The sequence below is a fragment of the Vibrio sp. RW genome, from assembly GCF_027587105.1.
GTDB classification, from domain to species: Bacteria; Pseudomonadota; Gammaproteobacteria; order Enterobacterales; family Vibrionaceae; genus Vibrio; species Vibrio toranzoniae.
The window spans coordinates 173,015-230,685 of record NZ_JAPPTM010000008.1 but is presented as its reverse complement, the minus strand read 5'-3'; the positions used below and the strand labels follow the sequence as shown (position 1 = coordinate 230,685).

General features: G+C 45.2%; 40 protein-coding genes, 1 other RNA gene and 1 other annotated feature (2 of these 42 running past the window's edge). Of the genes, 13 read left to right on the top strand and 28 right to left on the bottom strand.

What is annotated here, in order from left to right:
* On the bottom strand, positions 1 to 2,195 hold the 5' portion of the coding sequence (gene thrA / locus OCT63_RS10040; RefSeq protein WP_269983663.1) for a bifunctional aspartate kinase/homoserine dehydrogenase I. It extends 265 nt beyond the left edge of the window; only the first 2,195 of its 2,460 coding nucleotides appear in the window; it begins with the start codon at positions 2,193 to 2,195; its stop codon lies off the left edge, out of view.
* A gap of 29 nt (positions 2,196 to 2,224) precedes the next feature.
* Positions 2,225 to 2,343: a sequence feature (Thr leader region), on the bottom strand.
* A gap of 318 nt (positions 2,344 to 2,661) precedes the next feature.
* Here thrA and OCT63_RS10035 point away from each other — a divergent pair.
* A complete protein-coding gene (locus tag OCT63_RS10035; RefSeq protein WP_060467185.1) occupies positions 2,662 to 3,138 on the top strand; it encodes a hypothetical protein in 477 nt (158 codons plus the stop codon).
* A 45-nt stretch (positions 3,139 to 3,183) separates the two neighbouring features.
* On the opposite strand, the gene OCT63_RS10030 is transcribed toward OCT63_RS10035, so the two are convergent.
* Positions 3,184 to 3,669, bottom strand: coding sequence for a putative 4-hydroxy-4-methyl-2-oxoglutarate aldolase (locus OCT63_RS10030; protein WP_161686328.1), 486 nt, complete (start codon positions 3,667 to 3,669; stop codon positions 3,184 to 3,186).
* Positions 3,670 to 4,246: 577 nt separating this feature from the next.
* On the opposite strand from OCT63_RS10030, the gene arcA reads away from it, so the two are divergent.
* Positions 4,247 to 4,963, top strand: coding sequence for a two-component system response regulator ArcA (gene arcA / locus OCT63_RS10025; RefSeq protein ID WP_017056076.1), 717 nt, complete (start codon positions 4,247 to 4,249; stop codon positions 4,961 to 4,963).
* 134 nt (positions 4,964 to 5,097) lie between these two features.
* Here arcA and OCT63_RS10020 read toward each other — a convergent pair whose 3' ends face one another.
* From OCT63_RS10020 to OCT63_RS10005, 4 genes are all read right to left on the bottom strand, one after another.
* Positions 5,098 to 5,541, bottom strand: a complete 444-nt coding sequence (locus OCT63_RS10020; RefSeq protein ID WP_017056075.1) for a hypothetical protein — start codon at positions 5,539 to 5,541, stop codon at positions 5,098 to 5,100.
* Between the two features lie 7 nt (positions 5,542 to 5,548).
* Positions 5,549 to 7,882 carry an aerobic respiration two-component sensor histidine kinase ArcB gene (gene arcB / locus OCT63_RS10015; protein WP_269983662.1) on the bottom strand — a complete coding sequence of 778 codons (2,334 nt, stop codon included), beginning with the start codon at positions 7,880 to 7,882 and terminating at the stop codon, positions 5,549 to 5,551.
* Positions 7,883 to 8,054: 172 nt separating this feature from the next.
* Entirely contained in the window at positions 8,055 to 9,806 is a 1,752-nt protein-coding gene (locus OCT63_RS10010; protein ID WP_161686336.1) for a GGDEF domain-containing protein, read from the bottom strand.
* A 93-nt stretch (positions 9,807 to 9,899) separates the two neighbouring features.
* Positions 9,900 to 10,853, bottom strand: a complete 954-nt coding sequence (locus OCT63_RS10005) for a TIGR01212 family radical SAM protein (RefSeq protein WP_161686338.1) — start codon at positions 10,851 to 10,853, stop codon at positions 9,900 to 9,902.
* Between the two features lie 530 nt (positions 10,854 to 11,383).
* Here OCT63_RS10005 and gltB (OCT63_RS10000) point away from each other — a divergent pair.
* The 11 genes from gltB (OCT63_RS10000) to OCT63_RS09950 all read left to right on the top strand — a co-directional run bounded on the left by gltB (OCT63_RS10000) (position 11,384) and on the right by OCT63_RS09950 (position 29,418).
* Entirely contained in the window at positions 11,384 to 15,931 is a 4,548-nt protein-coding gene (gene gltB / locus OCT63_RS10000) for a glutamate synthase large subunit (protein WP_161686340.1), read from the top strand.
* Entirely contained in the window at positions 15,931 to 17,400 is a 1,470-nt protein-coding gene (locus OCT63_RS09995; RefSeq protein ID WP_060467179.1) for a glutamate synthase subunit beta, read from the top strand. The genes gltB (OCT63_RS10000) and OCT63_RS09995 overlap by 1 nt, the downstream gene beginning before the upstream one ends.
* 423 nt (positions 17,401 to 17,823) lie before the next feature.
* Positions 17,824 to 22,287 (top strand): glutamate synthase large subunit, encoded by a 4,464-nt coding sequence (gltB, locus tag OCT63_RS09990; protein WP_161686342.1) that lies wholly within the window; start codon positions 17,824 to 17,826, stop codon positions 22,285 to 22,287.
* Positions 22,288 to 22,303: 16 nt separating this feature from the next.
* Complete coding sequence (locus tag OCT63_RS09985) at positions 22,304 to 23,716, top strand: FAD-dependent oxidoreductase (protein ID WP_161686344.1); 1,413 nt, start codon at positions 22,304 to 22,306, stop codon at positions 23,714 to 23,716.
* A gap of 164 nt (positions 23,717 to 23,880) precedes the next feature.
* Positions 23,881 to 24,309 carry a DUF1499 domain-containing protein gene (locus OCT63_RS09980; RefSeq protein WP_161686346.1) on the top strand — a complete coding sequence of 143 codons (429 nt, stop codon included), beginning with the start codon at positions 23,881 to 23,883 and terminating at the stop codon, positions 24,307 to 24,309.
* A gap of 126 nt (positions 24,310 to 24,435) precedes the next feature.
* Entirely contained in the window at positions 24,436 to 25,131 is a 696-nt protein-coding gene (gene mtnN / locus OCT63_RS09975) for a 5'-methylthioadenosine/S-adenosylhomocysteine nucleosidase (RefSeq protein ID WP_161672841.1), read from the top strand.
* 10 nt (positions 25,132 to 25,141) lie between these two features.
* On the top strand, positions 25,142 to 26,095 hold the full coding sequence (locus tag OCT63_RS09970) for a cobalamin biosynthesis family protein (protein WP_161686348.1): 954 nt from the start codon (positions 25,142 to 25,144) through the stop codon (positions 26,093 to 26,095).
* A 1-nt stretch (position 26,096) separates the two neighbouring features.
* Positions 26,097 to 26,966: a vitamin B12 ABC transporter substrate-binding protein BtuF gene (btuF, locus tag OCT63_RS09965; RefSeq protein ID WP_161686350.1), complete on the top strand. Its 870-nt coding sequence runs from the start codon at positions 26,097 to 26,099 to the stop codon at positions 26,964 to 26,966.
* 77 nt (positions 26,967 to 27,043) lie between these two features.
* Positions 27,044 to 27,661 carry a TRIC cation channel family protein gene (locus OCT63_RS09960; protein WP_060467172.1) on the top strand — a complete coding sequence of 206 codons (618 nt, stop codon included), beginning with the start codon at positions 27,044 to 27,046 and terminating at the stop codon, positions 27,659 to 27,661.
* A gap of 237 nt (positions 27,662 to 27,898) precedes the next feature.
* Positions 27,899 to 28,480: a flavodoxin family protein gene (locus OCT63_RS09955; RefSeq protein ID WP_161686352.1), complete on the top strand. Its 582-nt coding sequence runs from the start codon at positions 27,899 to 27,901 to the stop codon at positions 28,478 to 28,480.
* Between the two features lie 92 nt (positions 28,481 to 28,572).
* Positions 28,573 to 29,418, top strand: a complete 846-nt coding sequence (locus OCT63_RS09950; RefSeq protein WP_161686354.1) for a LysR family transcriptional regulator — start codon at positions 28,573 to 28,575, stop codon at positions 29,416 to 29,418.
* Here OCT63_RS09950 and OCT63_RS09945 read toward each other — a convergent pair.
* The 22 genes from OCT63_RS09945 to rsmI all read right to left on the bottom strand — a co-directional run.
* Positions 29,369 to 30,148 (bottom strand): TSUP family transporter, encoded by a 780-nt coding sequence (locus tag OCT63_RS09945; RefSeq protein ID WP_017056058.1) that lies wholly within the window; start codon positions 30,146 to 30,148, stop codon positions 29,369 to 29,371. The two genes, OCT63_RS09950 and OCT63_RS09945, sit on opposite strands and share 50 nt — an antisense overlap.
* Positions 30,149 to 30,444: 296 nt before the next feature.
* Positions 30,445 to 33,675 (bottom strand): carbamoyl-phosphate synthase large subunit, encoded by a 3,231-nt coding sequence (carB, locus tag OCT63_RS09940; RefSeq protein ID WP_017056057.1) that lies wholly within the window; start codon positions 33,673 to 33,675, stop codon positions 30,445 to 30,447.
* 16 nt (positions 33,676 to 33,691) lie between these two features.
* Positions 33,692 to 34,846, bottom strand: a complete 1,155-nt coding sequence (gene carA / locus OCT63_RS09935; protein ID WP_010434758.1) for a glutamine-hydrolyzing carbamoyl-phosphate synthase small subunit — start codon at positions 34,844 to 34,846, stop codon at positions 33,692 to 33,694.
* 504 nt (positions 34,847 to 35,350) lie between these two features.
* Positions 35,351 to 36,175 carry a 4-hydroxy-tetrahydrodipicolinate reductase gene (gene dapB / locus OCT63_RS09930; RefSeq protein WP_017056055.1) on the bottom strand — a complete coding sequence of 275 codons (825 nt, stop codon included), beginning with the start codon at positions 36,173 to 36,175 and terminating at the stop codon, positions 35,351 to 35,353.
* Positions 36,176 to 36,266: 91 nt separating this feature from the next.
* The gene (gene mutT / locus OCT63_RS09925) at positions 36,267 to 36,665 is read right to left on the bottom strand and encodes an 8-oxo-dGTP diphosphatase MutT (RefSeq protein ID WP_161686358.1); all 399 of its coding nucleotides are present in this window, start codon (positions 36,663 to 36,665) and stop codon (positions 36,267 to 36,269) included.
* Positions 36,666 to 36,831: 166 nt separating this feature from the next.
* Entirely contained in the window at positions 36,832 to 39,558 is a 2,727-nt protein-coding gene (gene secA, locus OCT63_RS09920) for a preprotein translocase subunit SecA (RefSeq protein ID WP_269983661.1), read from the bottom strand.
* Between the two features lie 388 nt (positions 39,559 to 39,946).
* Positions 39,947 to 40,864: a UDP-3-O-acyl-N-acetylglucosamine deacetylase gene (lpxC, locus tag OCT63_RS09915; RefSeq protein ID WP_017056052.1), complete on the bottom strand. Its 918-nt coding sequence runs from the start codon at positions 40,862 to 40,864 to the stop codon at positions 39,947 to 39,949.
* Positions 40,865 to 40,959: 95 nt separating this feature from the next.
* Positions 40,960 to 42,192 carry a cell division protein FtsZ gene (ftsZ, locus tag OCT63_RS09910; RefSeq protein ID WP_046223883.1) on the bottom strand — a complete coding sequence of 411 codons (1,233 nt, stop codon included), beginning with the start codon at positions 42,190 to 42,192 and terminating at the stop codon, positions 40,960 to 40,962.
* 31 nt (positions 42,193 to 42,223) lie between these two features.
* Complete coding sequence (ftsA, locus tag OCT63_RS09905) at positions 42,224 to 43,492, bottom strand: cell division protein FtsA (RefSeq protein WP_017056050.1); 1,269 nt, start codon at positions 43,490 to 43,492, stop codon at positions 42,224 to 42,226.
* Positions 43,485 to 44,264, bottom strand: a complete 780-nt coding sequence (locus OCT63_RS09900; RefSeq protein ID WP_060467233.1) for a cell division protein FtsQ/DivIB — start codon at positions 44,262 to 44,264, stop codon at positions 43,485 to 43,487. Before OCT63_RS09900 ends, ftsA begins: the two co-directional genes overlap by 8 nt.
* A 191-nt stretch (positions 44,265 to 44,455) precedes the next feature.
* Positions 44,456 to 45,916 carry a UDP-N-acetylmuramate--L-alanine ligase gene (murC, locus tag OCT63_RS09895; protein WP_060467167.1) on the bottom strand — a complete coding sequence of 487 codons (1,461 nt, stop codon included), beginning with the start codon at positions 45,914 to 45,916 and terminating at the stop codon, positions 44,456 to 44,458.
* Positions 45,917 to 45,929: 13 nt separating this feature from the next.
* Positions 45,930 to 46,991: an undecaprenyldiphospho-muramoylpentapeptide beta-N-acetylglucosaminyltransferase gene (murG, locus tag OCT63_RS09890; RefSeq protein WP_060467166.1), complete on the bottom strand. Its 1,062-nt coding sequence runs from the start codon at positions 46,989 to 46,991 to the stop codon at positions 45,930 to 45,932.
* 12 nt (positions 46,992 to 47,003) lie between these two features.
* Positions 47,004 to 48,200 carry a cell division protein FtsW gene (gene ftsW, locus OCT63_RS09885; protein WP_136997163.1) on the bottom strand — a complete coding sequence of 399 codons (1,197 nt, stop codon included), beginning with the start codon at positions 48,198 to 48,200 and terminating at the stop codon, positions 47,004 to 47,006.
* Between the two features lie 22 nt (positions 48,201 to 48,222).
* Entirely contained in the window at positions 48,223 to 49,539 is a 1,317-nt protein-coding gene (gene murD / locus OCT63_RS09880; protein ID WP_269983667.1) for a UDP-N-acetylmuramoyl-L-alanine--D-glutamate ligase, read from the bottom strand.
* 62 nt (positions 49,540 to 49,601) lie between these two features.
* Positions 49,602 to 50,684 carry a phospho-N-acetylmuramoyl-pentapeptide-transferase gene (gene mraY / locus OCT63_RS09875; RefSeq protein ID WP_017056044.1) on the bottom strand — a complete coding sequence of 361 codons (1,083 nt, stop codon included), beginning with the start codon at positions 50,682 to 50,684 and terminating at the stop codon, positions 49,602 to 49,604.
* A complete protein-coding gene (locus OCT63_RS09870; RefSeq protein WP_161686364.1) occupies positions 50,681 to 52,054 on the bottom strand; it encodes a UDP-N-acetylmuramoyl-tripeptide--D-alanyl-D-alanine ligase in 1,374 nt (457 codons plus the stop codon). Before OCT63_RS09870 ends, mraY begins: the two co-directional genes overlap by 4 nt.
* Positions 52,054 to 53,538: a UDP-N-acetylmuramoyl-L-alanyl-D-glutamate--2,6-diaminopimelate ligase gene (murE, locus tag OCT63_RS09865; protein ID WP_269983660.1), complete on the bottom strand. Its 1,485-nt coding sequence runs from the start codon at positions 53,536 to 53,538 to the stop codon at positions 52,054 to 52,056. Before murE ends, OCT63_RS09870 begins: the two co-directional genes overlap by 1 nt.
* Before the next feature lie 18 nt (positions 53,539 to 53,556).
* Positions 53,557 to 55,314: a penicillin-binding transpeptidase domain-containing protein gene (locus tag OCT63_RS09860; RefSeq protein WP_161672828.1), complete on the bottom strand. Its 1,758-nt coding sequence runs from the start codon at positions 55,312 to 55,314 to the stop codon at positions 53,557 to 53,559.
* On the bottom strand, positions 55,311 to 55,628 hold the full coding sequence (gene ftsL / locus OCT63_RS09855; RefSeq protein ID WP_060467160.1) for a cell division protein FtsL: 318 nt from the start codon (positions 55,626 to 55,628) through the stop codon (positions 55,311 to 55,313). The genes OCT63_RS09860 and ftsL overlap by 4 nt, the downstream gene beginning before the upstream one ends.
* Positions 55,629 to 55,631: 3 nt before the next feature.
* Positions 55,632 to 56,582, bottom strand: a complete 951-nt coding sequence (rsmH, locus tag OCT63_RS09850; RefSeq protein WP_060467159.1) for a 16S rRNA (cytosine(1402)-N(4))-methyltransferase RsmH — start codon at positions 56,580 to 56,582, stop codon at positions 55,632 to 55,634.
* 227 nt (positions 56,583 to 56,809) lie between these two features.
* An RNA gene (rnpB, locus tag OCT63_RS09845) (RNase P RNA component class A) lies at positions 56,810 to 57,249 on the bottom strand.
* A 176-nt stretch (positions 57,250 to 57,425) separates the two neighbouring features.
* Positions 57,426 to 57,671: the 3' portion of a 16S rRNA (cytidine(1402)-2'-O)-methyltransferase gene (rsmI, locus tag OCT63_RS09840; protein ID WP_161678799.1), read on the bottom strand. Its footprint extends 621 nt past the window's final position; 246 of the gene's 867 nt are visible here — the last part of the coding sequence; its start codon lies off the right edge, out of view; its stop codon occupies positions 57,426 to 57,428.

Genomic DNA, 57,671 nt, shown 5'->3' with positions numbered 1-57,671 from the left:
TGCTCTTTGAAATAAGCATCCGCTTCAGGCAAGCGAGCCATAAACTCGTCAACCGTACCTGAATCATCGAAACCTGGTGGCAATGCTTGGTCAACTTCAACGTCTTCAAGTTCAAGTGCCATGCCAGCTTCACGAGCAAGAATCAGCAGCTTACGCGCGACATCCATACCAGACAGATCATCACGAGGATCCGGCTCAGTAAAGCCGTTATCTTTAGCAATGTTGGTTGCTTGGCTTAACGTCATGCCTTCATCAAGCTTACCGAAGATGTAAGACAGTGAACCAGAAAGGATACCGTTGAACTTCTCAAGTTCATCACCTGCAGAAATTAGGTTCTGTAGGTTTTCGATTACCGGTAGACCTGCGCCTACTGTTGTCTCGTACATCAGCTTACGACGTGAGTTACGTGCCACTTCACGAAGCTGATGGTAGTAAGCCATGCTTGCTGTGTTCGCTTTCTTGTTTGGTGTTACCACGTGGAAACCTGCCGCTAGGAAGTCTGCATACTGCGCCGCAATATCTTCGCTAGACGTACAATCAACCAATACCGGGTTGATGATGTGGTTACGTTGAACCAGAGCCGCTAAGCGCGCTAGGCTGAATTCTTCTGTCGCGCTCGACATGCGGTCACGCCACTGTTCTAGCGGTAGGCCATCGCTGTCTAGCAACAAACCTTTGCTATTTGCCAAGCCACATACGCGGATCACGATGCCTTTTTCAGCCAGTTTGCCTTGTTGACGTTGGATTTGGTCAACCAGCTCGCCACCAACACCGCCAACACCCACAACGAATACGTCAAGAAAGTGCTTAGAGTTAAATAGGTTTTCGTGACACGCTTTGATCGCTTCTGAGATTTTATCTTCAGGGATAACCGCAGAAATAGCGCGCTCTGAAGAACCTTGTGCAATCGCAACAATGTTGACATTCACTTCAGCTAAAGAAGAGAAGAACTGAGAAGCAACACCGCGTGAAGTGCGCATACCGTCACCCACCAGCGTTACAATCGCTACGTCGTCCATGAACTCAACTGGCTCTAATAGGCCATCTTTAAGTTCAAGTTCAAATGCGTCAGACAGTACTTGCTTCGCTTTTACTTTATCTGCTGATTCAATACAGAAGCTGATGCTGTACTCAGAAGAAGATTGAGTAATAAGGACAATAGAAACGCCAGCAGAAGACATCGCGCCGAATACACGGCTTGCCATGCCTACCATGCCCTTCATGCCAGGGCCTGATACGTTAACCATCGTTAGGTCGCTTAGCGTCGTAATACCTTTAATTGCTAGGTTATCTTCGCCAGTGTCTTGGCCAATCAAAGTACCTGCACCCTGAGGGTTAAAGCTGTTTTTGATCAGACAAGGAATGTGGAATTGTGCGATAGGCGCGATAGTCTTCGGATGTAGAACCGAAGCGCCAAAGTAAGAAAGCTCCATCGCTTCTTGGTAGCTCAACGACTTAAGAAGACGAGCATCGTGTACTAAACGCGGGTCGCAATTGTAAACACCGTCTACGTCTGTCCAGATCTCACAGTAATCGGCACGAAGACATGCCGCCAATACCGCAGCAGAATAGTCAGAGCCATTACGGCCAAGCGTGACTAACTCGCCTTTATCATTACCAGCCGTGAAGCCCGGCATGATGTTAACGTGACCTTGTGGAAGTGGCGATTGACGGAAGTTCTGAGTTGACACATCCACATCCACCATAGCTTCAAGGTGATCACCTTTAGCGTATAGGTATTGAACTGGGTCAATCAAGCTTGCTGGTTGGCCTTTCGCTTCAAGTACCGCTTTCATTAACTGAATCGAGATTCGCTCACCTTTACTGATGATGCGAGCATTAACATGGTTCGGGCACATGCCAAGTAAGTTAATACCATTCACGAACTGCTTTAGCTGAGCAAGAGAGGTATCGACCTGCTCTTGGAACGCAGTACCATCAATCGAAGGTACAACCGCTTTAATCTCTGCAAACAGCGCAGTAAATGAAGATTCGATCTCTGTAATTTGTGCGTCAGCTTCACCATGTTTCAGTGCAGCTTCAATAACAGCGACCAACTTATTGGTTGTTTTTCCTGGAGCCGACAGTACAACGGCTAGCTCTTCTTGCTGGGCATTATTAGCGATGATATCAGCCGCTCGTAAAAAACGATCGGCATCAGCTAATGATGAACCTCCAAACTTTAAAACGCGCATCCCTTTCTCCATAAGTCATAAAAATGGTACAAAAAAAGGCCTGTATCTTGTTGGATACAGGCCTTTTTTTTTAAATCCGTTACTTAGCAGCCTGCCCCAACAATGTTAATGTCGGTAATAATAATGGTTGTGGTCATTACTAGGTGGCTTACGTGCTGCATATCAAATTCTCTGCTTTTGCTTTACTCTACGTGTATCAATTTTTACCACTAGACGTCAATGAAAAGTTGCGTTTTTTTTACATTCACACCGTTTTTCAGAGCAAACCGTCATTTAAGGGATAAAACATCCCGTTTATACCTTCAATTCAGATACTGGATTTCCCCCTCAGAACAAGAAAGGTAATTAGGCTCATATAAAGTCATGACAAATTTACATATCGTTTGGGCGGCGAACGTACAGGTTTTGTGCTTTAATTAACCGATAACGTTTTTAAAACAACAATAATGGTATCAGGAGTGGGGAAGTGAAGAGATTGCTTATTCTTTTAATCTTTGCTGCGCCTGTTGTTTGTTCAGCAAATAGCTTGCCTCTGTTGAGCAACCTGCCTCTGCTACCCGCTCAAATCGATCGTTCTTCTCATAAATTCTTTATTTCAACCCAAAATGCCTCGAGTGAAAGCTTCGACACTTGGAAGATCGACAGTGGCTACTCTTATAGCTTGTTTGCTGATGTCGATCTTTATGTCGGTACACGTATCAACAGTGCTTCACTGAAATATGAAAGCGGATTCTTGAGTGGTGTCAGTTATCAATTCTCAGAAAAGGTCTCTTTCAACAGTTCGTTGCATACCTATAAAGATGAAGAAGAGAACAGCGAAAATTCGGTAGCAGCAGAAGTTTCAAGCCGAGTACAACTTACTGATAATTTAGATCTGCATGCCACCCTTGATTATGAAGAGTGGCAGCAAGGTGTTGAAGTCGGATTAGGGTTTCGCTTCTAATTCAATAAGCTTGTTACCCATTAACAATTGCGAATCAAATCGCCGTTATGATTCAAGCAACAGCTCCGACGAAATTAACACGCCATTCCAATCTGCATAAATGTAATCACCAGGCTGAACCAACTGGTTATGTACTGTCAGCGTCACGTTCACTTGGCCAACACCACGCTTCTCAGTTTTGAATGGTGATGCACCTAGAGCTTGAACGCCCAAATCCATTTGCGACATCATACCAACATCACGCACAGCACCATTAACAATCACGCCCTCCCAGCCATTTTCTATCGCTAGAATCGCCAATTGGTCACCAAGCAGCGCTTTCTGGCACGAGCCATTTCCGTCAACAACCAGCACTTTACCGCTGCCGTCGGCCTCTAAAACCTCGCGAACCTTGGAATTATCGTGATAACAACGAACTGTTACAATTTTTCCCCAGAACGCACCACGTTGACCAAAGTTCTGTAGCGGCAGGTTCAGTTGGGTAACTTTGCTTTCAAACTCATCACATAAGTCTGGTGTTATATCGTGCATATATCCTCCGTGAGTAAGGCGCTACCTATAAAACAAGGTAAACCTCTATGCTTTTATATGTTATTAAATTTAATCCTTTGAATTCATCATATTATGCTCAATTCAATAATGAATAAAAATTTGATTAAGCATATTTATCTACTAGACTATCAGAACAGCTTGGCTTCCTTGGTTCATTCTCATGTCTTAAACAAGTCAGATATGAGAACAATCGCGAATAACCATTCTGGTTTGCTATTAAATAATCAACCATAATATCGGTTAAGTTGTAGCCATACTATTAAAGTTTGTTGCGATTCGGCAATTGATGTAAATCAACAAAGTGAATGGAATTAACATTCTCACGTTGTTAGCATGCTGTTAACATTATAGAATCCTCTACAATCACTAAGAGAATGATTAAAAGGCGTACTGGATCTACGTTATTGGGCAATACTTCAAGGAAGGCAGATAACTGGAAGTAAGTGTTTTTTTGAAAACTTTAAGTTATCATCAAAATTACATTACCTGTATGTTATGTTTTTGCCTAGAATTTATTCTATTAGCACAGTTTCGTCACAAATTTAGGTACCGCCAAATGCAAACCCCGCAGATTCTGATCGTTGAAGATGAGCAAGTAACTCGTAACACTCTAAAGAGTATTTTTGAAGCAGAGGGATATGCTGTTTTTGAGGCTAGCGACGGTGAAGAGATGCACCAAGTGCTATCTGACAACCAAGTTAACCTTGTAATTATGGACATCAACCTTCCAGGTAAGAATGGCCTACTACTTGCGCGTGAACTACGTGAGCAAGCAAACGTAGCGCTTATGTTCTTAACAGGTCGTGATAACGAAGTTGATAAAATTCTTGGCCTAGAGATAGGGGCTGATGATTACATTACTAAGCCTTTCAACCCTCGTGAACTGACTATTCGTGCACGTAATCTTCTTAACCGTTCAATGAGCACTAGCTCTATTCAAGAAGAAAAGCGTAGCGTTGAAAAGTACGAGTTCAACGGTTGGGTACTAGATATCAATAGCCGTTCTTTAGTTAGTCCAGATGGCGAAGGCTACAAGCTACCTCGTTCAGAGTTCCGTGCTCTACTTCACTTCTGTGAGAACCCAGGTAAGATCCAAACACGAGCAGACCTTCTTAAGAAGATGACTGGCCGTGAGCTTAAGCCACACGATCGTACTGTAGACGTGACAATTCGTCGTATTCGTAAGCACTTTGAATCTATTTCTGGTACGCCAGAAATCATCGCAACGATTCACGGTGAAGGCTACCGCTTTTGTGGTGACCTAGAAGACTAATTTGATTACGCTTCTGCCCGTTTAGTTCTTCTAACCGGTTAGCACTTCTAACATCAGAAGCACAATCAATCGTTATTAAAAAGGGAGAATGCCAACGCATTCTCCCTTTTTTATTGATCATAAATAAGAAAGATCTAGTAAACCGTATCAACCTTCACATCTTTCTCCACTAGCCACTTTACGATTTCGCCATCTCTAAGTTGTACTGCAACATCAACAGCTTTCTCACTTTCGATATCTAGCTGCCATACAAAAGCGACTTCCCACTGAGTTTCACTTTGAATTCTCAAATCAAGATCGTCGGCAGTCACCAGTAAGGTATCCGCCCCCTGCTTAACTGTAACACTCTCGACAGCAAGCGTTGCTGGTAATTGAGAGGTTGACTCTAGATAAATAACACCATGCAAAGTCTCATCTTGATCCTCTCCAATCATCGGCATTTTGTTTAGCCAAAGGTTGCTTTTCATTGTGACTATCGCGGTTGAGACTTCAACCTGAGTACCTTTTTGCCATTCTACTTGTGGCGTAGAACAACCCGCTAATGCCAACACACATGCGGAAAATGCTAATTTTTTCATTATTCTTCTACCTTTGGTTTAACCAACTTTTTAGGACTTCAATGTCATTCTGATATTCATTATTAATTTCATCCACCCAATCTGAAATATTCTCCCACCACGCAGGCAGATCGGGAGATTGCGCTTTCTGAGCGACTTGCTGTATACGCTTCAGGCCAATTGAACCTGCCGCACCTTTAATCTTATGCGCTTCAGAAACGATGCTGGCTTGATCTTTCGCGACCATGTTAGAGTTCAATATTTCCATATATTCCGGCATCATATCTTCAAACATCGCTATGCTATCTAAAACCGGTTTCGGCCCAACAATATCAACGTAAGACTCTAGCATATCAATATCAAGCAAAGCGGTGTCAACCAATGAAATAGTAGGCGTATCCTCTGCTACTTTCTCGATAACCTCGGGAACACCTTCGATCAATTTGCTGATCACATCTTGAATAGCACGAACAGACAGTGGTTTACTGATCGCTTCATCCATGCCTTTTTGTAGGTATTCTTGCTTGTTATTTAAAACATTCGCGGTTAATGCGACCAAAGGCGGTAACTGACTGTATTTCTCTCGGTAATACTGGGCGATATCAAAGCCTGTCATGTCAGGTAATTGAATATCTAACAACACCAGATCGTAGTCTTGTGGGTTGAATACGATTTGAGCCTCTTTACCTGTCATCACCACTGTCACTTCGTGACCCAGGCTTTCAAGTAGAGAGCGAGCCACCGTGATATTAAGTTCAATATCTTCGACCATGAAGATCTTAAGATGCGACTGCTTTCTTGGTGCTTTAATGAGTGCTTGAGTGTCGTGATTGACAGGAACTCGAATCGAAACGGTAAAGGTACTACCAAAGCCTTCTTCACTGGTTACTTCAATGTGGCCATCCATCATGTTGATCAGCTGCTGAGATACCGCGAGGCCAATACCTGTCCCCACCGCATGCAGATTATCCGTTCCAGATTTCACCTGATAATACATCGCGAAGATCTTCTCGATTTCACTTTCAGGTATACCAATGCCGGTGTCTTCCACTTCCATAGTAATGTTGGCAAAGTCGCCATCAATATCGGCGCTAACTGTCATTACCACACCACCATCTTTGGTGAATTTCATCGCGTTGCTGACGAGATTCCACAGCACTTGTCTCAGGCGAGTACCATCCACTTCAACCGCAGCAGGAAGGTCGGATAATCTTTCTAAATCAAACCTCAACCCTTTTTGCTCCGCCATCAATGCAGAAATACTTTCGATCTCGACAACAAAATCTTCAAAGTTGATCAGCGTTGGGAATAACTCAAGCTTACGACGATCGAATTTGTCCATATCAATAATGTCGTTAAAAATATTACCCAGAGTCACCGCACTCACCTTGATGGTTTGCATGTGCTTGCGCTGCTCGGTAGTCAACTGGCTATCTAATAGCATGCGGCTCAAGCCAATAATACCGTTGAGCGGCGTTCTTAATTCGTGACTAATGGTTGAAATGAACGTGGTCTTGTCGCGACTGGCTTTCTCTAGCGACTTTTGATGTTCTCTACGTTCAGTAATATCACGGCCATAGCCCACTAAGCCCAAGTGACGCCCATCTTTGCTGTAAAAAGGCACCTTGCGCAGTTCGAAATAGCTTTTACGCCCATCAGGGTATTCTAGCCATTGGTCATAAGTCAGGGCCTGATTGTCAGCAAACACTTTCTTATCAGTTTCAACAACTTGTTGAGCGATCTCTTTGCTGTATACATCCCAAGGTGTCAAACCAACCAGATCTTTTTCTGTTTTTCCAGTGAGTTCTTCAACCGCGCGGTTACAACCTGAAAACACACCATCTTCATTACGGTAGTAGATAAGGTCGGGTGAAGCATCGATAAACGAGCGCAGGAGTGCGGTACGTTCTGCTAATTCAAGCTGAGTTCGTTCACGCTGAAACACCTCATTTTCTAAATCCTGCATCGCTTCAGCACGTGCTTCTTCCGCTTTTTCTCGCTCTTCAATTTCTTGATTAAGCTTCTCGATATTAAGTTGTAACTGGCTATTTAGCTCTTGGTCTCGCTCACGCATATCGCCAAGCTTAGAAACCAGCTTCGCCAATCTTTGACGAGACTCTTCTAGTTGATCAACAACCACTGAAAGAAAATAAACCGCCCACGGTGTAATGACTAAACCGAAGAAAGCAGAACGAATAATGTCGATATCATCAACATTACCTTTGAGTGCGAGGGTTATGCCGACCTGCACAACAACGGCGAGGGCAACAAGCGCTAAGGCGAGCAAGATAGAAAAGCGGACAATTCCCAATTTTACGAGTAGATCCACGTAATATTGAGCAAGATTTTTCATGGGTTTCATTTAGCGCTCCATGCGATAAGACTAGCAGTATTCTACCTTGTTTGAAGGTAGGAGGTAAGCTAGCTACATCACATGCAGCAAGAGATCCAACGCAATATCATGGTTAATGAATCAATATAAATATTAACTAAGCCAAAATGCACCTGTTAACAAAAAAATAGAGTTTATAGGGTTAATGAGTTGAAGAAGGGTGCACAATCGAACGATTTCGCCCCTCAGACTTAGCTTGGTAAAGCGCACTATCTGCTAAGGCAACCGCCGACTCCATTTCGTCACCGGGCATCGGTATATAAGAGATAATACCGATGCTGACAGTGATGAATTCAGAGACTGTCGACTTCTCATGCACCAGCCCCAATTTAAGGACTTCATCATGAATTCTTTGTGCCACCAACTGTGCACCTTCAATCGTCGTATTCGGTAGAATAAAACCGAACTCTTCACCACCATAACGGGCCACGCAATCCGAAGAGCGATTAAGTACCTGCTTGAATGCCTGAGAGACTTTAATCAACGCATTATCACCTTGTTGATGCCCGTAAAAATCGTTATATCCCTTAAAAAAGTCGATATCACATAGCATGATCGTCAATGGCAATTTTTCTCGAGCATGGTAATACCACAATACCGCCAACTGCTCATCAAAACGTCGCCGGTTCGAAACCGCAGTTAAACTATCCATGAAGCTGAGACGTTCCAGCTCAAGATTGGCTTCTTCAAGCTTTTGCTCTGCTAGATAGCGCTCGGTAATATCACGCGCCATAATCAACACACCATTTGTACTCGATGCCGGGTCCTTAAACGGTGATTTCACCACATCATACCAAGTGCACTCACCATCACTAGACACCACCTTATCGATATAGCGTAATGATTTGCCTTGATGAAGCACTTGATGATCGGTATTGGAAAGGCGCATATAAATATTATTTGGCACTACATCTTGCAAGCGCTTACCAACTAAGTCACTCACTTCAGAGATACCAAGAGCTGCAACAAACGGCTTGTTACACGCTTGGTAAACCATATTTTCGTTGAAGATACCGATAGAATCAGGGCTTGCTTCTAAGATGTTTTGTAAAATGGTGTCACGTTGAGCAAGCGCAACCTCAGTGTCTTTTCGCTTTTCCATTTCGCCACGCAGTTTTTGCTGCATGTCATGCCAATCGGTCACATCATGACTGATGGAAAGCGTACCAATCGCTTCCCCATCTTGAGAAAGTAAAACGCTTTGATAGGTTTCCAGCAAACAGCCCTTTCCATCTTGGTCTGTGGTCCATGCTCGCTCACTCACTCGGCCTTTTAGTGCACCATTGGAAACACTCAAAGTGCCCTCTTCTGGGCGACCATACCAAAATTTTTTAAACGAACGATTACTCGCGACCAACTCACCCTTTTGATTTTTTACATAGATCAACTCAGATAAAGAGTCCAAGGCAGTGCGCGCGACATTAAGCTCACGAACCTCTTGAGATAGTTCTTCATTGGTATTGTTATAAGGCGAGGCATGAATCATCCAAGCCCTTTTGCCTCTAAAAAGGATCCTGCGACCAACCAAGTTGATCTTAAAATGCTCAAATTCAGAAAGTGCCCAAATTGAGAGCTGTTCAAATGATTGAGAGTTTATGTGATTGGCTAGGTGATGACGGAAGCTGTTTTCACTTTCCACAGTAGGAAAACGAAAGTTAACGCCGAGCTGGCGGATGCCGAGCAACTGCATGGCTTGGCGATTGGCATATAAAATCTCACCACTTCGTACATCAACAAAATAGAGGGGTGATGGAGTAGCAACGAGAAGTTTTTCTATATGTAACTGATAACGTGAATAAAGGTGCCAGCAGATGAAAATAGTCAGCAATACGATAACGATATAGATGCCGTAGCCATATGCTCTATCCCACAACCAAGTCATAACCTGTTCCATTTACTCTCAATCTATACCATCAATTCTGTGAGGGGAAATGTTACCACTAATTATAGGGATTATCTGCTGTTACCTACTTTCTGTTCAAATCTATCAATTCCCGCGGTTTAATACCGGTAATCTGTATTCAAATGCAGCGCCCGTCTCAATGCCTTGGGCACCCGTCTTGTCTAACGAACGGCCAATTTCAGTCATCGCTAGCCATCGGTTTTCACACCATAAAGGAGAAAGCAAAGTTGGACGTCGTGCGGCAGAAGAAACTCGATGATAGACCACATGAGCAGGCGTACGTTGGATAATTGTACAGGCGATATCAATGTACTCCTCCAAGGTTGGCGCCTCGAGTTTTCCAGCTTTCCACGCCTTAGCCATGGTACTGCCCTCTACTATATGAAGGCCGTGCAGTTTGATGCCATCCGTTCCCACCGCCAATACCTTGTCTAAGGTTTCAAGATTATCCGCTTTGGCCTCTTTTGGCAGGCCAACAATAAGGTGAGTACACACCTTAATACCTAACGCACGTGCACGGTGGGTGATCGTTTCATACACCGCAAAATTGTGTCCACGGTTAATTCGTTTGAGGGTCTTATCATTGGCCGTTTGCAAGCCAAGTTCCAGCCAGATTTCATAGCCTTGCTTTACATAGCCCGCCAGCAGTTCCAACACCGAATCTGGAACACAATCAGGTCTTGTTCCTACACACAAACCAACAATATCAGCACCTGGAGCCCTAAGCGCTTCTTCGTACATATTCTTGAGCACTTGCACCTCAGCATAAGTACTGGTGTAAGCCTGAAAATAGGCAAGGTACTTCTTAGCTCGGGCAATTTCACCCGCACGATCTTTTAGCTGATCAGCAATACTTTGAATTTGAGTTTGTTCGTCGGCAAATGAAGCGACATTACAGAAAGTACACCCACCACGGCCGATTGTTCCGTCGCGGTTGGGGCAGCTAAAGCCGCCGTGCAGTGTCAGTTTGTGAACTTTTTCGCCATAACGGCGCTGAAGGTCTTGGCCGATAGTGTTAACCAACTCGTGTAATTGCATATTTTGAAAGTGCTCAAGTAAATAAGAATGAATATCAGTCTATTTCTGAAAAAAAATTACATCCCTGCAAAATTCAACCAATTAGTTTACTCAAGGCCTTTTGCGAGCAACCTATCAAATATCAATAAACATGCAAAAATTCGGCTCTATTTGCCTAATGTTGCACATTTGTTAGACATTAAATTCAAAATAAAACGAAAAAAATGGTCTACATGGGTCAACTTTCATTGCAATTCGCCTAGACAAAATTGTAGGATACTTACACATATTGGCTATTTTTGTGTATTTACTTACAACGAAAACTTGTTAATAAGTCGGTGATATCCATATCCCACCTATATAAACCACTAGTTTGTGGCTAAAAATAAACGGATATCACTAAGGATTGTTTTTCTCGCAATACTTTTCCTGCGAGATACGGAAAGGATTCAAACCGCCAGCATAGGCAGGTTTAGACCCATAAATATAAAAGGACAAGGCTAACTTTATACAAATAAGTTGCGCCTAGATTTAACTGGAAGGATGTATCTATGGTAGATCAAGAGCAGAACTCACAGGGTCTGTATACTCCTGAATTGGAGCATGACGCTTGTGGTATCGGTTTTGTTGCGCATCTAAAGAATCGCAAATCTCATGATGTAGTAACTCAAGCACTCGATATGCTTGCACGTATGGAACACCGTGGCGGCCAAGGCTGTGACCCGTGTTCTGGTGATGGTGCAGGTATCCTGCTACAGAAGCCACACGAATTCTTACTAGAAGAAGCAGTAAAACTTGGAATTAAACTGCCATCTTTTGAAAAATATGGCGTTGGTGTTGTACTTTTCCCGAAAGATGAACACAAACGTGCACAGTGTCGTGACATTCTAGAACGCAATGCACAACGCCTAGAGTTAGAAGTTATCGGTTACCGTGAACTTCCAACAGACAATTCAATGATTGGTGCTGATCCACTAAGCACTGAACCTCAATTTGAACACGTATTTATCTCTGGCGGCCCTGGTACTACACCAGAAGAACTTGAACGCAAACTGTATGTTCTACGTAACTACACGGTTCGTGTATGCCTAGAAAGCGTGTCAAACATTGGTGATGACTTCTACATCAACTCAATGTCTTACAAAACATTGGTGTACAAAGGTCAGCTAACAACAGAACAAGTTCCTCAGTACTTCCTAGATCTGCAAAACCCAACCATGGTGACAGCTCTAGCACTAGTACACTCTCGCTTCTCTACCAATACATTCCCACGTTGGCGTCTGGCTCAGCCTTTCCGTTATATCGCGCACAATGGCGAAATTAACACGGTTCGCGGCAACCTAAACTGGATGAAAGCACGTGAAGCAATCCTCGAATCGGATCTGTTTACACAAGCTGAAATCGACATGCTACTGCCTATCTGTCAGGAAGGTAGCTCGGATTCATCAAACTTCGATATGGCGCTTGAGCTACTTGTTCTTTCAGGTCGTACTTTGCCACACGCATTGATGATGATGATCCCGGAAGCATGGCAAGAAAACAAAAACATGGATTCAACTCGTCGTGCGTTCTACCAATACCATGCGAACGTAATGGAACCATGGGATGGCCCTGCATCAGTATGTTTCACCGACGGTGTTCAAGTTGGTGCAACGCTTGACCGTAACGGTCTGCGCCCTTCTCGCTACACAGTGACAAAAGACGACTTCCTAGTCATGGCGTCTGAGTCTGGCGTCGTTGAAATCGCACCAGAAAACGTTGAATACCGCGGTCGTCTACAACCTGGTCGTATCTTCGTTGCTGACCTTGAGCAAGGCCGTATTATTTCTGATGAAGAAGTAAAAGATGGTATCGCGAAAGCGCAACCTTACGAGAAATGGGTTGAAGAGAACCTTCTGAGCTTGAAAAAGCTACCAGATGCGAGCAACGAATCTAACCAACCTTCTCCAGAGAAACTTCTGCACAAACAACAATCGTTTGGCGTGAGCTCTGAAGAAGTAAACGAAATCATTCTACCGCTTGCGAAAACGGGCTATGAGCCACTTTCTGCAATGGGTGCTGACTGGCCGCTAGCGATTCTTTCTCACCAATCGCAGCACCTTTCAAACTACTTCAAACAGTTGTTTGCTCAAGTAACTAACCCGCCGATCGACCCGATTCGTGAGCGTATGGTGATGTCTCTGAACACCTACCTAGGTAAAGATCAGAACCTACTTGCTGAAACACCGGAACACTGTCAAAAGGTAGAACTTGAATCGCCAGTTCTATCTAACTCTGAGTTAGAAAAACTGCGTGCAATCGATAACGATCACCTGCAATCAAAGACACTTGATATCGTATTCCAGGCAAACGGTGGTGAAGGGAAATTGGAACGTGCGTTAAAACGCATCTGCCAATATGCTGAAGATGCCGTGATTGATGGTTACTCTATAATCCTACTGACAGACCGTGCGGTTAACTCAAACCACGCCGCTATACCAGCGATGCTGGCAGTTGGCGCGGTTCACCACCACCTAATCCGCAAAGGTTTACGTGCTAAGTGTGACATCGTGGTTGAAACGGGCGATGCTCGTGAAACGCACCACTTTGCAACGCTTATCGGTTACGGTGCGAACGCAGTTAACCCATACCTAGTGATTGAAACGATTATTGAGCTGCAACGTACTAAGAAGCTCGATCCAAACGTACACCCACGTGAGTTATTCGCGAACTACCGTAAAGGCGTTAACGGCGGCCTACTGAAGATCTTCTCTAAGATGGGGATCTCTACGCTGCAGTCTTACCACGGTGCACAAATATTTGAAGCACTTGGTGTTAGCAAATCAGTCGTTGAAAAGTACTTCACAGGTACTGTGTCTCGTATCCAAGGTCTAACGATCGACGATATCGCACGAGAAGTACTGGTTCGTCACCGTGTTGGTTACCCAGCTCGTGAAATCCCAGCTCAAATTCTTGATGTTGGAGGTGTTTACCAGTGGAAACAACGTGGTGAAAAGCACTTATTCAACCCAGAAACGATTTCTCTACTTCAAGAGTCGACGCGTAATAAAGATTACGGTCAATTCAAAAAGTACGCGAACGCCGTTGATGCTCAAGGCGACAACGCAGCCACGCTACGTAGCCAACTTGATTTCATCAAGAATCCAACGGGCTCTATTCCTCTAGCAGAAGTAGAACCAATCGAGAACATTCTTAAGCGTTTCGCTACTGGCGCAATGAGCTTTGGTTCAATCTCGCATGAGGCTCACTCAACACTGGCTGTTGCAATGAACCGCATTGGCGCGAAATCAAACTCAGGCGAAGGTGGTGAAGATCCAGCACGTTTCGAGCGTAAAGAAAATGGCGACTGGGAACGTTCAGCAATCAAACAGGTGGCTTCTGGTCGCTTTGGTGTAACGTCTTACTATCTATCTAACGCTGATGAGCTGCAAATCAAGATGGCTCAAGGTGCGAAACCTGGTGAAGGTGGCCAACTACCTGGTGATAAGGTTGATGACTGGATTGGTGCAACACGTCACTCGACTCCGGGCGTAGGTCTGATCTCTCCACCACCACACCACGATATCTACTCAATCGAAGATTTGGCTCAGCTGATCTACGATCTGAAAAACGCGAACCGTAACGGCCGTGTCAACGTGAAGCTAGTATCAGAAGCTGGCGTAGGGACGATTGCATCAGGCGTAGCAAAAGCGAAAGCTGACGTAGTACTTATCGCAGGTTTTGATGGTGGTACGGGGGCATCTCCGATGTCTTCTATCCGTCACACAGGTCTGCCTTGGGAACTGGGTCTAGCGGAAACGCACCAAACACTGCTGAAAAACGGCCTACGTAACCGTATCGTTGTTCAGTCTGATGGTCAGATGAAAACACCACGTGACCTTGCCGTTGCAACGTTACTTGGCGCTGAAGAATGGGGCGTAGCAACAGCAGCGCTAGTGGTTGAAGGCTGTATTATGATGCGTAAGTGTCACAAGAATACATGCCCTGTTGGCATCGCAACACAGAACAAAACTCTACGTGAGCGTTTCGACGGCCGCGTAGAAGACGTAGTGACCTTCTTCCAATACATGGCTGAAGGCCTACGTGAAGTCATGGCTGAACTTGGCTTCCGTTCTATCGATGAAATGGTTGGGCAATCTCACAAACTAAAAGTTCGTGATGACATCGGTCACTGGAAGTACAAGAACCTAGACCTAACACCAGTTCTGCATATTGAGCATGCTCGTGAAGAAGATGGTATCTACAACCAGACACAACAAAATCACAACCTAGAGAACGTTCTAGACCGTAAGTTGATTCAAGCTGCGATGCCTGCACTTGAGAAAGGCGAAGCCGTGAATGCGAGCTTCCCTATCATCAACACAGACCGCTCTACGGGTACCATGCTGTCGAACGAAATCTCGAAGGTTTACAAAGACCAAGGTTTACCACAGCCAATGAACGTTAAGTTCCACGGTAGTGCGGGTCAATCGTTCGGGGCTTTCCTGGCGAAAGGCGTTAAGTTCGAAGTAGAAGGCGACGCGAACGATTACTGGGGTAAAGGTCTGTCTGGCGGTACGTTGGTACTGTACCCAGATGCGAAATCGACTATCGTTGCTGAAGACAACATCGTGGTAGGTAACGTATGTTTCTACGGTGCGACTTCAGGTGAATCTTTCATTCGCGGTATGGCTGGCGAACGTTTCTGTGTTCGTAACTCTGGTGCGAAGGTTGTTGTTGAAGGCGTTGGTGACCACGGTTGTGAATACATGACTGGCGGTGTTGCAATTATCCTCGGCTCAACAGGTCGTAACTTTGCTGCTGGTATGAGTGGCGGTGTGGCTTATGTTTGGGATAAAGCGGGTGACTTCGAAACCAAGCTTAACTCGGAACTTGTCGACCTAGATCCAATTGAACAAGAAGATAAAGATCTTCTACTAGATATGCTAACGAAGCATGTTGAATTCACAGGAAGTGAAGTTGCTCAGTCTTTCCTAGACAATTTTGAAGCAAGTGTTGCATCACTGGTTAAAGTCATGCCACGCGACTACAAAGCGGTTCTTGAAAAGCGTAAAGCTGAAGCACAACAGGCACAAACGGAAGAAGTGGAGGCAGTATAATGGGTAAGCCTACTGGATTTTTAGAACACGGTCGTGAGCTTCCAAAGAAGCTCGACCCGTCAGTTCGTATCGAAGACAACAAAGAGTTCGTACTTAACGAAGAGTTTGGTAACAAGATCAATACTCAAGCCTCTCGTTGCATGGACTGTGGCGTACCTTTCTGTCACAACGGCTGTCCGATTGGTAACATCATCCCAGAGTTCAATGACGCGGTATATCGTGACAGCTGGGAGGAAGCTTGGAACATTCTAAGCTCTACCAACAATTTTCCTGAGTTTACGGGTCGTGTTTGCCCTGCTCCTTGTGAAAGTGCCTGTGTTCTTGGCATCAACCAAGATCCAATCACTATCTGTAATATCGAGAAAACGATTGTAGAAACTGCGTACCGTGAAGGGTACGCAAAGCCTAAAACACCACGCTATCGCACAGGTAAAACTGTCGCTGTTATCGGTTCAGGCCCAGCAGGTCTAGCCGCAGCTGAGCAGTTAAACAGCGCTGGTCACTCTGTGACGGTATTTGAACGTGACGAGAAAGTGGGTGGCCTACTGCGCTTCGGTATCCCAGATTTCAAACTGGGTATGGACGTGATTGATCGTAAGATCAACCTAATGGCTGAAGCTGGCGTTGAGTTTAAAGTTAACCAACACATCGGTGTTGATGTTAATGCTCAACAGCTGCGCCAAGAGTTTGATGTGGTATTGCTAACGGGTGGTTCTACGGTTCCACGCGACTTACCAATCCCAGGTCGTGAGCTGGAAGGCGTTCACTTTGCCATGGAATTCCTTGGTCAAAACAACCGCCGTGCTAACGACTTAGACCTTAAGACAGAAGAGATTCACGCTAAAGATAAGCACATTGTGGTTATCGGTGGTGGTGATACGGGTTCTGACTGTGTGGGCACATCAAACCGTCATAAGGCAGCAAGCATTACTCAGGTTGAGATCATGCCGATCCCACCAGAGAAGCGCCCTGCAAACATGCCTTGGCCTCAATACCCAATGATCATGAAAACCACCACTTCTCACGAAGAAGGGTGTGAACGTCACTGGAACATCTTAACCAAAGAGTTCATCGGTAACGATCAAGGTCAAGTGACGGGCCTACGTATTGCTGACATCGTTTGGCAAGACGCGAAACCAGGTGAGCGTCCAGGTTTTGATGAAGTAGCGAACTCTGAACGTGTTATTCCTTGTGACATGGCATTTCTTGCAATGGGCTTCTTACACCCAGAGCCAACAGGCGTACTTGCTCAACTAGACATTAAACTGGACGAGCGCGGTAACGTCGCTTCTGAAGGTTTTGCGACGAACCAGAAAGGCGTTTTCGCTGCTGGTGATATGCGTACTGGTCAATCTCTGGTTGTACGTTGTATTAATGAAGGTCGTGAATGTGCCATTGCCATTGATGATTTCTTAATGGGTAACTCAAACTTAGAAGCGAAAGCGGATTCACTCATGCTTTCCGCATAATATTTCTCGGGCTAGCGTTGATGACGCTAGCTTAGAGGAAAGGCAACACCCTTCCTAACTTTTATATTTGGCTAGCACTTGATGCTAGCCTTTTTTCTATCCGCCCGTAGCTTTTCATGCCACTTTGTTGCATATGTTAAATATCGTCAATATCCGCTCTCTTATATCTCATTGATATCCATCGACTATTTTAGATTATTAAGTGGCTAATCGCGTTTATGTATGATAATTAACCATGAACTTGACCTTAAACACAATTAGCTATACGTTGTAAATCTGGTGAAAACAAAACCGAACGGTATTGTTCATACAACCAATATGTTTTAACTAGCTAAAAAATAATAAGTTTATAAAAAATAACAAGTACATGAATAGTTAGTCATTTACTGTCTGGATGACAGAGAAGCAAAAGGGAGAATTGCAATGGCTCTATATGATCCTAGTCTTGAAAAAGACAACTGTGGATTTGGTTTAATAGCGCAAATGGAAGGCCAACCTAGTCATAAGTTGGTACGAACTGCTATTTCAGCCCTCGATCGTATGACACACCGTGGTGGTATTGCTGCGGATGGTAAAACCGGAGACGGTTGTGGCTTATTGCTACAGAAGCCAGACTCTTATCTCAGAATTATTGCGGAAGAGAATAACTTCAAGCTCGGCAAGCAATACGCTGTCGGTATGGTTTTCTTCAGCCAAGATCCAATCAAAGCGCAATCCGCGCAAGACATCGTCAATAAAGAGCTCGCTCAAGAGACACTCACCGTCGCAGGTTGGCGTGTTGTGCCGACCAATACCGACGTTTTGGGTCCAATCGCAAAAGACTCGGTTCCCAACATTCAACAAGTGTTTATCTCAGCCCCTGCCGGTTGGCGTGAACGTGATATTGAACGGCGCCTATACATTGCTCGTCGCAGAATTGAAAAGCAGATCACCGAAGACAAAGATTTCTATATTTGTAGCCTGTCGACACAAGTCATGGTTTACAAAGGTCTATGTATGCCGGCCGATCTTCCGCGATTTTACCTCGATCTTGCAGACTTACGCATGGAATCAGCAATATGTCTGTTCCACCAGCGCTTCTCAACCAATACTCAGCCACGTTGGCCACTGGCTCAACCATTCCGCTATTTAGCACATAATGGTGAAATCAATACCATCGAAGGTAACCGTCAATGGGCTAAAGCTCGTGCTTATAAATTCTCTTCACCACTGCTGCCCGACTTACAAACGGCCGCCCCCTTTGTGAATGAGACAGGCTCTGATTCATCAAGCCTAGATAACATGCTCGACCTGTTCCTTGCCGGGGGTATGGATGTATTCCGAGCAATGCGTATGCTTGTGCCGCCCGCTTGGCAAAACCACCCAGATATGGACCCAGATCTGCGTGCATTCTACGACTTCAACTCCAAGCACATGGAACCGTGGGATGGCCCCGCAGGTATCGTCCTTTCTGATGGTCGTTACGCCGCGTGTAACCTCGACAGAAACGGCCTGCGCCCGGCACGTTATGTCATTACTAAAGACAACCTGATCACTCTGGCATCTGAGGTCGGTATCTGGAATTACGCCCCGGATGAAGTTGCAAAAAAAGGTAGAGTTGGGCCAGGTGAATTACTGGTAATTGATACTCGTCGTGGCAAGCTGTGGCAATCCAACGAGATCGACAATGACCTCAAAGGCCGCCACCCCTATAAAGAGTGGATGGAAAAGAACGTTCACAAATTAACACCGTTTTCCAAATTGTCAGATGATCAAGTCGGTAAGCGTAGCTTTGACGATGACACACTAAAGACTTATCAAAAACAGTTTGCGATGAGTAACGAAGAGTCAGACCAAGTACTGCGTGTGCTTGGTGACATGGGGCAAGAAGCGGTCGGCTCGATGGGCGATGATACGCCGATGGCCGTGCTGTCTTCTAAAGAGCGCCTCATCACCGATTATTTCCGTCAAAAGTTTGCTCAGGTGACCAACCCACCAATCGATCCACTGCGTGAAAAACACGTGATGTCTTTGGCGACCAGTATTGGTAAAGAGATGAACGTATTCTGTGAAACAGACGGTCACGCCTATCGTGTCACGTTTGATTCACCAGTACTGCTTTACTCAGACATGCAGCAGCTTCTGCAATTAAGCCAAAAACATTACCGCCATGTTATTCTCAGCATGCATTACGATCCTAATCATCAAGACCTTGAACAGGCGATCAAGGCGGTATGTGATAGTGCAGAGCAAAAAGTCCGTGAAGGTGCAGTTTTAATTATTCTATCGGATAAAGATTTAGAGAAAGGCAAACTGCCCATCCCAGCCGCTATGGTTGTTGGTGCGGTACAAACGAGACTGGCGGACACGGACCTACGGTGTGATGCCAACATTGTGGTTGAAACGGCAACAGCACGCGACCCACACCAGTTTGCAGTACTGCTTGGCTTCGGTGTGACCGCCGTTTACCCATACCTTGCTTATGAAACGTTAGGTAAAATGTTGGATGATGGCTCTTTAGATAAAGACTACCGCACCGCGATGCAAAACTACCAAAACGGCATCAACAAAGGTCTGTATAAGATCATGTCGAAAATGGGTATATCAACCATTGCATCTTATCGTTGTTCACAACTATTTGAAGCCGTTGGCTTACATACTGACGTCGTTGAGCTCTGCTTCCGTGGCGTAACCACACGAATCCAAGGTGCAAGCTTTAACGATTTCCAACAAGATCTTTATAACCTCTCTCGCAAAGCGTGGACGAAACGCAAACCAATCGAGCATGGTGGGTTACTCAAGTATGTACATGGCGGCGAATATCACGCCTACAACCCAGACGTAGTCAGTACTTTACAAACAGCCGTAAAGACAGGCGAAACATCAGATTATCAATCTTTTGCGAAGCAAGTTAATGCTCGTCCTGCGGCGATGCTGCGTGACTTAATGAGTCTGAAAAAAGCCGAACAACCTCTGCCACTAGAAAAAGTAGAACCAAATAGCGATCTCTTTAAACGCTTTGATTCTGCAGCCATGTCGATTGGTGCCTTGAGCCCCGAAGCTCATGAAGCGCTAGCCATGGCGATGAACCGCTTGGGAGGCTACTCCAACTCTGGTGAAGGTGGTGAAGATCCACGACGCTTTGGGACTGATCGTAACTCGCGTATTAAACAGATAGCTTCTGGTCGTTTTGGTGTAACGCCACATTACTTAACCAATGCAGATGTTCTGCAGATCAAGGTCGCGCAAGGTGCGAAGCCAGGAGAAGGCGGCCAGCTGCCGGGCCATAAAGTCACGGCAGAAATCGCCAAACTGAGATATTCGGTTCAAGGCGTGACACTGATCTCCCCTCCTCCACACCACGATATCTATTCTATCGAGGATCTGGCACAGCTGATCTTCGATCTTAAGCAAGTTAACCCTAAAGCTTTGGTGTCAGTAAAATTAGTATCGGAACCGGGCGTAGGCACGATAGCAACAGGTGTAGCAAAAGCGTATGCCGATCTAATTACCATTTCTGGCTACGATGGCGGTACAGCAGCAAGCCCGTTAACCTCGGTTAAATACGCTGGTTGCCCTTGGGAGCTTGGCTTAGCAGAAACTCAACAAGCACTTGTTGCCAATGGCTTACGTCATAAGATCCGTCTGCAAGTCGATGGTGGCTTAAAAACCGGACTTGATGTCATCAAAGGTGCGATTTTAGGTGCTGAAAGCTTTGGCTTTGGTACCGCGCCAATGGTCGCAATGGGGTGTAAGTTCTTGCGAATCTGTCACCTCAACAACTGTGCAACGGGTGTGGCGACTCAAGATGAAACCCTACGCCGTGAATACTTCAAAGGCTTACCTGAAATGGTGGTGAACTACTTTACCGGCTTAGCCGATGAGGTTCGCCAATACCTTGCAGATCTTGGGGTAGAAAAACTAACAGACCTAATCGGTCGTACTGATTTACTTGAAGCCGTTCAAGGCCTGACAGCGAAACAGAGCAAGCTCGATCTCTCTTCGATATTGGAAGCTCCGGTATCTGCAGAAGGTCACCCACTGTTTTGGACAGAGCCAAACACGCCATTTGATAAAGCTCAGCTTAACCAACAGATCCTTGATGATGCACTTGATGCGATTGATAAACGCCAATCCACCAGCCTCTACTACAACGTGATCAACACCGATCGCTCCATTGGCGCTCGTATCTCTGGCGAAATAGCAAAACGCTACGGCAACCAAGGCATGGCGGGATCACCGATTAAGTTGTACCTCGATGGCACAGCAGGCCAATCTTTTGCGGTTTGGAACGCTGGTGGCGTAGAGCTGTATCTGACTGGCGATGCCAATGACTATGTCGGTAAAGGCATGGCGGGCGGAAAAGTGGTTATCAAGCCTCACCAAGGCACAGCATTTACTTGTAACGAAGCGACCATCATCGGCAATACCTGCTTATATGGCGCGACCGGAGGCAAACTATTTGCTGCAGGCACCGCAGGTGAACGATTTGGGGTACGTAATTCAGGGACCGTCGCCGTGATAGAAGGGGCGGGTGACAACGCCTGTGAATACATGACTGGCGGTATTGTTGCCATTCTTGGCGCAACAGGAGTGAACTTCGGCGCTGGTATGACAGGCGGCTTTGCTTATGTCATGGATAACAATGAAGACTTCCAAGGTCGTGTGAACAACGAATCGGTCGAAGCACTTTCTCTGTCAGACCTCTTTATCCACCAAGAACATTTGCGTGGCTTAATTGCTGAGCACTTAGAAGAGACTGGTTCAGTACACGCTGAAGCTATTCTGGCGAACTTTGATGAATGGATTCCGAAGTTCTACCTAGTGAAACCAAAGACGGCGGATCTTAACACCTTGCTCGGCCACCAAAGCCGCAGCTCTGCTGAACTTCGTGTTCAAGCGCAATAATTGGAAGGAGCCAATAATGAGCCAGAATGTATACCAATTTATTGATGTGAATCGCGTAGACCCAGCGAAGAAACCAATCAAGATTCGTAAGATTGAGTTTGTAGAGATCTACGAACCTTTCACGAAACAACAAGCTAAAGCGCAAGCTGACCGCTGTTTAGACTGTGGTAACCCATATTGTGAATGGAAGTGCCCTGTCCATAACTACATCCCTCAATGGCTTAAGCTCGCCAATGAGGGGCGCATTATCGAAGCAGCCGAACTGGCTCACCAAACCAACAGCTTGCCAGAGGTGTGTGGACGCGTTTGCCCTCAAGACCGACTGTGCGAGGGTTCTTGTACCCTCAATGATGATTTTGGTGCAGTAACGATAGGTAACATTGAAAAATACATTACCGACAAAGCGTTTGAGATGGGCTGGAAACCAGACATGTCCCACGTTGAATGGACCGACAAAAAAGTCGCGATCATCGGGGCTGGCCCCGCAGGTCTTGCTGCTGCTGATATCTTAGTTCGAAATGGTGTCAAGGCCGTGGTGTTTGACCGCTACCCAGAGATCGGCGGCCTTCTAACGTTTGGTATTCCGTCGTTCAAGCTTGAGAAAGGCATCATGGAAAACCGTCGTCATATCTTTAGCGAAATGGGCGTTGAGTTCCAAATGAATACCGAAGTAGGCAAAGATATCCAGCTACAACAACTGGTTGATGACTATGATGCCGTTTTCTTAGGCGTCGGTACCTATAAAAACATGCGTGCTGGGCTAGATAATGAAGAAGCGCCGGGGGTTTACGATGCTCTACCCTTCCTTGTTTCCAATACCTACAAGGTCATGGAACTGGATAACCCAACCCCATTCATCGACATGAAAGGCAAAAAAGTGGTTGTGCTTGGTGGGGGTGATACCGCGATGGACTGTGTCCGAACCTCAATCCGTCAACATGCTGCCAATGTTATCTGTGCTTATCGTCGTGATGAAGCCAACATGCCTGGCTCTCGTCGCGAAGTGAAGAATGCCAAAGAAGAAGGCGTGAAGTTCATGTTCAACCTTCAGCCTATTGGCTTAGAGCTTAACAACGCTGGTCATGTCGTTGGCGTCAAAGTCGTGAAAACCGCTTTAGGTGAGCCTGATGACGCTGGCCGCCGTCGCCCTGAACCCGTTGAAGGCAGTGAGCATGTTCTTGAGGCTGATGCCGTGATCATGGCATTTGGTTTCCAACCTCATGCAATGGAATGGCTAGAACCATTTGGCGTAGAGCTCGACCAATGGGGGCGCATCAAAGCTCCCGGCAAACAAGAGTTTCAATACCAAACCACCAACAGCAAGATATTCGCTGGTGGCGATGCGGTTCGAGGATCTGACTTGGTGGTGACCGCTATCGATGAAGGCCGTAAAGCCGCAGAAGGGATCTTGGACTACCTAGAAGTGTGACTGGGTTTCCTTTATTACTCAGTTCGTTACTATAAAAAAAGGATCCTATGATGGATCCTTTTTTGAATTAGATACGTTTATCACAAGCACAACAAAAATACGTAGAACAATCGTAAACAAGCTAATACCTATAACTACAATTAAAACAACGCATAGGAAACACTATGAAAAAAACAGCTCTCCTTTTTCTCTCTCTTTTGACTTTAACCGCTTGCAGCCAAGGTATCACGGACATGGAAGACAGAACTTCATCACCTTGTGGCGACAAACCAAACTGTGTATCGACCCAAGATGATCGTGAGAAGCATGCATTGGCCGCATTTGAATTATCAGATTCAGCAAACCTCGATGCTATTGAACAGGTTGCGTTAACCTTACCGGGCGCGAAAACAGCCAACAAAACCGAAAATTACCTACGTATTGAATGTACTTCTCGCATCATGCGCTTTGTCGATGACTTAGAACTTAAGGTTACTGGTGGTAAGCTGATCGTACGTTCAGAGTCTCGTACTGGCTACTCTGACTTTGGGGTGAACCGAAAGCGTGCTGAACAACTTCGCTCAAGCCTAAAAAGTGAAGGCCTAATCAAATAGATAAAAGAATACGTGGATAAATCGTCAGTATTAGGATGAGAAGTGCTTCTGGGCAGTCGCTCGACGCTTCTCTTCCATGCTACAATTTCGTTCTACTGTTTACATATTTTTATTAAGAGACTACACATGAAAATCGGCATCATTGGCGCAATGGAGCAAGAAATTGCGATCCTAAAAGCAGCAATTTCAGATATCACTGAAGTGAATAAAGGCGGTTGTACCTTTTTCTCTGGTCAGCTAAATGGTGTTGACGTTGTTTTGCTTCAATCAGGGATTGGTAAAGTAGCAGCCGCTGTTGGTACTTCAATCCTTCTAAGCGAATACCAACCAGATGTCGTTCTAAACACTGGCTCAGCTGGCGGTTTTGACTCAACACTGAACCTTGGCGATGTCGTTATCTCAACTGAAGTTCGTCATCACGATGCAGACGTAACCGCTTTCGGTTATGAAATCGGCCAAATGGCTGGTCAACCTGCAGCGTTCAAAGCAGATGACAAGCTGATGACTGTTGCAGAACAAGCACTAGCACAAATGGAAGATAAGCACGCTGTTCGTGGCCTTATCTGTACTGGCGACGCGTTTGTATGTACGGCTGAACGCCAAGAGTTCATCCGTAAGCACTTCCCATCAGTGGTTGCTGTAGAGATGGAAGCATCTGCGATTGCTCAAGCTTGTCACCAATTCCAAGTACCATTCGTGGTTGTTCGTGCAATCTCTGACGTTGCAGACAAAGAATCACCAATGAGCTTCGAAGAGTTCCTGCCACTAGCAGCACAAAGCTCTTCTGAAATGGTTATCAAGATGGTTGCCCTACTAAAGTAAGCGACTAGACATGCAAACACTGTTTGATCAGGTATTTGCAAATGGCGTGCTCCTTGTTATGTGGGGGGCACTGCTTTTTCATTTAATTTTACCTATCCCCCATGCCGCACACCCCACGACCTTATGGCATAAGTTTGCTGAGCTTTTAGCAAGCAAGGTTAATAACAACCAAAACTTTTCCCAAAGCTTAATCTCGGGCACATTAGCCTGGGGATTAATGGTACTGCCGACTCTGATTATTCTACTGGCCTTACAACCTTTGGTTTGGCAATCTCAACTGTTTGAATTAGCGCTGTTATTACTCGCGATTGATTGGCGTAACAATGAAAAGCTGGCGAATCAACTGATCAAAGCACTTGGTCGAGAAGATAAAGCCGCCGCTCGTCAGTTATTGGCTCCTATTGTTAATCGTCAAACTGAATCACTGTCATCACTTGGGCTTGGCAAAGCCGCTGCTGAAACCATCATCATGGGTTACGCTCGTAATGTGGTTTGTGTGTTGTTTTGGTACGCCATTGGTGGTGGAATCGCCGCTTTAATGTATCGCCTGATTGTTGAGTTAGCGCGTGCGTGGTCACCAAGTCGTAAGCAATTTTCCCCATTCGGCTCAACAGCGATTAAGGTAGTCGCTATCCTCGAATTCATACCGATGCGTCTGTTTGCTTTGATGATCGTCTGTGGTGATAAAGCCAAGCACACATTTAAAATGATGCTAGTCCAAAGTCGCTCTTGGCCACTGCCCGGCCCTGCATGGTTAATTACCGCTGTCGGCAACAAGCTTGAGCTGTCATTGGGTGGCCCTGCGATTTACGACCACACCAAAGCCATTCGCGCCAAATTAGGCGGTAGAATCGCCCCATCAGCTCTGCATCTATCTCAGGTTCAGAAACTGCTATTTGGTCGTATCACTATCTGGATACTTTTACAAAGCCTAGCCTTATTATTTATTCACCAAGGGATTTAGAGTGAAATCTTCAGCACTTGTTACAAGCCTTACTATTTTGTCTTCCAGCTTATGGCTGCCTTTATCATCTGCAAAAGAAGCATCACTGACTCCAGAAAAAGTACAACCAGCTCAACGCGTGATAAGCCTTGCTCCTCACGCCACTGAGCTCGCGTACAGTGCAGGTTTAGGTAATAAGCTTGTTGCGGTAAGTGAGCGAAGTGATTACCCACCACAAGCAGACAAGCTTGAGAAAGTGGCGAACTACCAAGGTATTAAGGTTGAGAAAATCATCGCACTGCAGCCAGATCTGATTCTTGCGTGGCCTGCAGGCAACCCGCCTAGAGAACTCGCGAAACTAGAGCAGTTTGGTTTCAATATTTACTACTCAAAAACCAAAAGCCTAGACAGTATCGCGACCAATATTGAACAACTCAGCCAGTACGCAAGTGACCCAAGTGTCGGTGAAAAGAATGCCAAACAATACAAAGAACAGCTCAACGCGTTGAGACTAAAATATAAAGATGCCGAGCCAGTAAGCTACTTTTATCAGCTTAGTGAAAAGCCGATCATCACCGTAGCTCAAGGGCACTGGCCAAGTGAGGTGTTTGAGTTTTGTGGTGGCCACAATATTTTTGAAGACAGCGCCTCCCCTTATCCGCAAGTTGGTATTGAACAAGTTGTACTAAAGAAACCTGAGGTGATCTTCACCTCTCAGCACGCCATCGAGAATGGAACCATGTGGCAAACTTGGGAAGAGGAGATTCCGGCGGTCGCTCAAGATCAGATTTGGTCACTCAATTCTGACTGGATCAATCGCCCGACAACCAGAACTTCAAAAGCAATTCAACAAGTGTGCGATTTCTTCGATAGAGCTAGGCAAAATCGCTAACTATTTGCTGCATTTTTTCGTACAATTCGCCACCAACGTCAGTTCCTATAACTTCAACCAATAAGAGCACCAGTAACATGGATTCCATGCTGCTTTATATTATCGATTTATTCGGCACCGCCATCTTTGCTATTTCAGGTGTGTTTGTCGCAGGCCGTCTTAAGATGGACCCCTTTGGCGTGGCCGTTTTAGGCAGTGTGACCGCGATTGGCGGCGGTACCATTAGAGACATGGCATTGGGTGCGACTCCCGTGTTTTGGATCACTGATACCACCTACCTTTGGGTCATTATCACTACCTGCTTGCTGACCATGATTATTGTAAGACGTCCTAAACGTCTGGCTTGGTGGATACTACCGGTATGTGATGCGATCGGCTTAGCGGTGTTTGTTGGCATTGGTGTAGAAAAAGCACTGATTTATCAAGACTCTGCATTGGTGGCTATTATCATGGGTGTTATCACAGGTTGTGGGGGCGGTATTATTCGTGACGTACTTGCACGTGAAGTTCCGATGATCCTAAGAAGTGAAGTCTACGCAACGGCTTGTATCATTGGCGGTGCTTTTCATACCATGGCGATCAGTATGGGCCACGATTCAGAAACCGCCTTTTTAGCTGGTGTGTTCACAACACTATTGATTAGACTTGGCGCTATTCGCTGGCACTTATCATTGCCGACTTTTGCAATCAAATAGGCTATCGTTACAAAGTAAAAGGCTCCACAAAGGAGCTTTTTAATCCGGTTTCAAATCACTATACCCTCTATTTCCATTCTTCAAAAATCCCCCCTTTCTGTATACCCATTGTAGTTAGCTCGTTAGCTAATAGGTTAGTAATGTTTTTTATTTACTTATCTAATTCACAGGCTATATTAATAAACAATAGCTTTATAAATATATCTATTTACTAATACTAACAACAAGGGCTTAAGGATGATCAGTAATAAAATTGGAATTGTTTTCTTCTCTAAATGTGGGGCAACCAAGCAAGTAGCAGAGCTCATCGCAGAAGGCGTAAACACTCGACTACCTAACTCGGCACTGATCATCGAGGTTCTCTCTACTGAAATTGTTGAAGGGCGATATGACAATGACGACAAGCTCAGAGCATTAGATAACTGTGATGCGATAGTCTTTGGCACGCCAACCTACATGGGTTCACCAGCCGCTCAATTTAAGAGCTTTATGGATGCGAGCAGTGATACCTACTGTAAGAAATCATGGCGAAATAAGCTTGCTGCAGGCTTCACCACTGGTGGCAGCCTCAACGGAGAGCAACAACAAACCCTACTCAGCTTTTTCACTCTCGCTTGCCAACATGGCATGATTTGGGCAGGGCTTGATGTATCTAAGCATATCGACAACCTAGGTCTAAATCGTACTGGTTCGAGCATTGGCTTGGTCGCGAGTGTCGACGAGGAGCCAACCTCGACAAACAGTAGCGTTAATGCGAATGATCTAAAAACCGCTTTCTATTTTGGTCAACGTATCGCGAGCTTGGTTCAAAGTGCGTAGCTTGTGTGATATCTAAGATCTCAAGACTAGAGAATAAATGCCGTTTGAGGTAACTTGGTTTAATCATTCCCAACTTTCATGAATATAACCCTATGCTACTCGAAGGAATTGAAACTCTATTGGTTTTAAGTAAAGCAAAAACCATGAGTCGCACCGGCAGTTTGCTTTATATCAGCCAATCAGCGGTCAGCAAACGGATTGCTAACTTAGAGAAGAAGTTAGGCAAGAAACTCATAGAGCCGAGTGGCCGACAGATCAAACTGACGCCGGATGCGATTGCACTAGTCGAGAGTATCGGCCCTGCATTCAACGAGCTTCGTGGCCTTATTTATGAACAGCAAGAGTTGGAAGATACCACGCTCATCACTTTAGATAGCTCTAAGTCTCTGATAGCGGGCTATCTAGGTGAGATGATGGGGCAATTTATCAAACAAGATAAACACATCACCATCACCACTAATCATACTCCAAGAATCATAGAGCGAGTGCAATCTGGCAAGGCGACCCTAGGGCTTTGCGCTGGCTTGTTACCTCCACATCATGGATTGATGACTTTCCACCTGTTTGATGAGCCGTTTTACATTGTGAGTAAGCAGCCGCTCACGGCACTTCCTCCATTGGTCATTACCAATGATATGACGAACCCAGCCAACTCTTATCAGTTATCTGTGCTTGCAAAATTCGATATCAAGCCCTTAATGGAGATGGATGCCTACACCGCAGCGGCTCAACTTGCGTTAGGTGGAACGGGGCCGGCTTTAATCCCGCTCTCTATCGTAAAAACACTCAATATTGAGCCTCAATACCTGTATAATTTCCCAGAGTTAGCAGGCTTAATTCGACCAATTCATATCTGTGTGAGGCCAAATAGCTATCACTCTCCAAGGGTTAAAACAGTGATAGAATCGATTGTTGATGCTGTTCCCAAAGCAGTTTAGACGCCATTAGCATCGACATTACAATCACAAGGGGGCGAATCCACTTCTGCCCTTTTGTCACTACCACTTTAGCGCCGAGCTGAGCTCCCATGAAGCCGCCAACCGCCATCACTAATCCCAACTCCCAAATAGGCAAGCCCGCCAAAATAAAGAAGATCAATGCGGCAATGTTCGAGGTGAAATTAAGTACCTTGGTGCGAGCTGTAGCATCAACCAAAGAGAAATGCCCAATAACGACAAAGCAAACCGTAAAAATAGACCCCGTCCCTGGACCAAAGAACCCATCGTAGAAACCCACACCACCGCCAATACACAGTGCAAACATTGCCTCAGAGATCTTTTGCTTGCCTTTAGAAACCGTTGTTGGAGGTGCAAGCAGAAAATAGAGAGAGATAGCAATAAGCAACAGTGGGATAACACTCGTCAGTAAGCTTGCATCTATATATTGGACTAATTCAGCCCCAATAGCCGAACCAATGAAAGTGCAAATGATCGCAAAACGCATCTCTTTAATACTGACGATACCATTGCGCACGAAATACCAAGTCGCCGAGAAGCTGCCAAAAGAGCTTTGAAGTTTATTAGTAGCAAGAGCCTGTGTCGGTGGAACACCCGCCGCGAGTAATGCAGGTAAAGTTAATAAGCCACCGCCGCCAGCCATCGCATCAATAAAGCCAGCCACCGTAGCGACAACAAACAAAATAGCCAATATTTCTAGAGTGATTTCCATATACTCAGTGCCTTAAAATTCCGTATAACGACAACTTACCACCCTAAGAAAGCAATCAATAACGAAACACAAGATTTTAACCTATTCCAGATTTTCATTATTTAGTCTAATGCTAATCGCAATAAGTGAGTGTTCATAAATCGAGTGGGAAAAGACTTGAGAATAAAGCGGAAATTATCGAGATTTTTAACAAACTAGGGAGAACAGTTGTTTACTACGATAGGTATAAACAGGATGGCAAGCATAAAAAAGCCCGCTCTTCAGAGCGGGCCTCTACTTTCGTTTAATCTAGTCGATTAAGCTTCGTTCGCTTTTACTTGAGCATGTAGCTCTTGAACTGAAATGACTGACGTCTTCGCATCTGCAGTGTGCGCCATACAAGTCGCGAATGCAGCGTTTAGCGTAGTCGTGTAGTTAACTTTTTCAGCCAATGCGCCACGACGAAGCACTTTAGAGTCTTCAATCGCTTGACGACCAGCGGCAGTGTTCACGATGTACGTGTACTCGTTGTTCTTGATACGGTCAAGAATGTGAGGTCGACCTTCGTGTACCTTGTTAACTAGACGTGGATTGATACCCGCTTCGCCAAGGATAACCGCAGTACCATGTGTTGCGTCTAGCTGATAACCAAGCTTAGATAGCTTAGATGCTAGGTCAACAACACGCTCTTTGTCGCCTTCACGAACAGAAAGAAGTGCACGGCCGCCTTCTGGGTAGATGTTGCCACAACCCAATTCGGCTTTAGAGTATGCTTCTGCAAACGTCGCGCCAACACCCATAACTTCACCAGTAGAGCGCATTTCTGGGCCTAACAGTGGGTCAACACCTGGGAACTTGTTGAATGGAAGTACAACTTCTTTCACCGAGTAGTAAGGTGGGATGATTTCTTTGGTAAAGCCTTGAGACTCTAGAGATTGACCAGCCATGACACGAGCGGCAATCTTAGCGATTGGCGCGCCCGTTGCTTTAGATACGAATGGAACCGTACGTGCTGCACGAGGGTTAACCTCGATTAGGTACACTTCATTGTTCTTAACAGCAAACTGCGTGTTCATCAGACCACGAACACCCAACTCGAACGCTAGCTTTTCAACTTGCTCGCGCATTACGTCTTGGATTTCTTGGCTTAGCGTGTAGGCAGGAAGAGAACATGCTGAGTCACCTGAGTGAACACCCGCTTGCTCGATATGCTCCATGATACCGCCGATAACAACGCGCTCACCGTCACAAATCGCATCGACGTCTACTTCAACAGCGTCGTCTAGGAAGCTATCAAGTAGTACTGGAGACTCGTTTGATACGCTTACTGCTTCGTTAAAGTAGCGACGTAAATCTTGCTCGTCGTATACGATTTCCATCGCACGACCACCAAGTACGTAAGAAGGACGTACAACTAATGGGAAGCCGATTTCGCGAGATTTCTCAACCGCTTGCTCCATTGTTGTTACTGTCGCGTTTTCTGGTTGAAGCAGGCCTAGACGGTCTACAGCAACTTGGAAACGCTCACGGTCTTCTGCACGGTCGATTGCGTCTGGGCTAGTACCGATGATAGGCACACCTGCCGCTTCAAGAGCACGAGCCAGTTTAAGTGGCGTTTGACCACCGTACTGAACGATAACGCCTTTTGGCTTCTCAACGCGAGCGATAGCTAGTACGTCTTCCAGGGTGACTGGTTCGAAGTACAGACGGTCAGAGGTATCGTAGTCTGTAGAAACGGTCTCAGGGTTACAGTTAACCATGATAGTTTCGTAGCCATCTTCACGTAGTGCTAATGAGGCGTGTACACAACAGTAGTCAAATTCAATACCTTGGCCGATACGGTTTGGACCGCCACCTAGAATCATGATCTTGTCTTTGTCTGTTGGGTTCGCTTCACACTCCTCATCGTAAGATGAGTACATGTAAGCCGTATCTGAAGAGAACTCAGCCGCACACGTATCTACACGCTTGTAAACTGGGTGAATATCGTATTGGTCACGCATACGACGGATTTCGCTTTCTGCAACTCCTAGAATCTTAGATAGGCGCGCATCTGCAAAACCTTTACGTTTAAGCTTGATTAGCTCGTCTTTATTTAGACCAGCAAAACCTTTCGCTTTCAGTTCTTGCTCAAGATTTACGATATCTTCAATTTGAACTAGGAACCAACGGTCGATTTGCGTGAGGTTGAATACACCATCTACCGACATACCAGCACGGAATGCGTCAGCGATGTACCAAATACGCTCTGCGCCAGCTTCTTTAAGTTCATGACGGATAGTCGTTAGCGCATCTGGTGCGTCTAGGTCTACCATTTCGTCAAAACCAGTCGCGCCAACTTCTAGGCCGCGAAGTGCTTTTTGTAGAGATTCTTGTTGGTTACGGCCGATAGCCATCACTTCACCAACCGACTTCATTTGCGTCGTTAGACGGTCGTTAGCGCCTGCAAATTTCTCGAAGTTAAAACGAGGAATCTTAGTGACTACGTAGTCGATTGTTGGTTCGAATGATGCTGGTGTTGCGCCGCCAGTGATGTCATTCATTAGCTCGTCTAGCGTGAAGCCAACAGCCAGTTTCGCGGCAATCTTAGCGATTGGGAAACCCGTTGCTTTAGATGCTAGCGCAGAAGAGCGAGATACACGTGGGTTCATCTCGATGATAACCATACGGCCATCTTTCGGGTTGATACCAAACTGTACGTTTGAACCACCTGTTTCAACACCAATCTCACGCAGTACAGCTAGAGATGCGTTACGCATTAGTTGGTATTCTTTGTCTGTCAGCGTTTGAGCTGGAGCCACAGTGATTGAGTCACCTGTGTGAATACCCATTGGGTCGAAGTTTTCAATTGCACATACGATGATGCAGTTGTCGTTTTTGTCACGAACCACTTCCATCTCGTACTCTTTCCAACCGATAAGTGATTCATCGATAAGAAGTTCGTTAGTTGGAGATAAATCCAAACCACGACGACAGATTTCTTCAAATTCTTCTTTGTTGTAAGCGATACCGCCACCAGTACCACCCATCGTGAACGATGGACGAATGATACAAGGGAAGCCAACCATGTCTAAAACTTTGTAAGCTTCTTCCATCGATTTCGCTGTATCAGCAGTTGGACACTCAAGGCCAATTGCTTTCATTGCTTTATCGAAGCGTGAACGGTCTTCTGCTTTATCAATAGCGTCAGCCGTTGCACCAATCATTTCAACACCGAACTCTTCAAGAACGCCATGCTTTTCTAGGTCTAGAGCACAGTTCAATGCCGTTTGGCCACCCATAGTAGGTAGAACGGCATCAGGCTTCTCTTTAGCGATGATGTTACGCACCACTTCCCATTGAATAGGTTCGATGTAAGTTGCATCTGCCATCTCTGGGTCAGTCATGATTGTCGCTGGGTTCGAGTTTACAAGAATAACTCGGTAACCTTCTTCGCGAAGCGCTTTACAAGCTTGAGCACCAGAGTAATCGAACTCACATGCTTGGCCGATAACGATCGGGCCAGCACCTAGAATAAGAATACTTTTAATGTCAGTACGTTTTGGCATTGTCTACTACTCCGGATTAAGCTGTGTGCTGTTTAATTAATTCAATGAAGTGGTCAAATAACGGCGCTGCGTCTTCTGGACCTGGACTTGCTTCAGGGTGACCCTGGAAGCTAAACGCGGGTTTGTCTGTACGGTGAATACCTTGTAGAGAACCATCAAACAGTGATTTGTGCGTTGCACGTAATGTCTCTGGAAGGGTTTCTTCGTCAGCAGCAAAGCCGTGGTTTTGCGAAGTAATCATCACAACATCACGATCTAAATCTTTCACTGGGTGGTTTGCACCGTGGTGACCAAACTTCATCTTCACAGTCTTAGCACCTGACGCTAGAGCAAGAATTTGGTGACCTAGACAGATGCCGAAGATCGGTAAACCTTTTTCTAGGAACACTTTTGTCGCTTCAATTGCGTAAGTACATGGTTCTGGGTCACCAGGGCCATTTGAAAGGAACACACCGTCTGGGTTCAGCGCTAGTACTTCTTCAGCAGAAGTTTCAGCAGGAACAACCGTTAGGCGGCAGCCGCGGTCAACAAGCATTCGTAGGATGTTTCGTTTTGCGCCGAAGTCATAAGCAACAACGTGGTATGGCAATTCAGAGTCTGCTTTCGCTTCAGGAAGTCCACCCGTAAGCGTCCACGAACCTTGTTTCCATTGATACGCTTCTTTTGTTGTAACTTCTTTCGCAAGATCCATACCTTTTAGGCCAGGGAATTCTTTTGCTTTAGCTAGAGCCAAAGCTTCGTCTAGGTTCCCATCGTTTACTGAAGAGCCTGCTACGATACAACCGTTTTGAGCACCTTTTTCACGAAGAATACGCGTCAGCTTACGAGTATCGATATCAGCGATACCCACAACGTTTTGCGACTTAAGGTAATCAGAAAGGGATTGTTCATTACGGAAGTTAGAAGCGATAAGAGGGAGATCGCGAATCACAAGGCCTTGAGCATGGATTGAAGAAGATTCTTCGTCTTCGGAATTGGTTCCGGTATTGCCAATGTGAGGGTAAGTAAGGGTAACGATTTGTTGAGAATAGGAAGGATCAGTGAGGATTTCTTGGTACCCCGTCATCGAGGTATTAAAAACGACTTCACCAACTGCAGAACCTACAGCGCCAATGGCTTCACCGTGAAATACTGTCCCATCTTCTAGGACGAGTAGTGCTGACTTCTTCAAGACAACCTCCAGAAATAAAAATGCATTTAAATTGACTTAATTTGCAAATATACCTTCCTGCAACACCAGAAACTGCGTGTTTATGGAAATTAGACAAATTGGCGGTATTTTAGTGATGCACGTGATACGTGTCAACATTTAACGCAAAAGAAATTAAACATTTATATAGGCTAATTCAACTTTTGCCACCAAAGCTTCAAAAGTTCAACTTTAATGCTCGTTTAGTTCGAATATTAAGATTTTCTAATCTTTACCCTTCATTTTCACCAACCATATAGTGACAAAAATATCACCGACAAAAAGCAATCGATAAACATAAAGAGAAAACCCTATAATTTAGACACCTAAAACAGAAAACAAACAATACTAGTCAAAAATTACAGTTAAGTCATAGAAAAACGACGATAATAAGAAAATAGAGAGAAACTTGTAAAAGGAGGAATAGCGGAGGGAAAGGTACCAAACAAAGAAAGCGCCGGCAATTGCCAGCGCATAAATATCTATTTATAGATCATTCAATCCAAGGACATCTGTCATGGTATAAAAGCCTGCTGACTTACCATTTAACCAAACCGCGGCCTTGATTGCGCCATTAGCAAAGGTCATTCGATCTGTGGCTTTATGAGTAATTTCAACTCTCTCCCCGATATCAGCAAACATAGCGGTGTGCTCACCAATGATGTCACCGGCACGAATCGTCGCAAAACCAATCTCATCTTTAGTACGCTCGCCAGTAATACCTTCGCGTGACCATACGGCGACATCATTTAACTCGTTGCCCATCGCACCCGCGATCGCTTCGCCCATACCAATAGCAGTACCAGAAGGCGCATCAACTTTATGACGGTGGTGAGCCTCAACGATCTCAACATCACAGTAATCCCCCATGACTTTAGCGGCCTTTTCTAGCAGCTTAAATACCAAGTTCACACCCACACTATAGTTAGGTGCCATTACGATAGCGATCTCTTTTGAAGCCGCATCAATCACTCGCTTCTCTTCTTCAGAGAAACCTGTTGTCCCTATGATCAGCTTCTTACCATGACGTTTACAAAGTTCAATATTCGCTAATGTGCTAACAGGCGCAGTAAAGTCGACGATAACATCAAATTCTTCAATCGCTTTCGAGAGGTCATCGACTAGAGCCACATCAAAACGACCTTCACCGCATAACTCGCCGATATCAACGCCGACCAAAGATGATTCTGGTCGCTCTGAGCCAGCACCAACACTTGCTTCTGAATTATGATGAGCGGCTTTCACCAAGTTGCGACCCATACGGCCCGCTGCTCCTGCAATTGCAATTCTTACCACTGCGAATATCTCCATTGTTTTGGTTACCGTTACCGCTTACCTCTGCAGCAACGTTCATTCGGTTAATATCTTTAAACTAACAACAATCTCAAACTCAGGCTAGCAATTACGAAAACTCTTTTATCACTCGCTCTAAAATTGGCACATTTGCCTCTGGGAAGGCGTATTGATTCAATGATTCTAGGCTTACCCATTCACCTTGTTGACCTTCTTTGCCATAAGGCTGCTCTTCAAAATCGGTCACAAGGATGAAATCGAACTTAAGCGACTTATCGGTGTAATCAAATTCAAGGTGTTCAAACAGAGACTGTTCAGTTACCTTGATGCCAATCTCTTCATCAAGTTCACGCGTCATGGCTTGTTCAATGTTTTCGCCAACTTCAACCTTACCGCCTGGAAATTCCCAGAAGCCGCCTTTGTGCTTGTCATCAGGTCGTTTAGTGATAAATACCTGCGACTTATCTTGGTTAAAGACAATGCCTGCAACAATATGGATTCTTTTCATGTAATGGTCTCCTTTAAATTTACATACAAAAAGAGCCGCCTAAGCGACTCTCTAATCAAAACTATATTTAGGCAACGCTGTATTGGTTGAGAACGAGGAGGCGACGCGGAGTTTACAAGTGTAAATGAGCATCGCCGACGAAGTTATCAGCCACTACAGCAAAGCATTAGTCAATTTTACCATGACACTGTTTATATTTTTTACCACTTCCACATGGACATGGCTCGTTACGACCCACTTTACGTTCATCACGTACTACCGTTTGTGGAGATACTGGTTCAGCTTCATCGTCACCTAGCTGATTTTCAGCGGTTGCATGTTGTGCTTGTGCACGACGCGCCGCTTCTTCAGCTTGAGCTTGACGTTGAGCTTCCATCTTTTCGACTTCTTCTTGTTGCTGAACGCGAACTTTAGAAAGGATAGTAACAACGTCGGTTTTTAGTACATCTAGTAGGCCTTCAAACAGTTCAAACGACTCGCGCTTGTACTCTTGCTTCGGGTTCTTTTGAGCATAACCACGTAAGTGGATGCCTTGACGAAGGTGATCCATCGCAGCCAAGTGCTCTTTCCAAAGACCGTCTAGCGTTTGTAGCATCACAGACTTCTCGAAGTTACGCAGTACTTGAGCACCAACCACTTCTTCTTTCTGTTTGTAGGAATCAACCGCCATACCAAGAATACGTTCACGCAATGCTTCTTCATAAAGCTTATCGTCTTCGTCTAGCCAACCTTGAATATCAAAGTCTAGATCGAAGTCATTCTTCAGACGATCTTGTAGACCAGCGATATCCCACATGTCTTCAAGAGATTGAGGAGGTATATACTCATCGATAACCGAAGTAAACACGTCTTCACGGTTGTGTTCGATCATTTCGCTGATGTCGTCAGAACTCATCAGTTCATCACGAAGCTCATAAACCACTTTACGTTGGTCATTGGCTACATCATCGTACTCAAGAAGTTGCTTACGAATATCGAAGTTACGACCTTCTACTTTACGTTGAGCTTTTTCAATTGAGCGAGAAAGCATCTTAGATTCGATCGCTTCGCCTTCATCCATACCACTTTGGATAAGGCCAGCCATACGATCTGATGTAAAGATACGTAGCAGAGAGTCTTCCATTGATAGATAGAAGCGAGAAGAACCGGCATCACCTTGACGACCAGAACGACCACGTAGCTGGTTATCGATACGTCGAGATTCATGACGCTCAGTACCAATGATGTGCAGACCACCAGACTCAAGTACTTTATCGTGGATGACTCTCCAGTCAGCTTTGATCTTGTCGATCTGCTCTTGAGTTGGGTTATCCAGCTTCTCAATTTGTGCCTGCCAGCTGCCACCTAACACGATATCGGTACCACGACCGGCCATGTTAGTTGCGATAGTTACCGCGCTTGGCGTACCTGCTTGTGCAACGATCTCGGCTTCCATTTCGTGGAACTTAGCGTTTAGAACGTTGTGCTTAATTTTTGCTTTTTTCAGTGCGTTAGACAGTAGCTCAGATTTCTCGATAGAAACTGTACCAACCAGTGATGGCTGACCAGCCGCTACACGATCTTTAATGTCTTCGATGATCGCATTAAACTTGTCTTCTTCAGTACGATAAACCACGTCAGGCATATCGTTACGAACCATAGGTTTGTTGGTTGGTATAACCACCGTTTCGAGGCCGTAGATAGACTGGAATTCGAAAGCTTCAGTATCGGCTGTACCTGTCATACCAGACAGTTTTTCGTACAGTCGGAAGAAGTTCTGGAAGGTAATCGATGCTAGTGTTTGGTTTTCATTCTGAATTTTCACACCTTCTTTAGCTTCAACCGCTTGGTGTAAACCTTCAGACCAACGACGACCTGGCATTGTACGACCAGTATGTTCATCAACGATAACCACTTCGCCTTCATCAGTAACGATGTAGTCTACGTTCTTCTCAAACAATACATGCGCACGAAGAGCCGCGTTTACGTGGTGAAGCAGGCTGATATTGGTTGGAGAGTAAAGTGTATCCCCCTCTTCCATTAGCTCATTTTTCACCATTAACTCTTCAACAAACTCTTGACCATTTTCAGTCAGGTGAACCTGCTTCGATTTTTCGTCCATGGTGTAGTGACCTTCACCACGGTACTCTTCTGAATCTTCTTTATCTTGGCGCTCAAGGCTAGGAATCAGAGTGTTAATGCGCGTGTAAAGTTCTGAACTATCTTCAGCTGGGCCAGAGATGATTAGCGGAGTTCGAGCTTCATCAATTAAGATGGAGTCAACCTCATCGACAACAGCGAAGAAACGTTCACGTTGAACACGATCTTCAGCACGGAAAGCCATGTTGTCACGTAGGTAGTCAAAGCCAAACTCGTTGTTTGTTCCGTATAGAATATCAGCTTGGTAGGCTTCTTTTTTCTCTGGTGGAGCCATGTTTGGCACATTGACACCAACCGTCATACCAAGGAATTCAAATAATGGACGGTTTGTTTCCGCATCACGCTTCGCTAGGTAGTCGTTCACCGTTACTACGTGAACACCTTTACTTGGAAGGGCGTTTAGATAAGCAGGTAGGGTTGCAGTAAGGGTTTTACCTTCACCAGTTCGCATCTCTGCAATTTGGCCGGCATTTAGAACCATGCCACCAATCAATTGCACGTCAAAATGACGCATACCGTAAACACGCTTAGACGCTTCACGTACCGTAGCGAAAGCTTCAGGTAGAAGTTGATCTAACGATTCACCTTTATCTAAGCGCTCACGAAACTCAACCGTTTTTGCTTTTAGCTCTTCATCAGAAAGGGCTTCAAACGTTGGTTCGTAGTTATTAATTTCTTTTACAATTTTTCTAAGGCGGCGCAGTGTTCTGTCATTGCGACTGCCAATTACCTTTGTCAGCAGCTTAGTAATCATGTGCTTGGAATCTCTTCGTTCTCAGATCGTCCGCGATCTATTTTAAATGCCGTCAGTCTCTACTAGCTATGAACTAGTCTTCAGTTACTAACCAAGGATACTGAGATAAATCTAGTATCTTTGATATTGTACTTGAGAGTAGAGTTTTCAAGGCTTGAGTTAAAATTAATGCCCTTTAGTGTAAGTAATTTTCACACTAACGACCATTTAGAACACCATTTGTTTGATGTGCTTGGAACTTTTCTTTCTAATTGCTGATGGATTAAGCAAACTACGACCCATTGTCCAACAATTTCCGTAGGTTAACGACACTGTATCTATTTTCTAGATACAAAAAAACCAGGTCAATGACCTGGTTTTCGAAATCTTATATTATTGTAAACAATAATTACGCTAGAACCATTCCTGGTTCAGCAAATGCAACAGGAGAGCCAGCTTCTTCTTCAAATGTTGCCCACTCCCAAGCTTCTGCGTCAGCAAGTACTGCACGTAATAATTGGTTGTTTAGGCCATGACCTGATTTGTATGCTCGGAACTCACCAATAATAGCGTGTCCACACATGTAAAGGTCACCAATCGCATCCAACACTTTATGTGTTACAAACTCATTCTCAAAACGAAGGCCTTCTTCATTAAGAATTCGGTATTCGTCAAGTACGATAGCATTATCGAAGCTACCGCCAAGTACTAGGTTTTGAGATTGTAGATATTCTATGTCGCGCATAAAGCCGAACGTACGAGCACGAGAAATTTCTTTCACAAAACCTTGTGAAGAAAAATCAAATAATAAACGTTGCTCGTCAGACTCAATAGCAGGATGGTTAAAGTCGATCTCAAAGTCCATGCGGAAACCGTTAAATGGAACAAATTCTGCCCACTTATCGCCATCTTCAAAACGAACAGGCTTTTTGATTCGAATAAAACGCTTCGCTGTATTCAGTGTTTCTACACCCGCTTGCTGTAGCAAGTATACGAATGGGCTTGCGCTACCATCCATAATTGGAATTTCTGGTGCATCCACTTCAACAATAATGTTGTCGATGCCCATGCCCGCTAGAGCGGCGTTAAGGTGTTCCACTGTGGAAATACGTACGCCTTCATCATTAACAAGAGCAGTACATAACATAGTGTCACGAACTGATGCTGGATCAGCTGGGAAATCTACAGGTGGATTTACATCAGTACGACGGTAAACAATGCCTGTATTTGCAGCTGCCGGGCGAAGAGTAAGTGTGACTTTACGACCAGAGTGGAGACCCACACCAGTTGTTTTCACAATTTCTTTCAGAGTACGTTGTCTGATCATCTGCTTGCCTCTTATCAGTGCTACAAATCACGGCCAGTATTTACCGACCGCGGATTTTACCATTAATTCGACTATAGTCAAATTTTGGGTGTTTGCTAGTCAGCCTGACGTCGTAAAAATGCTGGTATATCTAAATACCCACTTTCTTTCTCAGCTTTAGGTGCAGCATTTTGGCTAGCGCCTGAACCTGAAGAAGCCGGTGACGACGTTGTTGGCTGTTGCTTAACTTGAGATTTTACCTCAGTTTTTTCCTGCAATGGCTGTGCCACTTTCTCTTCCACTTTTGCTGCTGTTTGAGCCGCTACCTGTGGTTGAGGGGTTGACGCAACTTTAGTATTACCACCAGCAACTAAAGTAATGTCTGGTTTTCTCTCAGTGCCGATACCAGTAGCTACAACAGTTACACGGATTTCATCCGTCATATCAGGGTCTAGAGAAGTACCTATCACTACTGTTGCATTATCAGATGCGAATGCCTTAACTGTATTACCCACAGTTTCGAACTCATCTAGACGCATATCTAGGCCTGCTGTGATGTTCACAAGAACGCCACGCGCACCAGCTAGATCGATATCTTCTAGTAATGGGCTAGAAATTGCCGTTTCAGCGGCCTCTTCAGCACGGTCATCACCTTTTGCGATACCGCTACCCATCATTGCATGACCCATTTCCGACATTACGGTGCGAACATCCGCGAAATCGACGTTAATCATACCAGGGCGAGTAATTAGCTCAGCAATACCTTGTACCGCGTTTTTAAGTACATCATTTGCACTTGCGAAAGCTTCTAGCAGTGTTACGCCGCGGCCAAGTACTTTAAGTAGCTTTTCATTTGGAATCGTAATTAAAGAATCCACATGTTTAGAAAGCTCTTCAATACCTTGCTCAGCAAACGCTAAACGCTTTTTGCCTTCAAAGCTAAACGGTTTAGTTACAACAGCAACCGTTAGTACACCAAGCTCTTTCGCAACTTCAGCAATAACTGGAGCAGCACCTGTACCTGTACCACCGCCCATACCAGCTGCGATAAATACCATATCGGCGCCAGTTAGAACTTCTTTAATTCTTTCTCTATCTTCGAGAGCTGCATCACGACCTACTTGTGGGTTTGCACCAGCGCCCAAACCTTTAGTGATATCACCACCAATTTGGATCACGCTGCTCACGCTTGTTTTACGAAGTGCTTGTGCATCAGTGTTAACACTGATGAATTCTACGCCTTCGATTGATTCACGTACCATGTGCTCAACAGCGTTACCGCCACCGCCACCAACTCCAACGACTTTAATTACTGCATCGTCAGACATTTCCATCATCGGTTCAAACATGTGTTATCTCCGTTTTTTCCTGCAACTCAGGTTAAAACTCTTTTTGTATCCAATTACGCAATTTGCCAAATAAACCAGACATTGAAGGTGCAGAACGCTTAGGTTCGCTGTAATCACCTTCATCACTGATCTGACAATCTCTTGCGTAATGAAGTAAACCAACCGCCGTAGAATGATACGGCTCTTTAACATAGTCAGTTAAGCCACTAACTTCTAATGGCTTACCAACTCGAACTTGATTGCGGAAAACACGTTCCGCACACTCTACCAACCCGTCAATTTGTGCTGCTCCACCAGTGAGAACGACGCCAGCTGCAAGGTGGTGTTTAATACCTTCATCTCGTAGCTGCAATTGAACCGTATCAATAGTTTGGTTAACAAGCCCCATAAGTTCAGTGTAACGTGGTTCAATCACTTCCGACAAAGTTTGTCTTTGCAAACTTCTCGATGGACGACCACCAACACTTGGGACGTTAACAGAATCATCCTTGCTTACGAGTTCACTCAGAGCGCAACCGTGGTTTACTTTTATCTCTTCAGCATCACTTACTGGCGTGCCGAAAGCGAAGGCAATATCACTGGTTACTGCATTTCCTGCGTAGGAAAAGACTTCTGTGTGTCGCAGTGCGCCGCCAGTCCAAATGGAAATATCCATCGTACCAGCACCGATATCAACCACACACACTCCAAGCTCTCTCTCGTCTTCAGTAATTACCGCATTACTTGAGGCAAGTCCTGAAAACACGATGTGCTCTACAGTGAGACCACATCGTTCGACAGCTTTAATAATATTTCTTGCCATATCGCTATGACAAGAAATTAGGTGAACACTGACTTCCATTCGAACACCAGACAAACCAAGAGGGTTCTTAATTCCTTCTTGATAATCAATGGTAAACTCTTGTGGAATTACGTGCAGAATTCTCTGTTCATCACCTATTTTAATTGATTTCGCGGTATGGATCGCTCGATCCATATCGTCTTGAGACACCTCTTCATCAGAGATAGTGCCCATGCCTTTTTCAATTCGGCTTGCGATGTGCTTGCCCGATAGCGAGATAAATACATTGCTGATTTGGCATTCAGCCATCAACTCTGCTTGATCAATAGCTCGCTGAACCGACTTCACTACCGACTCTAGGTCGTTTACACCACCTTTATCCATACCTCTGGATGGGCTTTGCCCTGAACCAATGATATTGATTTGACCATCAGGCAGTATTTCACCAACCAGAGCTGATATGGTCGCAGTGCCTATATCAAGACCAACGATTATGTTGTCATCTGCGGTCTTAGTCATCTGTGCTCTCTTCTAACTCTTGCTCTGGAAACCAGCCTACAGCGGCTCCCGTATCATACCTGAGGTCAATGTAGCTCACTTGATTCGCTTTACTTCCTAATTCGTTATAAAGCGAAATGAAGCGTTCAACACGCTCATCTAAAGAATCTTTACCTAGCTCTAAACGGATACCGTTATCTAGGATTATTTGCCAAGCACGACGCTCATTGAGAACGAGCGAGGTAACCGTCAACCCTAAACTATTAATCAAAGGGGTTATCTGTCGCCACTTTTCTATTACTACTTGGCTGGTGCCGTCAGGGCCATAAAGCTTAACTCTATCGCCCTTCAAAAGGCCGATATCACCATTAAATACCTGACCATTTTCATTCAGCAGCATGTTGCCATTCCAGATTGCTGCCGCTTGATATTCAGTCAAAAATACTTTTATTGTGTCTGGCCACTGTTTACGAATAGAGACAACTGATACCCAAGGCAACGCTTCCAAACTTTCTTGCAATACACCGATATCTTGTGACATGAATGTACCGATATGCTCAATCTCGCTAAATGCATGTTGAACATCACCAGCGGTTACGTAAGTTAAGTCGCCTTGAAGTACTATTTTGGAGAGAGGCAATCGTTGATCGTCCCACATCCAAGTCAGTGTGGTATAGAAAAGAAACCCAATGAATAGCAATACCATGACAAAAAAAGACCCTTCTAGGGCATGTTTCTTGAGCGATGGTAAACTGAATAGGTGGCGGTTTTCGCTAAAAGTACTTTCTACCAAAGCCCGCATTCCCTGTAGTTGGTTCGCAATTCTATTCCCTATCTTCATAATAGAGGTAAAAGTACTTACTTTAACCTATGAATTATACTGAGCAAAATCAAACTATCAAACGTTGATAAGAAGATTTTTGGTCAATTTTAGGTCAATCGCAAGAAGTGAGCGATCAACCACAGTCTGTAAACAGTATTTTGTTACGCGTTCAACATCTTATTTATATCTAATTGTAACGATTCAAGCTGCTTGGCTACACGACCAACATCACCTGCACCCTGCGTCAAAACAAGGTCTCCACCTTGAATTACGTTCGCTAAAACCGATGGCAGAGTATTGATATCAGCCACGAAAATTGGGTCAATCTTACCACGCCCGCGAATAGTTCGGCTCAATGAACGCCCGTCAGCACCAGCAATAGGTTTCTCACCTGCTGAATAAACATCTAATAAGATTAAGACATCAACTTGATCAAGAACATTTGCAAAGTCATCGTACAGATCTCGCGTTCGGCTGTAACGATGAGGTTGAAAAATCATCACAAGACGTTTATCAGTCCAACCACTGCGAGCCGCTTGAATGGTTACATTCACTTCAGTCGGGTGATGGCCATAATCATCGACCAACATTGCCACGCCGTTCCCTGTTTCGTATTCACCAAGGTGATCAAAACGACGACCAGTACCTTCCGTTCCCGCCATCGCTTTTAGGATCGCCTCATCACTGATGTCATCTTCAGTAGCAACCGCAATCGCGGCAGATGCATTCAGTGCGTTGTGGCGCCCTGGAATGTTTAGCGTGATATCTAGGTTAGCCTTACCTTCACGTACCACTGTGAACTTACCTTGCTGACCTTCTTGTACGTAGTTTTCAATACGAATATCGGCGTCTTCTGAGAAACCGTAAGTAATGATTTGACGGCTAACCTGAGGAATAAGCTCACGTACTACAGGATCATCAATACACATCACCGCCTGACCATAGAATGGTAAGTTATGTAAGAAATCAATAAAGGTCTGCTTTAGCGTTTCAAAATCACCGCCGTAGGTGTCCATGTGATCAGCTTCAATATTCGTTACAATACTGACCATTGGTTGCAGGTGTAAAAACGATGCGTCACTTTCATCAGCTTCAGCGATAAGAATACGGCTTGAGCCTAAACGAGCATTAGTACCCGCACTTTTCACCAAGCCACCGTTGACGAAAGTTGGATCTAAACCCGCTTCCGAGTAAATCTGTGTCACTAGCGCTGTGGTCGTTGTTTTACCGTGCGTACCTGCCACAGCAATACCATGACGAAAACGCATCAGCTCAGCCAGCATTTCTGCACGACGAACAATCGGTGTGCGCGCTTCACGAGCGGCAATAATTTCTGGGTTCTCTTCGTTGATAGCGGTTGAAACCACCACCACACTAGCATCAGCAACATTACTTGCTTGGTGACCGATATAAATAGTCGCGCCCTTGCTAATCAAACGCTCAGTCACTAGATTTTGAGCAATATCAGACCCGGTAATTTGGTAGCCTTCATTCAGCAAGACTTCAGCTATCCCGCTCATTCCGGCGCCACCAATGCCAATGAAGTGGATAGATTTAACACGGCGCATCTCTGGCACCATTGCACGGATTTGCGCTAAGTCTTGGGTATGTTCAATCGTCATCAATTCAATCTCATTATTTTGCTAAAGCTTTAATCGCTTCAGCGACGGTCACATCGGCATCAAGCTTAGCTGCTTGACGAGCTTTTGTAGCCATCATTTTTAATTCATTTCTATCAAGCTGAGCGATAGTGCTCGCTAGCTTATCAGCCGTCAACTGAGGCTGCTCAATCATTAACGCGGCGCCACATTCAACTAGGTGATCGGCATTCAGAGCTTGCTGCCTGTCCTTGTGCATAAACGGAACAAAGATAGAACCCACACCCGCTGCTGACACTTCCGAGACGGTTAATGCGCCTGAGCGACACACTAGTAGATCGGCCCACTCATAAGCTTGCGCCACATCATCAATAAATTCTGTCACTTGAACATTATTTACAGAATGTGATTTGTATTGATCCATGACCTGTTGTTGATTATTTTTTCCGGCTTGGTGCATCACAGTAAAACCAGAACCCAACTGAGCCAAGGTCATTGGCAGAGTATCGTTAAGTATTTTAGCCCCTTGGCTACCGCCCATCACCAAGATGCGAATATCGCCATCACGCTCTGCCATGCGTTGCTCTGGTTCAGGAAGACTCACAACATCTTCACGTACTGGGTTACCCACGACTTCTGCTGTAGAGAAAGCGCCAGGGAAAGCTTGGAAGACCTTTTTCGCTATTTTAGAAAGCCATTGGTTGGTTAAACCTGCCACCGCATTTTGTTCATGCAAAACCACCGGAATACCAGACAACCAAGCTGCAATACCGCCAGGCCCACTGACGTATCCGCCCATGCCAAGCACTACATCTGGTTGCCACGCTTTGATGTGCTGTCTTGCTTGAAGTATGGCATTAATAATCTGAAATGGTGCTTTAATTAATTTGCTAATGCCTTGACCACGAAGGCCTTTAACTTTGATGAAGTCTATCTCAATACCATGCTTTGGCACTAAGTCAGCCTCCATTCTGTCCGCCGTACCTAGCCATCGAATTTCCCAACCTTGTTGCTGAAGCTTTTTCGCCACCGCCAACCCAGGAAAAACGTGACCGCCAGTACCACCAGCCATCACTAAGAGTTTTTTATTTTGTTTCATCACGTTAGATTCTTACTCTATTGATTCGTTTTGATTATCTGTTTGTTCTTTTTCTTGCCATCGACATTCGTGATCGATACGTAACAACATGGAAACAGCAACTGACATCACAATGAGACTTGAACCACCATAGCTGATCAACGGCAATGTTAGACCTTTCGTTGGAACGATACCTGAAGCAGCGCCGACGTTAACAAGTGTCTGAAAAGCAAACCAAATGCCAATACCAAAGGCAAGATAGCCGTTGAATAATTGGTCGCTCTCGAAGGCTTTCTTCCCAATTAGGATCGCTTTAAAGACCAAACTAAAAATAAGAATCAGCACTAAAGTCACGCCAACAAAACCCAACTCTTCAGCCAATACAGCAAATACAAAATCGGTATGTGCTTCTGGAAGGTACTCTAACTTCTGAACTGAGTTGCCGAGACCTTGCCCCATCCAATCTCCACGGCCAAACGCCATGAGTGATTGAGTTAACTGGTAACCACTGCCAAACGGGTCATTCCAAGGCTCCCAGAATGAGGTCACACGTCGGACACGGTAAGGTTCAACCACAATCAAACCAACCACAGCGGCAATACCAGCAACCATCAGTGCGATGAACTGTGAGAGCTTAGCCCCCGCAATGAATAACATACCAAACAAGGTCACCAACATTACGACGACCGTCCCCAAATCGGGTTGACCCAGTAGCAACACAGCGAAGGCACCAAACACCATGATGGGCTTAGCAAAACCACCAAAGAAGGTTTTTCTCACCTCATCTTGTTTTCGAACCAAATAACCAGCCATAAAGATAAACAGCGATAATTTAGCGACTTCGGCAGGTTGTAAGTTAAACAGCCCAAGTGGAATCCAACGCGATGCACCGTTAACCGATTTACCGACGGCCAATACCACGATCAGTAGAAAGAATGATAAACCCAGTAGATACGTGCTGTATTGAAACCAGCGCTTCATCGGTATCTGTAGAATCACGCTGGACACGCCTAACGCCAAAACAAGGAAGATGGCGTGACGAAACATAAAGTGAAATGGCTGATCGGTTAAGCGAGCGCTGATAGGAAACGAAGCCGACGTTACCATCACCAACCCCGTTAACATCAATCCAAGAGCAATCCATACCAATTGACGATCGTAAAGTGCCTCTGGTGTGGCACGGTTCAGCCATTGCCAAATGAATTGGTTAATCTCTTTCACTCTTAGCACTAAATGTTAGTCCTTCAACACGTTAAGCATACTCATGAGCAAGTTCAGTGAACGCATCACCTCTCGCCATGAAATTATTAAACTGATCGAAGCTTGCACAAGCAGGAGACAGCATCACCATATCCCCCGGAGCGAGCTGTTTAGAAATGCTCTCGATAATATCGCGCATAGTTTCAAACGTCTTAGCCGATGGGTGCAGAGGCATAAACTGCATCGCATCTTCACCGAAGCAACATAGTTGAACACGCTCTAGTTCTGATAACACAGGTTTAAGCTCACTAAAATCGGCACCTTTCCCCACACCGCCTACCAAGAGATACAAAGTACCTTGACACTCTAAACCAGTAAGAGCCGCTAATGTGCTGGCCACATTGGTCGCTTTTGAGTCATTGACCCACTTGATCGCGCGTTTATCAGCCACCACTTGGCAACGATGAGTTAAGCCATTGTAAGCTTTCAGAGCTTCAAGGCTCTTTCTGTAATCAATACCTACTTGCTTCAATAGTGCTAAAGAGACTAACGCATTCGCCACATTATGACGTCCAACCAATGTTAAATCTTGGGTAGGAATTATCAGTTCATTGTTATCCACTAGCCATTCGATGCCACTACTCGTTGCAACACCAAACTCTTGGTCATCGAGACCAAATGTCACCAACGGCATCGTATGCTCTGGATAAGTCTCTTTGTCTTCGCGGTTTACAATCGCACACTGAGCATGATTAAAAATTCTTAACTTGGCATCACGATAATCGTCCATACCTTGGTAGCGATCCATATGATCTTCTGACAGGTTCAAAAACGCTGCCGCCACTAGGTTTAGGTTCGATGTTGTCTCTAATTGAAAGCTTGATAGCTCAAGGACATATAAATCGGCATCGAGCTCAAGAAGGTCTAAAGCTGGAATACCAATGTTGCCACCAACACCCACGTTAAGACCAGCAGCTTTAGCAAGCACACCAGTTAGATCGGTCACCGTACTCTTGCCATTTGAACCTGTAATTGCCACAACAGGTTTATTCACCGCCCAGCCAAACAACTCGATGTCACCAACAACAGGCGTGCCCGCTTGAACAACATCTTGAATTTCTGGCGTCGCTAAGGCGATACCTGGGTTAGCAACGACCAAGTCAGCTTCCGCTAACCATTGGCTATTCCAACTTCCAGAATGCAGTTTCACCGATTCAGGTAATGATTCTCTGCCCGGCGGTCGCTCACGAGTATCAATCACCTTCACATGAGTATGAGACTGATATTTTACGAGATGTTTAACGACAGAGAGCCCGGTAATACCGAGCCCTACAACCACTACATTTTGAATATTCTGCCAACGTTCCATTTTAAACAAGACGCTCTTAATAGTTTGGAAGAGCCTCTACGAGTTGAGAGGCTCGCTTAGGATTAACGGACTTTCAATGTCGCTAGACCAATCAGTACTAATACCATTGAGATGATCCAAAAACGTACGATTACGCGCGGCTCCGGCCAACCTTTAAGTTCATAATGGTGGTGAATCGGTGCCATTCGGAAAATACGCTGACCACGCAGTTTGTAAGAACCCACTTGTAGAATAACGGACAAGGTTTCCATCACAAAAACACCACCCATAATAACCAGTACCAACTCTTGGCGAACTAACACAGCAATGACACCCAATGCACCACCCAGCGCTAGGGAGCCAACATCACCCATAAATACTTGAGCAGGGTATGTGTTGAACCATAAGAAACCAAGCCCAGCACCCACAATTGCCGTACAAACCACAACCAGTTCAGATGTGTATGGAATGTAGGGAATGTGTAGGTATGCCGCAAAGTTAACGTTACCCGTTGCCCAAGCAATCACAGCAAAGCCAGCCGCCACCATAACCGTAGGCATAATAGCTAAGCCATCTAGACCGTCCGTTAGGTTTACCGCATTACTGGTACCAACAATAACAAAGTACGTCAGTACTATGTACAACAAGCCTAACTGTGGCATCACTTCTTTAAAGAAAGGAACAACCAGTTGTGTTGCCGCGGTATCTTGCCCGTGAGCATACAGAGCAAACGCCACAACCAATGCAATAGCCGACTGCCAAAAATACTTCCAACGAGCAATCAGGCCATCGGTATTCTTGCGAACCACCTTACGATAATCATCAACAAAACCGACCGCACCGTAACCACCAAGTACAACTAATACGGCCCAAACGTAAGGGTTCGAAAGATCAGTCCACATCAATACCGTAATAATGATCGCAGCTAAGATCATCACACCACCCATGGTCGGTGTACCACGTTTGCTAAAGTGAGATTCAGGTCCATCATTACGAACAACTTGACCAATTTGTAGCATTTGCAGACGCTCAATTAAACGAGGTCCCATCCACAACGACAGACACAAAGCAGTCAAAATACTCGCGATTGCACGAAACGATAAGTATTCGAACAAACGGAAAAAAGAAAAGTGTGGCTGTAGTAGCTCTGCAAGCCAAATTATCATGAAAAGTTCTCCTGTAAAGCAGCGGCTATTTTACTCATTCCTGCACTATTTGCGCCTTTTACCAACAAGGTATGTGACGCGTTTTCTGGCAAGCATAAGTGCTGCTCTATGTGCGCGATCATCGCTTGATGCGTGTCAAAGTGAGTACCATGACAGATCTCACTAATCACTTTGGTATCATTACCGTAAGTGAGTACATGCTCAAAAGCGAATGGGGCAGCATATTCACCGACTTGACGGTGAAGTGCAAGGCTTTCATCACCTAATTCAGCCATATTGCCTAAAATTAGCCAACGTTGACCTTTGAAACTTGACAGCAATTTAGCTGCCGCCTTCATTGCTGGCACGCTGGCGTTATAACTGTCATCTATCAGCTTGATATTCTGACTTAATTGTTGAACCTCAACTCGTCCTTTAACCGAGATAAGATTCGCTAAACCATTTTTTACTTCATCCAGCGTGGCACCAAATTGAATACTCAACGCTGCAGCCGCTAACGCATTCGCTACGTTATGCTGGCCGATAATGCCGAGTTCAACAGGCATAGCGCCTTGTGGCGTTTGCATGTCAAAACAAGCTTCACCTAGCTCATTAATGCGAAGATTCTTAGCAAAGTAATCCGCCGTGTTATCGTTTTCTGAAAATGTCAGTACCGTTTTATCTGCAAGTACTTCACGCCAAAAGTCGCCACCGTTACTCTCTAAATTAACAATAGCAGTATCACCGGTAGCAAGCCCCTGAAAGATTTCACCTTTCGCTTGTTTCACACCGTCAATAGAACCAAAGCCTTCTAAATGCGCCGCGGCGACATTGTTCACCAAAGCTACCTGCGGTTTCACCAGTTGTGTGGTGTAGGCTATCTCCCCGATATGGTTAGCGCCTAACTCGATCACGGTATAATTATCGCTTGGCTCACTGCGTAACAAGGTTAGTGGTACACCAATATCATTATTGAAGTTGCCTGCTGTAAACAGCACCTTGCCACGTTGCTGTAGAATACTTGCGACCATTTCTTTAACGGTCGTCTTACCGCAGCTGCCTGTAATCGCCATGGTTGGGACATTACATTGTTCATGAATCCAGGCACTTAGCTGACCTAAAGCCAGTTTAGTGTCTTCAACAACAATTTGAGTAATATTTAGGTCAAGTTTTCGTTCGACTAACAACGCGCTCGCATTTGCCTCCACAGCTTGATGGCAAAAATCATGTGCATCAAAACGTTCACCGACGATAGCGACAAACAGTGCACCTTCTTCGACGGTGCGAGTATCAGTAGAAACGGCATTAATTACGCTATGGTTTGACTTGCCAGCCTCAATCAGCTCACCGCCGACAGCAGAACAAATCTGCTCGAGTGATACATCAATCATTATGAAATACCTAAAAGTTGAAGCGCAGACTCTCGGTCTGAGTAATGTACCGTTTTGTCTTTCAATACTTGGTAATCCTCATGGCCTTTACCAGCCAAAAGAATAATGTCATTGCGACCCGCTTGCTCTAAAGCAAACTTAACCGCTTGATAGCGATCATGCTCGACGAACGCCGATTCTGGTTCATTTAAACCAGCTAGCATGTCTTTAACAATCAAAGCAGGATCTTCGCTGCGAGGATTGTCATCTGAAATAATAATTTTGTCGGCAAACTGCTCTGCCGTTATCGCCATCATTGGGCGCTTACCGGTGTCGCGATCACCACCACAACCGAAGATTGCCCACAGTTGCCCAGAACAATGCACGCGCAATGCTGCTAATGCTTTTTCTAGTGCATCGGGCGTATGAGCGTAATCGACAACCACTTTTGCCTTATTCGGCACTTGGAATAGCTCCATACGACCAATGACAGGTTGAAGCTGAGGCGCAGTGTCGACCAAGGTTTGCTTGTCGATACCCAACGAAAGCAAAGTCGCAAAAGCAACCAGGACATTTGATGCGTTGAACTGACCAATCAGTGGAACAGAAAGCTTCCCTTGTCCCCAACGACCATCGAAAGACAGCTGAATACCGGTTTCTGCATAAGCGACATCAGATGCCCATACCGATTGTTGATAGCCCGTTAACGGCGACAGTGAAACGGCTATCGCATTGGGCAAATCTGACAGCCACGCTTTGCCTACTTCATCATCCACATTGATCACTGCATGCTTGCATTTGTGTTGAGTAAACAGGCTCTTCTTAGCCAATGCGTACTCTTCCATCGTGCCATGGTAATCAAGGTGATCACGACTCAGGTTAGTGAATACACCAACCTCAAAATCCAACGCTTTTACTCGGCCTTGAACCAAACCATGAGAAGAGATTTCCATCGCGGTATAAACGGCATTTTCTTCAGCCAACTCACTCAGCGTGCGCTGTATTTCAATCGCGCTGCCTGTGGTATTAGCGGCTGTTTTTAGATTATCTAAGAAGCCATTACCTGTGGTGCCCATCACCGCAGAGCGTTGACCGACTAGATCTAGCCATTGAGCAGTCAACTGGGTGATGGTGGTTTTGCCATTGGTGCCTGTAACGCCAATCAATTTGGTCGCTTGAGAAGAATAAACTCGGCCAGCCAGTTCAGAGAGAATTGAATTTAGCTCTGAGACATAAACAACAGGAACTGCATTTAACCACTCGACCAAGCCATGAGTTTTATCATCACCCGCTTGTGCTATTACGGCTTTTGCACCTTGCGCGACGGCTTTGTCGATAAAGCGACGACCATCAACGGCATGCCCAACGATGGCAACAAAAATATCACCGTCTTTGATTACACGGCTATCCAACTCCAACTGCTCAACCGTAATCGCATCCAGTTCAGGTGAACTAAAATCCCCCCAAAGAGAAAGTAAAGATGACAGCGTGAGGCTATTACTCATATTGAATCCTGATTGGCTCTATTCTTGAAATTTGTTTTCATCAGCAGGGACATTCAGTATTTGCAGTGCACCCTTCATGATTTCAGAAAAAACGGGAGCGGCTACCGAACCACCGTAGTAAAGATCGCCTTGAGGCTCATTGACCACCACAACCAGTGCAACTCTTGGGTCGCTAACCGGGGCAAAACCTGATGTAACAGCGATATACTCATCACTGTAGCCACCAGCTTCGGCTTTACGAGATGTACCCGTCTTGGCTGCCACTCGGTAACCAGGCACTGCGGCTCTTGTTGCCGTACCGCCTTTTTGGGTTACCCCTTCTAGCATTTGCAGTACCAGTTCAGCGTTTTCGCGCTTGATGATCTGCTTAGAGAAACTCCGATCATTACTCTTAATAATATGAATCGGCTCATACAAGCCTTTATTCGCCAGTGTCGCATAAGCATGCGCTAACTGGAGCGGCGTCACAGATAGGCCGTAACCAAATGATAAGGTGGCAATTTCAAACTTAGACCAACGGCGTCGATTCGGGAAGATACCACTGGTTTCCCCTACTAGGTTTAGACCAGACATTTCACCCAGTCCGACAGAACTATACATCCCAAGCAAAGCTTCTAGTGGCATATCAAGCGCCAATTTTGCTACACCGATGTTACTCGACTTCTTTAAAATCGTTGCTAAATCAGCTTTGCCAACTTTCGATGTATCACGAACACGGCTACCACCAATACGCATGATGCCATTACCAGTATTGATAACCGTATCAGGGTTAGCTGTGCCATTTTCTAGTGCGGCTAAAAGCACGAAAGGTTTCACTGTCGAGCCCGGTTCCATCGCATCGGTTAAGACACGGTTACGCATCTTAAAACTTTGCAGGTCAGCACGGTTATTCGGGTTATACGAAGGAGCATTAACCATCGCCAAAACAGCGCCAGTTTTTACATCCAATAAAATTGCAGAACCCGAAGTCGCTTTATGATCAGCGACCGCCTGCTTAATTTCTCGATAGGCTATTGCTTGTAAACGCTGATCAATGGTGAGCTCTAATTGCTTACCTTGTTCACGCTCCTCTAATGCAATATTCTCTACCACACGGCCATAACGGTCTTTACGTATTGTTCGCTTACCCGCTTCACCAGTGAGCCATTGATCATAGCTGCGCTCTACGCCTTCAAGCCCATGACCATCGATACCCGTCACACCAATCAAGTGCGCACTGATCTCACCCGCAGGGTAATAACGACGAGATTCCGCTTTAAGACCAACGCCGACCAGTTTTAGATCACGGATATACTTAGCCATCGCTGGGCTAACTTGCCTTTGCAGATAAATAAATCGACGGGACTTGTTACTAGAGATTTTATCGATCATCGATTGTCGTTCTAAACCAAGTACATCCGCTAACGCATACCAACGATCGATTTGGGCCATGCCATTTTTATCGAAAATAGTTTTTGGGTCAGCCCATACCGCTTCAACCGGAACACTAACCGCAAGCGGTTCGCCATTGCGGTCTGAGATAATACCGCGAGCAGAAGGAATTGCCTTCACACGTACAGAACGAAGGTCGCCCTGGCGAATCAAGTTATCTGGTTCAATGATTTGGATATAGGCCACACGGGCAACCAATGTCGCAAAGGCAAGGAACACGAAAGCAATAACGACGTTAAAACGCCATTTAATTAGAGTTGGATTAGAATCCTTTTCGCTCTTCACACGCTCTTTCGTTGATTTATTAACAGCTCTCGTGCGTGCTTTTTCCTTTTTAGCGGTCATTTTAGTGTGATCACAACTTCTTTGTCAGAGTCTGGACGTTTCATGTCTAAATCTCTTTTTGCCGATGCTTGAACACGACTATGTTCAGCCAGTGCTGTCTCTTCAAGCATTAAATTACGCCACTCATCATCAAGTTGCTCTCGCTCTACCAATGCCGTGTCTTTTTGCGTGATCGCCTGACGTGACATATGTGTTGTGAGAACGACCCCCATCGCACTCGCAAAGATACAGATAAGAAGCACCAATGGGACCTTGCCCACAGAGATCAAATCAAAAAATATTATCTTGGCTAAATTAGGCTTAGAGGTCTTCATTGACTAAAGTTTTTCTGCAATTCGTAGTACTGAACTACGTGAACGAGTGTTCTCATCCACTTCATCTTTCGATGGTTTAATCGCTTTACCAACAGGCTTAAGGTCGGCACTGCCTAGCGCTTTAATTTGATCTTCTGTCAGTGGTAAACCATGAGGTACTTGAGGGCCTTGACTCTCTTTACGAATAAAGCGTTTCACCATGCGGTCTTCAAGTGAGTGGAAGCTGATCACCGACAATCGACCTTCTGGAGCAAGGATGCTTGCCGCGCCTTTTAGTGCCGTATCAATTTCTTCAAGCTCACTGTTGATGTAAATACGGAATGCTTGGAAAGCCCGGGTGGCTGGGTGCTTTTTCTCTTTGAAGTTTTTTGGCGCTACATCAGAGATAAGCTTAGCCAATTGGCCAGTACGCGTTAACGGTTCGTTCTCTTCGTTCTCTTGATAAGCAATGATGCCTTTCGCGATACGACGAGCGTGTTTATCTTCACCGAATTCACGGATAACCCATGTGATGTCATCAAGATCCGCTTCAACTAACCATTGCGATACCGGAATACCCGTAGTTGGATCCATACGCATGTCCAATGGGCCGTCTTTCATAAAGCTAAACCCACGTTCAGCATCATCCAACTGCGGTGAGGAGACACCTAAATCCAATAAAACACCATCCACTTGACCGACTAAATCATAACGCTCTGCGTATTCAGCAATACCTGAAAATGGGCCATGAATAATCGTAAAACGAGGGTCATCAATCTTTTGTGCTTCAGCAATCGCTTGTGGATCGCGATCGATACTAAAGAGTCGCCCATTCTCGCCCAGTTTAGACAGGATTGTACGGCTATGACCACCACGTCCAAAGGTACCATCAATGTAGGTACCGTCAGGTTTTATCGCAAGTCCGTCAATAGATTCGTTAAGCAATACTGAAATATGTTTGAATGCTTCTGTCATAGTCTTCTCAGTGAGTGGATTGAGCCATTAGTTCGGCAATAATTGGTTCTATTAACGTTTTAGTGTACTGATTTCACACTGTATCTCCACCATATTGTGTACAGGCTTTGGAATTTTTGCCCCAAATTTATATCAGGATGAAAGATTTTAAGGAAATCTAAATCATTTACGTCAATATAAAGCAAAAAACCCATCACTACCGTTAAGTAATGATGGGTTCTTTATATAGGTGGAGTTGACACATACGCCGGGTTCTGTTCCGCTTGCGCGGCGGTAACCATTCGTCTAGGCCTGCAATCGCTCACAGGCTCAAGCAATCTACCCGCCCCCAAACACGAGCAATGCTATGTGAGGGCCTATTTGATCTTGCTCCGGGTGGAGTTTACCTTGCTACGAACTGTTGCCAGTCGCACGGTGCGCTCTTACCGCACCCTTTCAGCCTTACCTGTGCCTCTTCCGAAGAAATGAGGCCATCGGCGGTCTTCTCTCTGCTGCACTTGTCGTGGGCTCGCGCCCCCCAGACGTTATCTGGCACCCTGCTCTATGGAGCCCGGACGTTCCTCCCCTTTACCAGTCTCCCGAAGGACTTCAACATCAGTTTCCCGAAGGACCTCAATGTCAGTCTCCCGAAGGACATCAATAAAGCAGCGATTACCCGTTCAACTCCGAGGGCGGATTGTATAGAGATTAATGTGCAGTGTCTAGCGAGATCACAAATATGCTGCAAACCGTTAAGCAAGTGCACAAATTCCACACAATTTAGGCACAAAAAAAGGAGCGACGGTATTCCCCTCACTCCTCAGAAGCTTTTCAATACAAGTTAGCGACTCTGTAAAGCGCGCTCTAGTTGTCTAGATGCTCTAAGCCCCATTTGTATAAAGCGTTCTTTTTCAGGTTATAGATCTCGGCCGTCATAGCCGCTGCTTTTTTAAGGGGCAGTTCTTTGGTTAGAATTCCCAACGTGCGAGTTGCTTCATCAGGCAGCTCTGTGGTTGCTGCTTCACGGTGACCATGAATCAGTAGCACCATTTCACCGCGCTTACGGTTCGAATCTTCTTCAATCCACTCAATCAGCTCACCGAGTGGCAG

Excerpts from the sequence above, each read along its gene's own strand:
- OCT63_RS09860 (WP_161672828.1), bottom strand. The coding sequence starts at position 55,314 with ATGACCGCTAAAAAGGAAAAAGCACGCACGAGAGCTGTTAATAAATCA.
- ftsZ (WP_046223883.1), bottom strand. The coding sequence starts at position 42,192 with ATGTTTGAACCGATGATGGAAATGTCTGACGATGCAGTAATTAAAGTC.
- OCT63_RS10010 (WP_161686336.1), bottom strand. The coding sequence starts at position 9,806 with ATGGAACAGGTTATGACTTGGTTGTGGGATAGAGCATATGGCTACGGC.
- arcA (WP_017056076.1), top strand. The coding sequence starts at position 4,247 with ATGCAAACCCCGCAGATTCTGATCGTTGAAGATGAGCAAGTAACTCGT.
- lpxC (WP_017056052.1), bottom strand. The coding sequence starts at position 40,864 with ATGATCAGACAACGTACTCTGAAAGAAATTGTGAAAACAACTGGTGTG.
- OCT63_RS09980 (WP_161686346.1), top strand. The coding sequence starts at position 23,881 with ATGAAAAAAACAGCTCTCCTTTTTCTCTCTCTTTTGACTTTAACCGCT.
- murG (WP_060467166.1), bottom strand. The coding sequence starts at position 46,991 with ATGAAACAAAATAAAAAACTCTTAGTGATGGCTGGTGGTACTGGCGGT.
- dapB (WP_017056055.1), bottom strand. The coding sequence starts at position 36,175 with ATGGAGATATTCGCAGTGGTAAGAATTGCAATTGCAGGAGCAGCGGGC.
- mutT (WP_161686358.1), bottom strand. The coding sequence starts at position 36,665 with ATGAAAAGAATCCATATTGTTGCAGGCATTGTCTTTAACCAAGATAAG.
- OCT63_RS09960 (WP_060467172.1), top strand. The coding sequence starts at position 27,044 with ATGGATTCCATGCTGCTTTATATTATCGATTTATTCGGCACCGCCATC.
- OCT63_RS09870 (WP_161686364.1), bottom strand. The coding sequence starts at position 52,054 with ATGATTGATGTATCACTCGAGCAGATTTGTTCTGCTGTCGGCGGTGAG.
- mraY (WP_017056044.1), bottom strand. The coding sequence starts at position 50,684 with ATGATAATTTGGCTTGCAGAGCTACTACAGCCACACTTTTCTTTTTTC.
- OCT63_RS09955 (WP_161686352.1), top strand. The coding sequence starts at position 27,899 with ATGATCAGTAATAAAATTGGAATTGTTTTCTTCTCTAAATGTGGGGCA.
- OCT63_RS09985 (WP_161686344.1), top strand. The coding sequence starts at position 22,304 with ATGAGCCAGAATGTATACCAATTTATTGATGTGAATCGCGTAGACCCA.
- OCT63_RS09970 (WP_161686348.1), top strand. The coding sequence starts at position 25,142 with ATGCAAACACTGTTTGATCAGGTATTTGCAAATGGCGTGCTCCTTGTT.
- murD (WP_269983667.1), bottom strand. The coding sequence starts at position 49,539 with ATGGAACGTTGGCAGAATATTCAAAATGTAGTGGTTGTAGGGCTCGGT.
- carB (WP_017056057.1), bottom strand. The coding sequence starts at position 33,675 with ATGCCAAAACGTACTGACATTAAAAGTATTCTTATTCTAGGTGCTGGC.
- arcB (WP_269983662.1), bottom strand. The coding sequence starts at position 7,882 with ATGAAACCCATGAAAAATCTTGCTCAATATTACGTGGATCTACTCGTA.
- murC (WP_060467167.1), bottom strand. The coding sequence starts at position 45,916 with ATGACGATTGAACATACCCAAGACTTAGCGCAAATCCGTGCAATGGTG.
- mtnN (WP_161672841.1), top strand. The coding sequence starts at position 24,436 with ATGAAAATCGGCATCATTGGCGCAATGGAGCAAGAAATTGCGATCCTA.
- OCT63_RS10020 (WP_017056075.1), bottom strand. The coding sequence starts at position 5,541 with ATGAAAAAATTAGCATTTTCCGCATGTGTGTTGGCATTAGCGGGTTGT.
- OCT63_RS10005 (WP_161686338.1), bottom strand. The coding sequence starts at position 10,853 with ATGCAATTACACGAGTTGGTTAACACTATCGGCCAAGACCTTCAGCGC.
- OCT63_RS09995 (WP_060467179.1), top strand. The coding sequence starts at position 15,931 with ATGGGTAAGCCTACTGGATTTTTAGAACACGGTCGTGAGCTTCCAAAG.
- gltB (WP_161686342.1), top strand. The coding sequence starts at position 17,824 with ATGGCTCTATATGATCCTAGTCTTGAAAAAGACAACTGTGGATTTGGT.
- OCT63_RS09950 (WP_161686354.1), top strand. The coding sequence starts at position 28,573 with ATGCTACTCGAAGGAATTGAAACTCTATTGGTTTTAAGTAAAGCAAAA.
- murE (WP_269983660.1), bottom strand. The coding sequence starts at position 53,538 with ATGAGTAATAGCCTCACGCTGTCATCTTTACTTTCTCTTTGGGGGGAT.
- gltB (WP_161686340.1), top strand. The coding sequence starts at position 11,384 with ATGGTAGATCAAGAGCAGAACTCACAGGGTCTGTATACTCCTGAATTG.
- ftsL (WP_060467160.1), bottom strand. The coding sequence starts at position 55,628 with ATGAAGACCTCTAAGCCTAATTTAGCCAAGATAATATTTTTTGATTTG.
- OCT63_RS09945 (WP_017056058.1), bottom strand. The coding sequence starts at position 30,148 with ATGGAAATCACTCTAGAAATATTGGCTATTTTGTTTGTTGTCGCTACG.
- ftsA (WP_017056050.1), bottom strand. The coding sequence starts at position 43,492 with ATGACTAAGACCGCAGATGACAACATAATCGTTGGTCTTGATATAGGC.
- OCT63_RS10030 (WP_161686328.1), bottom strand. The coding sequence starts at position 3,669 with ATGCACGATATAACACCAGACTTATGTGATGAGTTTGAAAGCAAAGTT.
- rsmH (WP_060467159.1), bottom strand. The coding sequence starts at position 56,582 with ATGACAGAAGCATTCAAACATATTTCAGTATTGCTTAACGAATCTATT.
- secA (WP_269983661.1), bottom strand. The coding sequence starts at position 39,558 with ATGATTACTAAGCTGCTGACAAAGGTAATTGGCAGTCGCAATGACAGA.